Genomic DNA, 57274 nt, shown 5'->3' on the forward strand with positions numbered 1-57274 from the left:
TGCCGTTCAAGTACGAATACCGCGGACGCCCCGACCTGTCCGATACCAGCGCCATGCAACTTCAACGCGACGCCACGCGCTTCGATGCCAGCTTCCGCCTGCCGGAAGTGCTGGCGTGGATCGACGCGATCGACCAGGGCACGCCGCTGCCACCGCTGGCGGGCCATCTGTCGACGCCACGCCTGGAGATTGCCGGCGCGACGCTGGAAGGGGTCGAAGTGGACATCACGCCAGCGCTGGGCGAGGCGATGTCGCCATGACGGACCGCTTCGCCACGCGCCTGCTTGCCTGGTTCGATGTCAGCGGCCGCCACGACCTGCCCTGGCAGCACCCACGCTCGCCGTACCGCGTATGGCTGTCGGAGATCATGCTGCAGCAGACGCAGGTCAAGACCGCAGCGCCCTACTTCGAGCGATTCATGGCCGCGCTGCCGACATTGCGCGACCTCGCATCCGCGCCGCTCGACGACGTGCTCGCACTGTGGTCGGGCCTGGGCTACTACGCCCGAGCACGCAACCTGCATGCAGCGGCGAAGCGCTGCGTCGAACTGTACGATGGCGAGCTGCCGCGCAATCTCGACGCGCTCACCGCCCTGCCCGGCATCGGCCGCAGCACCGCCGCGGCGATCGCCTCGCAGGCCTGGGGCGAGCGTTGCGCGATCCTCGACGGCAACGTCAAGCGAGTGCTCACCCGCTACCACGGCATCGACGGCTACCCCGGCCTGCCCGCAGTCGAAAAGAAACTCTGGTTGCTGGCCGAAGACCACGTCGCCCACGCGCAGTTGCCACCGCTGCGGATGGCCGACTACACCCAGGCGCAGATGGACCTGGGCGCCACGCTGTGCACGCGCGCCGACCCGGCCTGCGTGTTGTGCCCGATGCAGGACGACTGCGTCGCCCGTCGCGAAGGCCGCGTCGCCGACCTGCCCACGCCCAAGCCCGGCAAGACACCGCCGCAGAAGTACGCGCACGTGCTGTGGGCCGAAGACAGCGACGGCCGCATCCTGCTGCAGCGGCGACCGCCAAGCGGCATCTGGGCGTCGCTATGGACGCTGCCGCAGGCCGAGGACGACACGCTGGCGCAGGACTGGTTCCAGCAACACCTCACTGGCGACTACGCACGCGCGCAGGTGTTGCCCGCCATCGACCACGCCTTCAGCCACTACAAGCTGCAGCTGCAGCCACTGCGATGGCACGGCACCGCGCTGCGCGGCCGGATCGGCGACAATGACGACCTGCGCTGGGTCGCACGCGAGGAACTCGGCGCCATCGGCATTCCAGCACCGATCCGCAAACTGCTGGAAGCCAGCGCCCGGGAACCCTGACCCATGCCCCGCACCGTCTACTGCGAATACGAAAAGCGCGAAACCGAAGGCCTCGACTACGTGCCGTGGCCCGGCGAACTGGGCAAGCGCATCTTCGCCCATATCGGCAAACCCGCCTGGGCGGCGTGGCTGGCACACCAGACCATGCTGATCAACGAGAACCGGCTGTCGCCGCTCGACCCCAAGCACCGCGCCTTCCTCGAAACCGAGATGGAGAAGTTCCTGTTTGGCGGTGACGCCGCCAAACCCGCCGGCTACGTCGCCCCGGAAACCTGAGTTCAGGATTTCTCGCGCTCGGCGATCTGAGCGGCGCGCTTCTCGCTTTCGGCCTGCTTGAGCGCCTTGGCGTCGACCGGTCGGATTTCCTTGATCCAGCACGGGATCTGGTTGGACGCGCGGCTGAGCACGATCACCTTGTCGAAGTTCTGGTACACCCGCCCGAACTGGTTGGTCACGGTGATGGCCTGGGCGAAGTCCAGGTCCTCGCAGGTGCTCTTGAGCTCGAGCAGGTAGACCTCGCTGGGCTTGGTCCACACCGCCAGCGCGGTCTCGCCCAGGGGCGTCCAGCCGTCGAGACGGCCGAAGTACTGGAAGTTCGGAACCGGCGCACCGGCATGGGCGCGGTACAGCTCCAGCTTGTCGGCATCGCTGATGCGCGAATTGCTGGCGCAGGCGCTGGTGACCAACGCGGCCAGGCAGGCCAGGACCAGGGCTTTCATGACGGTCTCCTGCAGCGCACGGGCTGCCTGTGGACAACACCCCACAATCTTGCGCCGCCCCGGCGCCGGTGCTGCAGCGGCCGGCGAACCCGTTCAGCGCACATCCGGCTTGCCATGCCCGCCCGCGATCCGTATCATTCCGCTCCTCGCACGGCCTGACCGTCGCGGAATGGCCGGGTAGCTCAGTTGGTAGAGCAGGGGATTGAAAATCCCCGTGTCGGGGGTTCGATTCCCTCCCCGGCCACCATGATTAAACGTAAGCCCAGTAAGGCTCTCAGGCTTTACTGGGCTTATTTTTTTGGAGCATCGCCCCGGCCTGGGGGACACCGGGGGGACATGGGGTGTTTGTGCCCTTGCCCATCGGTCAGAGGTCGTTGGTCCGAGTCCAACTTCGAACTCCAGCTGGAAACCTAATTAGGCCGCGACCGCGACGATCAGCGCCGCTGCAGTACGCCCGATGGGCCAAGAACCCGTCTCCTGGGCCAAGAACGCGCGCGGCAAAATGCCGCGGCGCCGCCCGACAATCTTGGCGAGCCAAATAGGAGTGAGCGCCTGAAGCTAACTCCAGACGCGAAGTCCCTTGGATCACGCGCTCAGCTAGCGCCGTCCTCGCCGTAGTCCTGTTCGAAGCTCAAGCGGATCGAAAAATCAGTTTCGATCAGACCACAGCGGCCGGCTTTGTCGAAGCTGTATGTCGCCTCAAAATCACCACGGTGACCGTAATACACGCGATCGGGGTCTTGTTCCCCCGTGTGAGTGCCGGCAAGAACAGCACACCAGCAGTCGGCTACGTCAAACAATGACCCGTCGAATTCATAGCTATCGGTGTAGAACTCGTCAACATAGGCATTAGTTTCCGCGTACGCGGATATGACGCCATCATCGGTCCATGCGCGGGTTTGAGTGTCCTGCGCCAGGTGGTCCTTCAGATCCTCAAATGAACGGTGGATCTGAGCGCCTGATTGCCAGACACCCTCAGCTCCTTCAAAGGCCCTCGACAGCACATCAAAAACGACAGCCTGCGTTTCCGACGCCAGCCCGAGGTCACGCAGACGAACGGTGAGTACATCCTGTTGAAGCACGATGTGCCCTGCATCTCCCAAGGAAGGGCTCACCGAGTTCCTTTCCTCGGCCTGCAACGCGGCGAACGTGCGATAGGACAGAACGGCAGCGGTCAGCTCCAACGCATGCCCATGGGAAAGGATGATGCCGAGAGCACGCAAGCCTTTGCGAGCCGCGAAGGCAACGGGAGAGATATTGATCATGGATCGGTATCCTGTTAGGCACGGTGCGGTGAGTGATTGCTCGCGCCGCGCCCCGGACAAACCGATGCGAATAGAGGGCGTGCTGGAGAACGTTTGATCGTCGCCTGTTTTGGGCCACTCACGACCCAGGCGGGCGCCTGTGACGGAGAACATATGCCCAACTACGCTCCCAGCGCAAGGCCCCTGCCCGCTGCTTTGGACCGGGCCGTCCGCAGCTTCCGGCTCCTCGCGGCCGGCAGGTTCCGACGCGTGCGCAATCCCTTGCGTTGCCCCCCCTGGGCACCAGACGGTTGGACCTGAACCTCAGACCCCGTACCTCCCCTCTCACATGCCCCGTAGTTGCCGGCTGGTTTTCAAGCCAATTTCACGAGTGGCTGGCAGTAGCGGCACCGCAACTGCCACCTCGCCCCTATTGCGCCGCGCTGCATCGGTTCAGCGATCGCCTCGGGAGCGGACCCGCCGAGACAGACATGGCCTTCCAGAACCTCGGGAATGCCCCCCTGCTTTGAGCCGGACCGCAAAGCGGCTACGGTTCGACCCGCTGCGCCCCAAGTGCGGCATCGTTGGCTCGCAACCATTTCTCGAGCTGCGTCATGTGCTGAGGCCAAACGACGTTGTACTCATGCTCAAAAACCGCGAAGACAAAGGCGGAACCTGGCTCCTGCTCCATACCGAAGAACTCGACCCAATTATTTACAAAATGAGTCTCGTGCTTGTCCGGATCAGTGGAAGAGTAGCCGAAGAGAACGCCATCGTAGTTTGGATGGGCGCTCTCGCTAAGGTGCTGATGCATAGAAGCGAGCCCAGGATGGACCTTCTCGGCCTGTCCCAAAACAGTAAGTATGTTGACGGCCGCGAGGGACGTTGCTCCGTTCTTAGAACCCATCAGCAACTGTTTGGTGATCTCGTCAAACTCAAAAAAAGAAAGCGTGCTCGATAGGACGCTTTGGGTTTTCTGGTTGAGGTAGATGAGAACACCCAGGGTCTCGATGCAGCTACGGAGCAAGATGCGTGCACCGAGTATGTGGCCGTGCTTTGCCAATAGGAGCGTCTGTTGCCCAAGATCGTGCATGCGCCACAGCAGTGCTTCACGCACCACGATGCTCCTATACGGAGCCTTCCACTTGTGAGCGATCGGACAGCGGGAAATAAGTCCGCCGACGCTGATGTCGCTGCAGAGTGTCTGTGACCATCGATCTAGCTGTTCGCCAATGTCTTTCATCACAAATACCTAACAGACGGACCCGTGTGCAACCTTTAGCCTCGCCGAGGCGCCGCCCCGACCCGATGACCGCAACACCAGGAGCGGTCATTCGCCCGCTCTCCGTCCCGCTTCATTTCTCAGGTCGATACAGCTCATCAAAGACATGTTCAGGCATCCATGTCTCGTACTGATCTGTGGCCCCTAGCTTCCGTACTACCACGTACCCGGGGAAGATACGACCGCAACTAGGAGGAGGATTCATCGTTTGGCTAGAGCTGAGCTTGCTGAACCTGACCTTGTAGTCGACGTTAGAGATGCCAGCCGCCTTAACCTTGACTCCGTACCTCCGCGCGGTGTCTCGATCAACGGCTGCAAAGAGCGCCATCTGCTCCAACGTTACAAACGGACGATCTGAGCTATAGGGGTCCACTAACGCCTCCCTCTCCTAAATGTTTCGTCGTGTTCTATCAGAAGGCCACTGCGAGCGGGAGGGACCACTACCTACCGGCCCGATAGGAGCGCGCGCTCGGACTCAAATGCCTGAATTAAGCAGAGCCTCGTCGCGACTTCGGCTTGGACGAACTGTTAACTGTCAGCGACCGCCGTTGGACAACCTTGAACTGGAGATCCTGGGCCTTTCTCAGAAAGCTCTCCCACTCAGCGACAAGGGCGTTGTACTGAGCCAATTCTTCGGGCGTAAGGGATGACTCCGGACTACGCGGTGCATAGTTGTGCACAGCAATATAATGCTCTATGCGATCTACCCGGCTGGCTGCATCTACCGGGAATCGATTGGCCAGGAACGTCCGCCACGGTTTGTTGCCGCGAGAGTCATTGCAAGTCTGGCAGGCGGGCACGATGTTACCGGGCACAAGCTCTCCGAAATCAGTCACAGCGACAAGATGATCTGGGACTATGCCCCGATTCTCCGCCGACGCAGCGGCGCCGCAGTAGGCACAAGTGCTGCCGAACTCGGCGAGGACCAATGACCACTCCTGCTTTGAAATGCGGTGATCTGGAGCCACGATCTCGCGAAGACCCCGGCGTGTGTTGTAATTCATGCGCGAAAAGTGCTGAGTTCCTTTCATGGCAGCCTGAATTAGGTAGATCCGCGGCGCGGCTTCGGATTGGAGTAATTAGCTCTAAGACTCGTGAGTCTTATGTGCGTACAGATCTAGATAGTTCAGCAGACCTTTTACAACCTCGTCGCAATTCTCCTCTTGAAGGCTTGTTGTAACGGATGCGATGCCTGAACTGTCGTGACTGACAACTGCGTCAGTCCCTACGAAGTGGTCTTCCAACCTTGCAAAGAAGAAGGCTAGGTTGCTCTCAATCTCCTCAGGCGATAGCTCTTCTCGGAACGGCTGCGAGCGTGTCGGGCCGTTATAGCTGTAGTAGGGCTTGTATCGATACGTAGGCATAATGCTTGGTCCTTGCAAACCACTTTCTATACGGACCCCGGGGTCCAGTTATGGATCCTTGGCAGAGCACAATCGACCCGCGCAACCTTTCAATCCGACGGCAGAATAGCGACGCGACATCGGCAAACAGACCGATGCAATGACTGACCGAGTTCGTCGGCAGGCTTGAAGTCCGACGACAGCCCAACGCAACGAACACTTTTGCTCAATAGCGACCATAGAGCGCAACCTTTGGTCACACGTCAGCTCTGCGGCGGGAGCCACTTCGTGGCAACACTGACAGCGGTTAGCGCCCAACCTAGGATGTCTCAGGGCAATAGGGGCAAACCAAGCTCCTTAAGAAACGCATTGAGGCGCTCGGTAGCCGTTCTAACCTTTCCATCAACCGAGACTAGTTCTCCATGCACAGTCTTGAGATCGATCTCATTCTCGGCGCCGGCAGTGCTGATGTAGCGCGATATATTGAGATTGAAATCGTTCCTTTCGATCTCCTCCATAGCAACTCGACGTGAGTATCGCGCCTCTTCCTTGCGGAACTGATAGGCATCTACGATCTTCTCAATGTGTTCGGGCAGCAGCTGGTTCTGCCGCTTCCCTTTCTCGAAGTGCTCGGCTGCGTTGATGAACAACACATCGTCCGGCTTCTTACATTTCTTCAGCACCAAAATGCACACCGGTATTCCGGTGGAGAAGAAGAGGTCCGCAGGCAGGCCTATGACGGTATCAATGTGGCCATCCTTAAGCAATTTAGTGCGAATGCGTGACTCAGCGCCGCCACGGAACAAGACTCCGTGCGGCAGGATGATGGCCATCACTCCGTCTTGCTTGAGGAAATGAAAACCGTGCAGGAGGAAAGCGAAGTCGGCCGCAGACTTTGGTGCCAGTCCGTAGTTCTTAAAGCGCACGTCCTCACTCAGCGCCTCGCTCGGCTCCCAGCGATAGCTAAAGGGCGGATTGGCTACCACCGCATCGAACTTCGGCATCTTGGCCGGGTTCGTCTCGCGAAGCATGTCCCACTCATTCGGAAGGGTATCTCCGTGGAAGATCTCGAACTCAGAATCCTTAACCCCGTGCAGCAGCATATTCATGCGCGCCAGGTTGTAGGTTGTGATGTTCTTCTCCTGGCCATAGATCTTCCCGATGGTGCCTTTCGCATCCTTCATTCGGTGTCGCACGTTCAGCAACAACGACCCTGAACCGCAAGCCAGATCCATCACGCTGTCCAGATGGGAACGCTTGCCCGAACCGGGCTCCTGGCTGTCAAGCGTTACTATGGACGACAAGATGTCTGAAATGCGCTGAGGGGTGTAGAACTCTCCCGCCTTCTTGCCAGAACCAGCTGCGAACTGACCGATCAGATACTCATAGGCATCACCCAACGCATCGCTGTCGGTGGAAAACTCCTTCAGCCCGTCAGCGATCTCCTTGATGATTCTGCACAGCCGCGCGTTGCGTTCTGAATACGTCTTTCCAAGCTTGTCAGAAGCCAGATTAATCTCGGAGAACAGCCCGCGGAAAGTGCTCGCGAAAGACTCTGTCTCGATATAGCTGAAGCCGCTCTGCAACGTACTCAAGAGCATCGCATCATGCGTGCGTGCCATCTCTGATATGTTGCCCCACAGGTACTGCGGCTCGATCACATAGTGCACCTTTCGGCGCATCTGCTTCTCGAACTCTGGCACGTCATCCAAATTACTCTCGTACCACCGCTGCAAGGGTGTGGACACCGAGCCGTCCAACTGAACGGGATAGTCCGACCCCAGTTCCTTCCTCGCAGCTGCTTCGTAGTTGTCAGAAAGGTAACGAAGGAAGAGAAAAGCCAACATGTAGTCGCGGAAATCATCCGCATTCATCGCGCCGCGAAGTTGATCGGCAATAGCCCATAGGGTTCTGCCAAGCTTCTGTTTTTCGAGATCGGTCATTGCGCGCCTGCTGCCTGAGTGGCCTGAGGAAACAACACTGGATTGAAGGGGTAGCGGCTCAGGAAGTCGTACAAGATCTTCTTAAAGTATGCCTTGTTCTCGTCCAGCATTTGCTGAGGCTCAAACAGCGAATAGTTTCCGTGACTCAGAATGTTGATCAGGCGCGCATGCAGGATGCCGTCCAGATCATCATCCTCCTGCTTGATGCATGCAGAGAAGTTCTTATGGCCGTGAAAGCTTGCCGTCTTTTCCAAGATGGCGCGGAGCATGTTGAAGTGATGAGTGAACAGTCGATCCTCCTGCGCCGCTTGGTACAGTTCTGCCAGAGCGGCCACATGATGAAAGAACGGCGTGTCACCCATTTCCTCACGCAGTAGATGGCTATCGCCTGCGGAGTTCTTGCTCACAAAGTACTTGCGGGAGTTTCCGAGCTCGTTACACAACACATTGTAGAACAACGTGTGATGCGTCGAGATCACCGTCTTAAGATTACTCCCCGGCCGCTTGAGTAGCTGCGCCAAGTGGTTCCCAACGGCGATCGCGTTGTGCTCATCCAGGGACGAAATCGGGTCATCGATGTAGACGTACTTCACCCATGCATAAGACTCCGCGCCGTCAAGAGCCAACTGTACGATTGTCAGAAATAGACACCAGACAAAGATGTTCTCCTCGCCGCGCGAAACCTTGATGTTGTCGATGACCTGTCCGCCAACCGTGCGAGAGAAGCGTACTGACCACTCGCGCGTATCTATTCGGAAATCGAAGTCCGCGTAGCGCTGCAAGAGCGGCCGGATGCGGTTGTCCATCTCGAGTTCAAACACACCCTGAAAGAACCGCGAGTTCATGTTGAGCAGCAATCTGCGGTCACTGTCGCCGTCTAAGTCGTTATCCCAGTGAAAGAGGTCTTCGGTGAATGCGTTGAAGTAGAGCGTGTCTCGAACCGCATCGCCACCCTCGCCTCTAGTCTGTTCTTGACCTCTGATGTCCTTGAAGGCCATTGAGAGCCGCGTCTTTCCGGTGCCGTTGTACGCATAGAGCAAGACAGTCTTCTTATTCTCCAACACCAGTCGCAAATGCGCCGCCAAAGCAGGCAGCTCGGAGAAGAGCTCACCCGGCCTCATGCTGACTGATCCTCCAGCACCGGGAAGAGCTCCTGCATCAAACCCCTCTTGTGACGCTTGAGTAGATCTATCTTCTGTTCCTGCGCAGTGATTAGATCATCGATGGACGAGATACACTCGCCGATCCTCCTTTGCTCCTCAAAAGAAGGAAGAACCGCAGAGAACGTACGAAGGACATTCAGGTAGAGCCTAGTCCTGGTGCCGCCCTTCTTCTGCGCGAGGGCAAACTTGCTGAACTGCTTTCCATCGTTGAGCAGGTATTTGAGGAAGCCTGGATGCAGGCCATCCACAGAGAAAACGGGGTACTCTTTGCTCACTGCAATTCTTTGACCCGTGTTGTTTATGTTGAACTTGAAGGCTCCATCGTCGCTCATGTGTCGATAGACAAAGTACCCTTCCGGGACCACCCCGTACTGCCCGTCATTCGCAACCTCTCGGTTGTCGTAGTAGTCCTTTTGGCGCTGCAATCCCGTCCTTGAAGAACTGTAGATCGGCAACTCTGTGCTTGCCGAAACCCGCTCGGAGTATTCCTTCAGGAAAGGATCCAAGTCAGCAGGCTTCCACTCTCCAAGGCCGAGGAACTGAGGGAATCGAAGATTTGGCAAGGATTCGCCATCAGCAGGTAGCAGCTGTTGCGTCAATGCCTTCTTGTGTACCTTGAGGCTGCGAAGCTTTCCTGCCTCAGCCGCGATTCGCTCATCGAACGTCGTCAAGCAATCGGCAACTCTATGCTGCTCGTCTAGCTTTGGCGCCACGACGCTGCCGCTTAGGACAACAGCGTTGTTCACCTTCATGTCGTTCTTCGCCCCTTTCTTTACCAGGGGTTGTAGATAGGCATTCAGGCAGTGGTCGCGCGAGAAGTAGTGATCGAAGTACGAAGCGTGCGCGTCGTCGTTGGGGCGGTAGACGGCATATAGAGTCGAGACGATTCCTGCCTTCCCCTTGTTCTCTTTAATGATTCCGAACGGATTTCGCTTTAGCGGGCTCTTGGTGTAAACAAGATCGCCAGTCTCTACGACGCGATAATCCTTTACGCTAACGCCAGCGTAGGAACGACCCAGGTGCTCTATTTGGTTGACGCATCCAAGCTCGCCTGAAACAGACAGCACATCCTGTGCCGTGTATCTGAGGTCTCTATTTCGTTGCTTGATCTCGACTAGAAAGCCACTCAGTTTCTCTACTTGCCAGGCATCAGCGTTCTGAAATTTCGGGAACCGAATTCGCGGTACCAGCGACCGCTTCTTTTCGTTCCTTTCGATGCTCTTATTGCTCATATGCATTCAACCCTGAGATCTCCCGCCCTTGGGCGAGCTTGTGCAGCAATGGCGTAAGGACCTCCACCAGAGCCAGCTCCTTCTGGGTGCGCTGCTTCCAACCCAAACCCAGTGGCGCCATCAGCTCACTCAAAGCCTCGCCGTCGAAGATACGGCGGCGCAGCACCTCATCCACAAACGCTTGGAGCGCGTCCGCCGCAAGACCGTACTTGCTCGCAATGTCAGCCAGTTCCCTGACCTTCTTCTCCGCCTTGAAGCATTCGTAACCGTCGCGAATTTGTGCTTCATCCAGCGCCTCACCTACTGGCAGACCACGGATGTACTCGGCAATGTCCTCGCGCTCATTGATGAACTTTGCATCGGACTGAATCAAGCCAATGAGTTGCTCACGGTTGAGAGTTAGCTTCCCGGGCGCCTGCTGCGTCATCCGAGCGATCAGCCCCATGATGTAGTCGTAGTCGATGACAGCAGATGCAAAAAGCACAAACTCAAAATCCAGTTGCTGGACCTCGGGTGGCGCTTGGTCGCCCTGTTTGTCCTGCTGCTCTTTTAGCTGCTTGGCGGTCTCTAGATAGGCACTTTTGAATCCCTGAAGTTGATCTTGAGACGCAATCTTGCTGATCTGTGACCGTTGCTCGTCACTCAGATCCGTGTATTGATCTAGCTGCGTCTTGAGGCGCTGCACTTCCTTGAACAAGTTGACGAACTGGCTCCGAGCAGCATCCCCCTTGAGGTTGACCACTTCTTCCGGTGAGTTGGACAAACCCTGGGACTGCATGAAGGCGGCCAGCTTCTGTGTTGACACTTGCAGGTTGTCGATCACCCTGGGAGCTGGGTCCACCAACCATATCTCACGTGGGTTGTCGATCTTCTCGCCGGAGAAGAGCGCAATTGCCTCCTCCACTGGCTTCTGCTGCTGGCGAAAGTCGAGGATGTTGCCGTAAGGCTTGCTATCGTTCAGCACGCGGTTGGTCCGGGAGAATGCCTGGATCAGACCGTGATACTTGAGGTTCTTGTCGACGTACAGAGTGTTCAAGTACTTGGAGTCGAAGCCGGTCAGCAGCATGTCTACCACGATGGTGATGTCGATCTTCTGCGCGTGGGACAGGTCAGTGTTGGGGTATTGCTGATCTTTGATGCGCTTCTGCACGTCCTGGTAGTACAGGTCGAACTCGCTGATGCGGTGATTAGCACCGAACCTGGTGTTGTAGTCACCAATAATTCGAGCAAGCGCGGCCTTCTTACCTTCTGGGTCTTCTCGGTTATCTGCCTTTTCTTGCGGCAGGTCTTCCTGAATTTGCTGCACGTCCTTGTCGCCCTCTGCGGGCGGGGAGAATACGCAAGCAATATTTAGCGGCTGAAACGAGTCGTCCTCAGCTTGCCTCTTGTCCTGGATGGTATTGAACGCCTCGAAATATTCAATGGCTTCGTTGATGCTGGCAGTGGCAAGCACGCCGTTGAACTTTCGTCCGTTTGTAGCGGCGTCATGCTTGGTAAGGATCGTTTCGATGACCTTGGCCTTCGCCAAGCCTTCGCCTGGCTTGGGGGGGTTCTTACCCTCTGGCTTGAAGTAGTCCACGTGAAAGCGCAAGACGTTGCGATCTTCAATTGCGTGGGTGATGGTGTACTGGTGCAGACAGCGTTGGAACAGGTCGTCCGTTGTTCGGAAGCTGGCCTGTTGGCCTTCGATCTGTTGGTAGCTTGCGTTACGCTCGAAAATTGGCGTACCGGTAAAACCGAACAGTTGGGCGTTAGGGAAAAACTCCTTGATAGCCCTGTGGTTTTCACCGAACTGCGAGCGGTGGCACTCGTCAAAGATGAATACCATCCTCTGCTTACGCAGGGCGTCGAGACGCTCCTTGTAGTTGCGCCTGTTGGTGCCGTCTAGCGCCAACCCCAGCTTCTGGATGGTCGTCACGATTACTTTGTCCGACTTGTCGTCGGATAACAGGCGTCGCACCAGCGTTTCGGTGTTTGTGTTTTCTTCAACGCAGCCCTCCTGAAAGCGGTTGAACTCCTCCCGCGTCTGGCGATCAAGATCTTTTCGATCCACCACGAATAGGCATTTGTCGACCTCTGGATTGTCCTTCAGCAGCGTGGAGGCCTTGAACGAAGTGAGCGTCTTCCCACTGCCGGTGGTGTGCCATATGTAACCGTTGCCGCAGTTCTGATGAATGCAGTCCACGATAGCTTTGACAGCATAGATTTGGTAAGGCCGCATCATCAGCAGCTTTTGCTCGCTCGCTACCAGGACCATGTAACGGCTAATCATCTGTCCTAGCGTGCATTTGGCGAGGAACTTGTCGGCAAAGCCGTCCAAGTGTGTGATCTTCTTGTTGTCCTCGCTCGCAAACTGGTAGACAGGCAAGAAGCGCTCTTCCGCATTGAAGCTGAAATGGCGAGCGTTGTTGTTTGCGAAGTACCAGGTATCGGTACGGTTGCTGACAATGAAGAGCTGGACGAAGCAAAGCAACGTCTTGCCGTAGCCGGTGCCTGGATCGCTCTTATAGTCAATGATCTGCTGCATAGCCCTGCGCGGGCTGACGGCCAGGGTTTTCAGCTCGATCTGCACGACGGGCACACCGTTGATTAGCAGTATCACGTCGTAACGGTGATGACTGTAGTCGGTGTTGATGCGCAACTGATTGACAACCTCGAAGTGGTTCTTACACCAGTCCCGGATATTGACCAGCGTGAAGTTGAGTGGCGTGCCGTCGTCGCGCTCGAAGCTGTTGATACTACGAAGCGTCTGGGCCGAGTTGTAAACGTCAGGCGTGATCACGCTATCTAGAAGGCGCTGGAACTCGCTATCAGTAAGGTGAACACGATTGAGTTCCTCGAACTTCTCGCGGAAGTTCCTTTCCAGCGCAGCACGGTCCCGGATGTCAGGACGAAGTGTGTACTTGAGATCGCTAAGCTTGGCGATTAGGTCCAGCTCAATTTGGCTTTCTGTGGTATTCATTTATTGGCTTCTGCTGCCGTTGGCTTAGCGTTATCGTGCTGTGGTCCAGATATCTGGGTTGGTCATACTCGCCCGCTGCTGAGCGCTCGAGGGATGATCAGGTTCGGACGCAGATCACCCCACTCGTAGCTCAGCTAGCGGGCCAGCGGGCGTTGGCACCCATATCAATCACACTGCCCCATCGCCGGCCTCGTCCAATCTAACTCGTCGCGCATGCTCCTTGCCGGCCGCCAGAATAAGCCTTCAGGCGATCGCGCAGCAAAGCATTGCCCCTGCGGCGACGACACCCGCATCAGTGCAGCGGCGGGCTTAGGGAGTCGAGCGCATCTAGCGCGCGCAGCAGCGTCGCCATCCCCTGCGCGGCGTACTCGTCGGTGACCGCCGCCTGCCACTGCGCCCGGTCCCGCGCCTGCCGCTCTCGTCGCTGCTGCCAGACCGCGGCATCGCCCAGTTCGGCGCCGACCAGCACGGCGGCGTTGTCGACGCACAACACCAGCACCTGCCCGGCGAGCCACGCCTCCACCGCCGCCCGCAGTTGCTCGTCGCTGCGACCTAGCAGCCCGGCAGCGCGAGCGACCTGCAGCAGGCTCAGCAGCGGCGCCTGACGCGTCAGGAACGTCGCAGCGGACTCGCCGGTCTCGATCGCCTGGTGCACGACTTCGCTGAGCGTGTCAGCGTACCAGCGCAGCCAAGGCGGCGGCGGCGGCCGCATGAGGCTGTCCAGCCACGCGCGGACCGACTCTTGGCCGCCCTGCTGCAGCGGCAGGGCGACACCGCCCACGTCCACCTGACACTGGTCGCTGTCGGGGTCGGGGTCGGGGCGCACCCGCAGCTGCTGACCGTCGACGGTGCGCACCCATGCCACGACTGCATCGTCGCTCAGCGTCCAGCGCCAGTCGCTGTCCGCCCGGTCGGGCGCCAGTCGCAGCAGTGCCGTCGGTGTGGCGGCGAGGCGATCGGCGAGGCGGTCGAGCTGGCGCCGCGCGTCCTCCTGTGTGCCGCCAGGCTGCGCGGCCAGCATCGGCAGGGGGCCGTTGTGGACACGCAGTACACCGCCGTCGCGCAATGGCAGCACGCTGGCGTGTATGCCGTTCAACGGGTGGTCCGGTGGGCGGGCGTAGGCAGCGGCGTGACCGTCGTCCAGAGTCACGCGGGACCAATGCAGGTAGCTCATGATCGGGTTCTCCTCGATGGGGTGCACAGGCAGCGCCGGGAGTAGATGGACCTGCCAGATTAGCCGTGGCGCTCCAGCTCCTCCGGGGTCAGCGCCTCAAACGGTGAGTGCCACAGCCAGATCCCGCCCGGCAGGCGCCGAGTCGGGTACCAGCCCTGCCGCAACAGCAGCGGCGGCAGTGCCACCTGCCTGATGCCGGTCGCGCGGGCTATCTCCCGAACGGTCATGGGGTCGTCCCAGCCCAGCTGCCCCCAGCGATCGCCGTGCTGGGGCAGGGAGTCAGCCCACGCGTACAGGCGATCGAATTCGGACAGCTTCGGCTTGGGCACCAGTTTGAGCACGGTCATGGGTCAGCCTCGGGGATGGGGTGATGGTGCGCCGATCGGCCGCGCGCGGCGACAGGGCCTCGCCCGTGCGGGCAGGGGCGTGCCACACGGTGCGCGGGGCGCGCGTGTACGCCGATCATTTTGGAGGGCCTGGGCAGCGTCACTGCGATCATCTGGCAGAAGAGTTGGTGTGTGATGGGGAAATCGCTTGAACGTCGATAATTTTGGGGGCTGGGGCAACTCGCTTGTACGCTGGCTTTTCTAAGCGGCGTGCGTGCTGTTCACTGCTACTGGCACGCAAACGGCACGCGGTCCGTCCAGCAAGGGCTGCAGAGGAATTTGTGTAATTGCGTGCCGTTGCGTGCCGATTTTCCTATTCCCCACACTCCTTCCCTTATCTCCTGGATATAGGGGAAGAACGGCTGCAACGGCACGCAACTTGCTGGAAGCCTTGCTACATAGGGCTTTGAGCTGCGTGCCGTTCGTTCGAGCAAACGGCACGCAACAGCACGCAACGGCACGCACTTCCGCCGACTCACGTGTACATCGATCCTACAAGGCAGTTGGTTGCTCATCGTTTCGACCTCCGCAGCTGGCGGACGAATCCTTCGTCGACCCCTGTCCACCAGGCGGGGTCGTCGCGCTGCGGGACGTAACCGCGAACCGGGCTTATCTTCCTTGCCTCGCCCGCCTCGGGCGGGTCGATGCCGCGCGGCTGCACCCGCAGCTTGCCGATCGTCTCGGCGCTGATGGGCGGTGCCAGCAGGACTGCCGCGACCGCCCGGGCGCTGACCTCGCGCAACTCGAACCCGTCCTCCCCCAGCGCCTCCAGGCAGTCGGTGGTGGTGATCACCGCCAGGTCGAAGGGGAAGGCACGCTGCTCGAACCGGTCGACCAGTGCGCGGGCCACCTCGCTGCGGCTCAGCGCGGTCATGCGCCGCTTGGCCTGCGTCATCGGCGGCAAGGCGTGCGGGTTGAACCGGCTGGTGTCGCGGGCAAGGAGCCAACCTCGGAGCACGCCAGCCGCGCGAGGGCCATCGAGCCAGCGATAGAGTCGGCGGCCCAGCTCGTCGGGCATGCGACCGGCGGGGCTGCGGGCGACCATCATGCGGCGGTCGTCCTCGTCGAGATGGAGGGCGTCGTCGCGGTTGCTGGTGACGAACAGCGACACCGTGTTGGGCACGTCGTACCCGTCCTTCGTCTTGCGGTGCTCGCGAGTGATCGGGTCGGTGATCAGCGGCTTGAGCATGTCGTAGGTGAGGCTGGCGTCCTGTCCCCTGCCCCCCGTGTTGGCGCGTATGTCGGCCGCGGCCACGGCGCGCACGCCGGTCGCCCAGCCAGTGAACTGGGAGTTGAACTCGCCGATAGACACCGACCCCACATGCCGGTTGCCCAGCGCAAGCCGCACGAGCTTGTCCAGCAGGGTCGACTTGCCACAGCCCTGAGTGCCGAGAAGGACGGTGGCGTAAGGCAACCGGTGCCGCTCGTCCTGCACCAGCCACGTCAGCGAGTCGAGGAAGCGCTCGCGCCATACCGCGCAGTCGGTGTCCCTGGAGGGCAGCGTGTGTTCGAGCAGCTCTTGCAGCAGCGCCGCCTCCGACGCCTCCGCCGGCAGTGAGGGCGGGGGCGTGAAGCGATAGGTGTTGACCGCGCTGCGGCCGTCGTCGAGCAGGAAGTGCAGCGGGTAGCCGGGCATATACACGGCCACGTCAACACGCCGGATCTTGCCGTTGAACCTAAGTATCGACTCGACCTTTCCATCCAGTTTGTCATCGGCTTCATCCTTTCCTTTGAATGGCGCGCGACACTGCTCCATCAGCGCAACCGCCTTCGCAGGGTGCAATTGCCCGTTCTCGTGTTTGAGGAATTCATTGCTCGCCTGCACGTAGGTGTAGCGATCTGCGAGCGCAGCCCTGAAGGCCTTTTTGCTTGGGTAGCGTGCTACTGGCGGTGGCATCGGCACCGGTGCCGGTGAATGGTCGGCGCTCGCGTTGGTCGGCAGCGCTATCTCGGTGGCCATTTTCGGCTTCCACCCCTGCGCGATCGCATGCTCCGCCAGCCGCGTCAACGTCGCGCTAATTGCGTTGAGCCAGAACTCCTCGAACTGCTCACGAGCCGACTTTGGATCCCGCTTCCACTGCGGCGATGCACGGCTCCAGTCCAGAGCGCGCTGCTTCAGCGCATCGTGTGCCGACGGCCTTGCTTTAGTCAGGTTGCGGAAGGCAAACACTGCGAGCATCCAATCATCGCGTGCGCAGTCGCCCTTGTCGCCACTGAAAAACCGCTTGATGAAGTACGGCGCCATCGAGTCGATCATCGCCAGTACGGCGTCATCGTCGCCAAGGCTGAGCAGCCAGCGGCCCCACTCCCCACCGTCGCTGACGCCGGTCTGCAGTGACCCGCCGTCGCCGGCGTCGAGCACGCCCGGCACGCTGGCGCCGCGCAGAAGTCCAATCTGCTCGTCGAGGTCGTCGTCGTCATCAGCAGCGTCGTCGCACGCCGCGGACAGCTGCATGCCCAGCATCTGCGCGATCGCCTCGGGCGCAGTGGCGCCGTCGCCCCAGTTCACCACTGTCACGACCCTGCCGCCGGCACCGAAGTGGGGCTTGAAGTTGTGGGTGTCCGGGAGGCGCAGGATGCGCGCCGCGTCCGCAGTGGACTCGGAACCGACCAAATTGCCGGCGAGCGCCTTGAGCCGGTCGGCCAGCGGCTGCCACTGCGTGACTGCAACATCGCGATCGAACGGCCAGTAGGCATGCAGCCCGCCGCCGGAGTCGACGATGATCGGTGCCGGTAACGCATGCAGGGTGACGAACGCGTCCAGTGCCTGCCGTGCGGCTGCCTTGCTGCCGTGGTGATGAGCCTTGCGTGGCTCGCCCGGCACGACAACGTCGAGCTCCATGCGCAGGCAGCGATGCCAGATCGCATTCTTGCCTTCGCGGCTGGGACCGCCGCCCTTGCCGGTCGTGGGATTAACCGGGTGATTCGCAAGGCGGTAGCCGGCGACGGCAAAGTAGACATCGCGCCCGCCCGCGTCGTACTGCTGTCCGATGCTGATGACTTCGGCATTCGTACCGACACGGGTACGCCACGGGATCTCGTTCTTGATGCCCACGACGAACCGCAGCCCCCGCTCTGGCACGGTCATCGACATCAGTCTATGGGCCTCGCCCGCCGCCAGCATGGCCGCCAGCCCAGCGCCGGCCAGATCGGGCGGTGGCAGTGGGGGCGGTGCAGTCGGGTGCGCATCGCCGTACACCGCGCGATGGGCTGCTTCGTCAAGCCTGCGCCGCGCTTCGTTGACAGAGTCGTGATCGCTCATTTGATTCATCTCCAGCCCCCGCCTGCCTCGTGCGCATGCGGGGCGTTTTGTTTTTATGCCCCGTCCGGTCGGTCGAGCCGCACTGCACTACCGTCGATGGCGGGCGTCTCCTTGACGCGCACGTTCGCCGGGTCCGGCCAGCCAACCAGCATCACCCGCGCGGGGGTACCGTCCATGCTGAGTAGCGGCAGATCCGGCTGCGTGTCCTGCTCGGCGGCGCTGACACCGCACAGCTTGCCCTGCGTCTCCGCGCGCGCTCGTGCACCGGCGAGCAGCGTCAGCTCGCGTCCGGCTTCGATTAGCAGGCGCGGGCTGGTGTCGGGATCGTCCAGCAAATGCGCCAACCGCTCGATATACGTGCCTACGTGCTGCAGCGCCTGGGGCTGGGTAAGGTCGCCAGCCGCCTCCAGCTGCGCCGCCAGCCGCAGCACGCGCGCGAGCACGGCCGGGTCAGCCAGCCACGCATACAACTGAGCGATGTCGACGCCGAGTAGGTGGCAGACGTTCGCTTCGCCGACCAACCCGTGCCGCATTTGCGCCAGCAGGCGGTCGCGCAGCAGCGTCGGGTCGGCCGCGGCGCGCAGCGGCGGGTCGGGTGCCGGCAGCGGACTCACGCCCGCCTCGGCTCGACGCGCCCGGCCTGCACGAACGCCTCCAGATCGGTGAGGTTGTAGAGGACGCGCACTCCGACCTTGTGATAGGTCGGCCCGCGGCCGGCGGCTCGCCAGTAGCGCAGCGTGTGCACGCTCGCGTCGTCGCCGCCGAACAGAAACTGCGCGGCCTGCCCCTCGCTCAGCCGCTGCGGGAAGGTCACTGGCGCGGGGGCAGGTGGACGCGACCGGAGCTTGCGTGCCCGCGCTGCCTTCTCGATGGATGCCGTCTCGCTCATTGCTGCTGCCTCCTGAAGTCCTCGGCTAGCAGCGTGCAGCGGGCATCGGCGAAAGCGTGAGGAAAGGTCGCGCCAGTTAATTTCCCCAGTCGCTTGTACGCTCGTTATTTCGCCAAGAAGCGACCCCTCCCCAGACGTTTCCGACGAACGGTCCGCTGCATTCGCTGCAGCTCATGGGCCAAATCGTAGACGTCGCGCTGCGGGTCGAATCCGCACTGCGGACCGCGCACCGGGTCGTTGACCAGCGCTAGCGCCGTCTGCGTCCACGTCAGCGGTTTTGGGCGCAGCGTGCCGTCAGGCAGCCGCCGCCGCACCCAGTGCGCGTGCAGCGTCACGGTCAGAGCCCGGGCGTCGGCGAACCGCTCGCGTGGGTTGGCCAGCAACGCCTCGATGTCGCGCCTGATCCATGCATCCGCACCGGGTGCGCCCTTGTGCCAGTCGAGGATCTCTCGCAGGCGGTTCATGCCGATGCGCCTGCTCATGCCTGCCGCTCCCGACTCCGCAGCGGCACTACTCGTCCACTTGTCCCCAGCACGGACTGCTCCAGTCGTTCAATCGGCGCGCGCAGGCGCTCCACGTCGTCGGCGAGGTAGCCACGGGTCACGTCGCCGGCCTCGCTGTGCGCGGCGATCGCCTTGAGCGCGTAGGCGGACACGTCCATGGACTCCAGCAGCGTCAGCGCCGTTCGCCGTAGGTCGTGCGGCGACCAGGCGATCACCTGCCCGTCCCCGTCCTGAAGCTTTGCCAGAAACCGCACCGACAGCCGCCCGATCGGCGCATGCACGGTGCGACCTCGCACGAGTTTGCCCAGCCCTGCGAACACAAACTCTTCGCTGCGCGCCACCTGCAGGCGTACCTGCAGCATCGCCAGCATCGCCGGCCCCAGCGGCAGCGAATGCTCGCGCTTGCCCTTCATGCGATCGGCTGGGATCGTGATGGTCCCCGCCTTGAAACTAACCTCGGACCAGCGCAGCCCGGCCGCGCTCGACCAGCGCAGCCCGGTGCACGCCAGCAGCAGCGTCAGGTCACGCTGCGTGCCGACCAAATCCGGCGGCTGGTCGTCCGGCAACGCACGCAAGACAGCGACAAACTCTCGAAGGGCCTCACCCAGCAGGGCGCGTTTGCGCCTGGCAACATTGCCCCAGCTCTTCGTCGCCGCGATCTGCGCCGCCACGTCTGGCAGGTCCAGCTCGCGGGTGACACGCAGATACCGCACCACGGCCCGCAACGCGCGCACGGCGCCGTCGGCACGGGCCGGGCTGGCTGTGATGCGCTTGCGGTCGCGCGCATTCGCGACGCGTGCCTGTGCCCGCACCGGGCGGGTCTTGCGATCGCGGTGGCGGTCGCGCACCACCTGCGGCGTCAGCTCCACCAGCGGCCGATCCAGATAGTCGCCAAAGGTGGTGCGCAGGTCGCGCTCGTAGGTGCTGGCAGTGGCCGGCCGCAGCGACTTCTCGGCCAGATAGATCTCCAGCGCCTGCGCCAGTGTCATGCCTTCGCGCAAGTCACTCGCACGTCTGGCGCGCTTGACGGCGGTCGGGTCGCCGCCTTTGTCCAGGTCAACACCGGCCTGCTTTGCTGCCTTGCGTGCCTGCTCGACGGTCCAACGGTCGGCACGACCGATCGACACCCGCGTCCGACGGGCACTGCCGGGCAGGCGCCGGTAGACACTCCAGCTGCCGCCGGTGGCGCCGACGCGCAGTATCAGGTCGGGCACCTGCTTGTCGCGGTACTCGGTGCGGACGGACGGGCGGCCGCGCAGCAGCTGCTCGACGATGGCATCGGTGAGGCGCAGGATTTGCACTGGGGGACACCGGGGGGACATAGAGGCTCGTTACCGCTAGTAATGCCTACTATCCACTAGCATGTCAAGTAACTGAATTGCCTAGATATTGTGTGATTGATCCCGGCCTGGCGCCCTCCCGCCACTGACCGATCAAGGATTGAAAATCCCCGTGTCGGGGGTTCGATTCCCTCCCCGGCCACCATTATTCAAACGTAGACCCCGCAAGGCTTTCAGCGCTTTGTGGGGTTTTTTGTTTTCGGGGATGGCGGATGGCCATAGCTGGCGTATAGCAGGCTGACGAGCCTACGTACCGAGAGCGACATTTCTCGCTGCACCGTGCGCTCCAGCGCCAATACCTCGCCGAACTGCAGCAGTGCGAAGCGTGGACGTCATGCCTGCAGGACGATGTGGCCGATCTCCCGCAACGTGCGAGCCCCCTACCCTGACGAGCAAGGCGCCTGAGAGATCGTAGGCAGCTTCAGAGCCCGTTCCTACGAAAACTTCGACCTCGCAGCAGAGGGTCTTGGTCCCTGCAATGTCCAAGCCATCCTTCTGCGGAGCGCTCGACGTGCCGGACCTCCAATCAGCGTCGTCGTGCGCACGATGCCGCCCCAGTACTGTGACCACCATCGCGTCCAGCCAGTTTGGATGCCGTCAAAGTTCCGTCGGGGAAGTCGAGAACCGCCACGATGCCCGCGCCTGACGGCGCCGGGCGCGCGGGCCATGACGTACCCAGCAAACACATCAATACAGTGCTGGAGGTGACGCGAAGCTTGCTTGAACGCATCAAGGACGGAATTTCCAACTGAGCGATATCACCAATAGGGACATTACATGCGCTACAGACTCATAGTGCTTTTGTTCGCGGTGTTCTTCTGCCTGCCTTCATGGGCGAACCCGAAGTACTTCGGCTACTTCGCCAACAACACCGTTCCGCCGGATATCTCGTTCCAGCCGGACAACTACGCGCACACCAACATCACGTACGTCTACAGCGGCTCGGACCCTTACAACTGGGACGCCACGATCCTTCGCGAAGTCGGATTGGCGAAGGGCTACGGCAACAAGGCCATCGTTTCGGTGACCTCGTACGTGTTCGACACGACCATAAGTAACGCCTACCGCATCGACCCCTTCGCGGCAGCACAGTTCAATGCCCTGGTGGACAAGTTGATTGCTGCCGGGTACCTGGTTCCCGGCAATCCCGAGGCGAGCACGGTCGCTGCGTTCTACCCGGTCGACGAACCCGAGAGGTATGGACTTTCCGACTACATGGGCTTCCCGAGCCCGGCGCTCAGCATGGCGGTCGAAGTGATTCGCGCAAACCCCGCAACCCACAACTTCCCCATCGCTGCGGTGGTGAGCGGCGCCTATGGACCTGTCGTTCAGGGAATGGGCCTTTTCGACTGGGTAGGCCTGGATCATTACCCGGGTAACGACGGTGACTACCGCAACGCCCTCACGACGTTCTACACCCACGTTCGTCAGGACCAGAAGATCATCATCGTCCCGCAAGCGGCCTACGGGACCGATCTGGACGGCGAATGGCACAACCCGGAGTACATGCACTTCCTTGCCCAGGCCGAGAGCCGCGTCATCTTGCTCATGCCATTCCTGTGGGCAGGCCAACCCGGGGTGACCGGGGTCAGGGACATTGCTTCGCTGCGCTCCTCGTACACCGCCATCGGTCACCAGGTGAAGTACGGCCTCTATCCGATGCATGTCGGCAGTTCTGTGCCCGGCACGATGACGGCAGGGCAGTACTACGCGGTGAGCCTGACGTTCAACAACGCCAGCGACAAGACGTGGCGCGCCGGGACGAACATCAACCTGGGCTCGCAGGGCCCGGTGGACAACTACACCTGGGGTCTCAACCGGGTCGCGCTGCCACATGACGTTGGCCCTTACCAGAACGTCGCGTTCAACTTCACCGTCCGCGCACCCACCACACCGGGTTCGTACACCTTCCAGTGGCAGATGGTGGCAGACGGCGTTGCGTGGCTCGGCAGCCCGACACCGGCGCAGGGCATCTCCGTGGTCGCGCCGGCCAGCGGATCGATCAGCGCCAATCCGAATCCGTGCACGATCCCTTATGGCGGTAGCAACTGCACGACGAGGATCACATGGAACTCAAATCGCTATGACGCCCAGGTGTGGGCCTCGGCGCCGGACGGCAGCGGCGCAACCTTGTTCGCATATGAGCCAGGTGGCGCAGGCTCGTCCTACGCCACGTGGATCACGACTGGCACGGTGCGATTCACCTTGAAGTCCGGCGGTGTGCCGATCACTTATGTGGATGTCTCCGGTGTGCAGAGTTCGGCGCCGCCGGACCCGCCGCCGCACTGTTCAACCCCGAAGTGCGTGGAGCCATGACGCCTCGGCAATCTTGAAACGAAGCGACATCGGATCCGGACGGTTTGACCGTCCGGATCCGAATCCGGCGTCGCCCGAGATCGATCCGATGGGTGTCCCGCTAGATCTGCGCCAGCATCAACACGTATCCATCCGGATCCTCAAGCCTGCATTCTCCGCCTGGCATGTAGAACGGATACTTGATCGCGCCGGGCGCGTAACCGAGCTCCACCAGGACGGCGCGAGTCTGCTTGATATCGTCGTAGTAGAGATAGAAGAGTACGGCTTGCTGGGACGAATCAATCGGCCCCGACGCCAGCCCGACCATGAGGTTGGCCTGCTCACTTTCCAGCCAGGCCCAGACGGGAGCGGACTGCCCATCCGGGACAACGCGATTGGCCGCCTTGAAACCCAGGTCAGCGTAGAACCTGATGCTTCGCTCCACGTCGGCGACGTGGGCGAAGGCGACGAGGGACCTTGTCTGGGCTGCCATGTGACCTCCGACGTTAGAAGCACGACCCGATCCGGCGGAGTGATCGAAGCCAAGAACCAGACCGTCGCCTACAGCACCGCAGAGACCATTTTGAACCTGATCCGCACCACCGTCTGATCGGAAGGCGGTGACTCAGGCGACTCGTTCGGGCAATCCCGGCCCGTTTCGCGCCTAACCGCTAGCCAGGGTTTGTATGGCATTCGCGGTCACGACTCCAGCGATGGCGCCAACGGCAATGATCAGAAAACAGAAAAAATGTCGGCGGATCAGGTGCCGTCTCTGCTCGATCAGTTCCAACTTTGCGACCTTCAGTCGCTCACTGTCCCCCGCCTCGATCAGTTGATCCGGTTCGAAGACGAACGTCTTCTTGTCGCGGAACCCAAGGTCCATGTTGAAGTACTTGCCCTCTTCGGCGGCGAGCTTCTCGACGTGTCGATATGCGCGCCGCACCCGACCCATGTTCCTGAGTGCCAGAAGCACGCCCGGCGCTGCACCCGCGAAGAATCCAAGCAAACCGACATCCATAAGCCTCCTCCACTGAAATCACGTCATTGAGACTTCTTCTCGACTTCCGGCTCACCCACATAGACGCTACCGGAGCCGATCGGCCCTCCGCCGCCACCGCCACCGCTGCTTCGTCCGCCGCCGCCACGCATCTGGGGCTCATCCTCGACGATCGGCACGACTTCGATCAGATCCTCTCGCACGATGACGACAGGAGGCGTTGGATCGGATCCGACGATCGTCTTGCCCCAGGACTTCATCACGCCTGTGTGCAACTCGAATGGTAATACCTTCAGCGCCGGACCAACGGTAACCGTGTACGTCTGATCGCAATCCGTGCAAAGACTCTGCTCGTAGCCAAGCGCCGCGCCAGGAATACTGATACTGCCGCCGGCCGAGGCACCCGTGCCAGCCATCGCCTCTGCGGAATCCGCCGAGGTGTAGGAAATCGCCCCGTTGAAGCCAGCGCCCATGTCGGTACCGGCCTGGCCGCCAATGCCACCCAACACGCCGACTCTCCACGTCGATGGACTCCACGACGTAGCGCTGAAAGTGACTTGGCCGCTGATGGTGCCGCCCACCAGCCATGAGGCCGATCCACCGCCGCCGATGGCGATGGTGGCAAGTCCAAGGGGATCGAATCGACTTACGGGATTGCCATTGGCGTACGCGTAGGTCGAGAAGCTCCCGCCCGCCAGTCCGATGGGGTCGGACTGCGTATAGCCCACGGCGCTGTCGTAGTAGCGGAAGCCGTTGTACCAGAGGCCCGACTCTGCGTCGTAGTACTGGCCAGGGAAGCCTATGTTCAGTCCGCCGATCGAGTCCTGGCGAGTGGTACGGCTCCACGCCTCATTGCCGGCGCGCCAGATGACCTGCATGGAGCTGTTGCTGACGGCCTCCGGACGCCCAAGGTTGTCACCGTGGACAAAGCGCAGTTGTTGATCAGGCTTGACGAGGCCGACCAACTGATTGCCCAACCAAAGATAGCTTGTCCAGCCACCGGGCCCGCTTTCCGCAAGCAGCAGGTTCTGCTCCGCGTAGACGAAGCGAGTGCGCCCCGTCGGAGTCGCTTTGCCAACTCGCTGGCCGAGCGCATTGACGGTATAGCTGGTGGTATTGCCATTGACGGTGGCACTTCGCATCTGGTTGAACCCGTCGTAGGCATAGCTGGCCGAACGACCTGGTGCGGATTCACTGATGCGGTTGCCGATTGCGTCATAGCCGTAGACCTGAAGGCCAGCCGGCCCGCTGAAGCTCAGCAGCCTGTTGCTGACCGGATCGACGTCATAATTGCTCAGGGCTCCCCGGTCTATCCATCGGGTCCGGTTGCCGTTCGCATCGTAGTTCCATTGCGACCCCTTGGCCGTCTCCTTCGACAATCGCCCCAACGCGTCGTACTCGTAATTCCGCGATTGCCCTGCATCTGTGCCGTCGGTGATGGCGGTTACCTGATCAGCGATGTCAAACCCGTACGTCAGGCTCTGGGCCAGAGCGCTGCTTGTACCTGCACTGATGGCGTACACCCTCCCGTCCGTATCGTGCTGGTAAATGCGCTCAAGTCCGTTCCCGTATGTCCAGCCGGTGGTCGGGCCGAAGGGAAGCTTGGTGATGTTGCTCGCGACGTTTTTCGTGACACCGCCGATCGTCGCAGTCATGGCCGTCAACTGGCGACCCACGTAGCCGTATCCCACTGCCACTCCACTGGGATAGCTGACGCCGGTGACCCGCCCCAGGTTGTCATACGCGTAGGACACTGCGCCGGCATAGGGCGCACCACCCTCATCGACGCCGCTTTCCTGGCGCTGCAGCAGCCAACCTTGCGACGTGTAGATTTGCGAAACGCTGCTCCTTACAACCCCAACCTCGCGCAGCTCGGCCGAGCAGACCCTGCCCTTGCCGCCGACACATGAGTCAAATACGTAATTACGCTCCGCGGCTCCGGACTTCGCCTGGATCAGGCGGCCGGTGCCGTCATAGCTGTACGTCGTGACGCTGCCGTCCCCACGTGTAACAAGCGTCTGCTGTCCTCCATCGTTGTACTCCGCCCTCGTGGTCCCCGTATCCGGGCTCACCTGCCTCCAGGTCAGCCCAAACCCGTCAACGTCGAAGGTCGTCGCATTGCCTTTCGGGTCACTGACCGAGATCAGCCTGTCGCCCGCGTCATAACCGAAGGTGCTGGCCACACCTGTGGGGTCAACGACCTGGATCCGACGCCCCAACGCATCGTAGTTCTGGGTTGTCGTTCGATTGAGCCCATCCTTGAGAGTTTTGACGCGGCCGTCGTCGTCATACGACAAACGCGTCACCTGCCCGTTCGTGCCGCGCTCGGCCACGAGTCGACCAAGGTCATCGTAGTCATACGCCACCGTGATGACCGGGTCGGCCAGCGCCGTCTGGGATATGGCAGCTGAAATGCAAAGCGCCAGAATTCTCTTGTGAGTCATGTCGTAATCCTGTTATCGCCGTCAGTCTCGTTGAAGAACTGCATTCGCTTACTGCTCCTGGCAGTGCTGGGTCGGACAGGGCGGCGGGTCAGGATTGGGTGGGTACTGGTTGGTCTGGTATGCCCTTACATCAACGCTGGCAAGCGACACGCCAGCGGCCATGACATGGAAGCGGACACCGTTTGTGGTGATCCAGGACGCACTCTGGCTTCCGCTTCTGCTGGGCACAAACAGTTGCATGCCGGTGTTGTCGAGGTTGCTGACCCAGACCTGGCCGTCCCCGCGCGTCGTGGTCCACTGGACGGTGACCCTGCAGGTCGATTCGCCTATGTAGAGTCCGCAGCTTGCGGGCGAGGAGCTGATGGAGGCCGTCACGACATCCTTCACTGAATTCGGCGACTGATCACCGAACCAGGCGTAACCGTCCCGGACCATGCGCCACTGGAAGTTGTGGTACCCAAGCGTGCTTGGCGCCTGGACGTTGAAATTGAACGTGGCGATCTCGCCTGGCGCGACCGATCCCGGAACTCCGACACGACTGACGCCCCAGGTCAGGTTGTCGGTGGGGTTCTGCGAACCCAGTCGATAGCCACCTGCATCCGTCCAGGTAGTGTTGCCCGTGTTGCGCATCTGGACAGTCACGTTCTGGACCTGCCCAGGAAGCGTCAGGCCGAAAGCGCCCTGCCATACGAACTGCGCACCGTATATCGCCCGCTGGACGACGATGACACCCGACGTCGGTCCGCACCCGGCCTGGTTGCAGGCGCGCGCGCGGTACTGATAGTCGATCGTCGTGTTGCGGCCCGAAAGGTAGACGCTTTGAGCAGACCCGTTGTGTGCCTGGATCCACGAGGCCCCACCATTGGCACTCTCATCGATCACGTAGTAGATGCTGCCAAGTCCGGAGACAGCACTGACGCTGACTGTGTAGGCGCCCATGTCATTGACAGCGGGGCCGCTGGGCGTAGGCGCCGAAGATGGCGCAACGACTCTCAGCACAGTCACGGGACCCGATACCGGCCCGCAGCCAACCTCGTTGCAGGCGGCGACGCGGTAGCTGTAGGTTCCGCCACCCTTTCCGGAGATCGTCGCGCTGGTCGCTGCGGCATCCTGGACGGTCGTCCATCCGCCGCCATTGGCACTCTCCTCCAGCTTGTACGTTGTCGCCCGTGGCGCCGCCGACCAGGTAACGACATAGCTGCTGCTGACCGCGATGGACGGAGCCGATAGACCCGACGGAGCCACCGCCGGCAACAAGCGAGGAATCAAGTGAACGCCGGAACCGGCAATGAGCAGGTTGTCTTTCTGCGCAGGCGAAATGCCGTGGACGTAGATCGCCTTGCCCCCGTGAAGATCGCGAACGCTGTCGGACAACGGGATGCTGAAACGGTAAGCCGCACCCTGGGCCCCGCAGGCGCTGGCCACCGCCGGTTCGCTTGGGCGGTCTGCGCGGAACGCGCCGAATCCCGTACCCGTCGGCCACCCGCCGCCGGCGTACGGATGCACGTCGATCGATCCATCCTGGCCGGTACTGCAGGCCCAGCCATTGACGTTGTAGCCACCGGCACCGTTGCTCGCCACCCCTTCCACATTTCCGATGACCTGGGTGTTGTATGGGAAGGTTGTCCGGTAGACCTCGGTCTTGATCGGCAACGACATCGCGTCGTAAGTCACCAGCTTGCGCGCGTAAGTGCCTGCTGGCTCACGCTCGTAGACTTCAACGGGTCGCCAGGCCGAGTCGTACACGTTGGTGCGCGCCACGCCATCGGGCGTCTGCTGCACCGCAAGGCGACCAAATCCATCGTAGGAGAGGGTGGTCGTCTGCGCCGCACCATTCACGATTGGCTTGATGGCGGTGACCCGGCCACGTCCATCGTAGGTGTAGTCGATCTGTGCGCCATTGGGGTCAATCACGCTTGCAGCGAGACCAAGGGCATTGTGGTTGCTGTAAGTGGTTACATGGCCGAGCTCATTGCGAACACTCAACAGATCGCCGTTGGTGCTGAAGGTCGAAGTGATCGTATCGGCCGAACCCTGCAACGGCCCATCAACAGCTGTGCTGGCCAGCAATCCATTGGCATGCTTGGTGTAGCTGAACCGGGTTGTCTGTACGAAATTCGGAACGCCCTTGCCGCTGATGTTCTTGACATCAATTCTCGCAACGCGACCGTCCGGCGCATAGGTCAGTGTCGTCTCGCTGATTCCCACGATCCTGGACTGAACCACCCGGTTGCTGGATTCGTCCCAGACGTAGAGTGTCGTACGCGCGAGTGGCGTGCCTGCAGCATCGACTCGCGACACAAGGTGGCCATGACCGTCGTAGTCAAGATCGGTCAGCCCGTCAGTAAAGTCACTGACCAGGTTCTCGTACCCGTTGGAGTCATATTGCAGCTCGCGGAACGCGGATGGCGTCGACGACGATCCGGCCCGCGACACGGACACCAGTCGGTCATCCTCGAACTGATAGGTAGTCCGCTTTCCGCGCGGGTTGGTCTCCGTCGTCAGGAACGGGGTGGACGAAGAGGCGGCGGCGGCCGCGGCGCCGACGCTGCTGATCGCGGAAAGACCCATCAGGCCTGCCACGCCGGACGCGCCGACCATCGCAAATTGCGGTTGGAAGCAGATGCGCGATCCGCTCTGATATTCGCACCAGCCGCCGCCACCGCCTCCTTCTTCAACTCCACCGGGCGCTGGCGGTAGCGGAGGGGGCGTCACAGGCGCAGTATTTCCACCGGAGTATTCGTAGGTATAGCGCTGGACGCCACCGACCAGCTCAGTCGACGCGACCCGCCCGTTCGAATCGTAGGCGAATGTGGAATAGCGACTCCCGTTGTACGACTTGCCCGTGAGCCCTCCCGGGAACGCCGAATTTTCGTAGTGATAGGTGACCGTTGTGGACGGCGCGCCAGGCAGAGTTACGCTCGCCAGACGGTTGCGTCCAGCGCCAAATGCATTGGCGGTATACGAGTAGACGTATGCATTTCCTGCCGGGTCAAGCACCTGCACCAGCTGACTGCCGTTCCAGGTCAACTGGATGTACCTGCCGGAGGTGTGCGTAACCCTCTGGAGGTACAAGCCGTTGTACGTGAAGGCCCAGGCAGCGCCGTGCTCGTCCTTGACCTGGAGCACATAGCCGGTCGAGTCGTATCGCTCTGATCCCCGCTCTTCGTTGTAGAGCGTATAGGCGTTGTCTGCACCCTTGAGCACATAAGCGACGGGCGTCGCCTTGTCCTCGTTCCAGCGGTTCGCCTCGCCGCTCGGAACAAACTTGATCCGGCGCCCATCGGGGCGCTGGGCCCACAGGATGACCTGGGAGCCCGATGTCGAGGCAGCCAGCGAATAGTCGAGATTGCTTATCCAGTGCTTTCCAAACAGGCCACTGGCGCTCCATTGATGATTGTAGGTTCGTCGCAGGAACAGCGGCATTTCGCCTCGAGCCGAGAAATCAGTCTCTACCTCGATCTTGTTGCCCGTCGCGAGGACGACTCCGCTGCCACTGACTTCGGCAGCGGGGCGATAGCTCCGATCACCAGTAGGTTGCTCAAGCGCACCAAAGTTGGGTGAGAACACTTCCTGGGCAGGGGCGACACCGCCGACCGCCGAAAGAATCGCGGTACAGCCGAACGCTGCCATGAAGCCTCGCAAACCGCGGACGCGAAAGTTCAACGCCCACCACGAGCCGTGATGCTGATTACACGCCATACCCTTCCCCTGAGTACACGGACGCAGCGCATTCCGCGTGCCATCCGTGGCAGTTTGGCTACTAGTTCTTCCCCGGCCGCAGTCGCGGCTGATGAATTCTTATTTCATCCATGTGGCCATTGCAACAGTCGCGATGGCGAAAGTGCTCGCCGGACTTCGACGGGATGCATGGGAAGTGCGACGGACATCGCAACTTGCGCTGGCGCGGCCAGCAGCGCGCGCCGGCATCCCGATCAGGACGGGCAGCAGGTCTTGCGCCCTTGGCCGGACCGGCAAGCCGGCCTGAAGCTCAAAACGCCCGGCTGATCGTGAAGCTCCCGAACACCGGCGTCTCGCGCTGTCCATCGAACTCACGCGTTCCGTGGTAGCGCGCCAACGCGAACTTCCAGCGATGCCGCATCAGCGCCACGCCGTAACCGATGTTGGCCACGGCATGGCGCTTGTCGACGCTGTGGCTGTCGCGGAAGGTGTTGCCGTCCAGCGTGATGTCATACAACACCCAGCGCGTATCGAACGTCACGAACAGATGCGCACCCGGCACGTACTGGCTCTGGCGCTCCCGCGTCGGGGCCGTGTTCTCGCCGGCCGGTCGTAGCGGCGTGCTGCCGAAATCGTCGGGAAGGTTCACGCCGACGCGGAACTCCGCGCCGGTGTTGAGGTAGGTCGCCAGGTTGCCGAAGCTGCCGCCGTAGTGGGCGATCGTGTCCCAGCCCCATCCGTGCGCGCCGTCGCTGGAGGAGAAGCGGCGCATGCGCTCGTGGACGATGCGGAAGACCGGTTCGTTCTCAAGCTGGTTGTCCCAGCCGCGGAACTTCTCGCTGCCGGTGATCTGGTGCACGGCATCCTGCGCTTCCTTGCCCAGTGCGGCCGGCCCGACGATGCCGACCTGCAACTGCGTCGTGCGCAGCCTGTCGCCTTCGCGCGCGTTGTAACCCAGGCCGACCAGCAGCGCCGCTGCATACGGCCGGTCGTCCTCGATGAGGTCGCTGCGACTGAAGTCGGTTGGCGTGTAGATGCCCTGGGCGAAGGTCGCGATCATGTTCTGCTGCTCGAACGTTTCCGACTGCAGCGCACCCAGGTAGCGGTTGACCCACTGGGCAAGTCGCGGGATGCAGGGATCGTTGGTGTAGTCGCGCAGGTTGGGCGACACCAGCGTCAGCTGCACACCGTTGCTGTAGCCCTGGTCCTGGCCACCGATCACGTCGTTGTCGACGCGCAGGTTGACGATGGGTGGAAGCCGGGTGCGGCCGCTGGTGCAATCTTCGCGGCTATGCGCCTGGGCGGTTCCAATGGAGCAAAAGGAGATCGCAGTGGCCGCCAGCAGCCACTTGCCAATGAGATGGGATCGCATGTTTTCCTGCTATCAAGACCCCGGGGCACGCCCTGGGGCTTGACCGGTACCGGGCATCGGGTTGGCGCTTGTGGTCCGCCGTATCGTCGTGCTGCTGATCGGTACTCCGCGGGGACACGCGGAGGTTCAACGAACTCCACGCAGTCCTCGATCCAGAAGACTGGCGCGAGATTAGGGTTGCGCCGCCGCCATGGGTAGCCCTCGCCGCGGACCCTGTGTGTTGTCCCCAGTGCAACAATTCGCCGGCCCCGCGGGCCGGAAAGCGCTTGCCCGGGGCTGGGCGCCTCTTGACCTTGAAGTAACGCCCCCGGGGCTACGCTGCGCGTTGGCATCGCCGCCGCTGCCCTCCCCCTGGGCTGCCAGGGCCTCCAGCGGAAGACGGAGCAATGTTTCAGGGGTGAAACTACCAGCAGAGGGTACATCGATGAACACGAAGTTCCGCACCTTGATCGCCTCCTTCGCAATTGGTTCCGCTGCCTTCATCTGTGGCATTGGCAATGCCGTCGCCGCAGACGAGTGGTTCGTGCTCGGCCAGAAGACGATCAAGACCGCCGACCCCAGCGTGGAGATCAAGAGCTCCGGTGGACGTTGGGAAAAGGACGTCAAGCAGGTCAAGCTGTCGGTCGATGGCGCCGACGTGCAGATCACCTCGCTCGTCCTGCACTGGGACAACCGCCCCGACGACACCTTCAAGGATCTGGGCACGCTCAAGTCAGGCGGGCAGACCGCTCCGAACAATGCGCCGGGCATGAAGGCACGACTGAAGTCGCTGACCGTCCAGTACAAGATCCTGGGCGGCGCGCCGACGGCAGACCTGAAGGTGTGGGGCTACGACTGACCGGAGTTTCGCTTCACTGGCTGATGCTTTCCAACAAGGACCCTGCAAGGCTTCGGCTTTGCAGGGTCTTTCGTTTGCAGCCGGTCAGCGCTACTGCGAGCCACCGGCCTTGGCGGCCACGTCCGCGATGCGCTCGAGCGGCACGTCTTCGACATCTTGCGAAACCACGCGCGCAACGCGCCCTTCGGCATCGCGCTCGAATCGCAGCGGCCCCAGCCCGCCATCCATCGCGAACGTGGACTGCGTCAGCGCCACCAGCTCCTTCGGCGGTGCATCACCTTCGATCACATGCAATTTGCCGTGCCGCATCTCGATCCGGAGCGTCCAGTCGTACTCGTCGATCCGATAGCTGCCGACGTAATCGCGCAGCAGGCGCTGGGGCAGTGCGATGCCGCGCGGCGGCACCAGGCGGTTGGCTGTTCCAAGCGGATGCACTCCGCCGCACACCGCGCAGGCAGTGCTGGGACCGAGGTTGCTGATGCGATGCGCGACCGGGTAGCGCGTGCTGAGGAATGCGTGCAGCGCGGTGAGGTCGGCGTCGTTGAGACGACGATAGAAGAGCCACGGCATCTCCGGCGCGAGCAGGCCCGCCTTGCCGGTGCGGATCACCTGGATGAAGCCCGCCGCGTCGTACGACATGCCGGTGGGATCGGGCGTGATGTTGGCGCTGAGCACCTTGCGTCCGTCCCGCCCGACTTCGTTGCCGCCGGCAAAGGCACCGGGCAGGCGCTTGCCGTCCCACAGCGTGTGGCAGCCGCCGCAGTCGGCAAGCCCGGCCAGGTAGCGTCCGCGCTCCTGTGGTGTGGCGTGCGGGGGCTCGGGCACTGGCGCGGTGATCGGTCTGGGTTCGCCGACAAAGCGCTTGACCTGCTCTGCCGAGAGCACCGTCTGCGGCAGCGTGTTGCGCACCGCGGGCAGCGACCGCAGGTACACCACGACCGAGGCCAGGTCCTCGTCGGACAGCTGTCGGTACGACCGGTACCACATCTGCGGATGCAGCAATCGACCGTCGTGGCCGATGCCCTCGCGGATCGCACGGGCGAGCATGTCGTCGCTCCATCGGCCCGCGCCGGTATGCGGCTCGGGCGTGATGTTCGGCGCGACCAGCCAGGTCTTGCCGTCGGTCTTCCAGACCCGTCCCGCGTACGCGCGGCCGGCGACGATGGGACCGCCCGCCTGCTGCCAGTCGCGCTCGGAGTGACAGGCGGCGCAGGCAAGGATGCCCTCGGTCAGATACTCGCCGCGGGCCCGCCGCACTTCGGTTCGTTCGAAGGTGCGGTCGGTCAGCGGCCGCACCTTCAGACCCGGGATCGGCGCGAGCTGGACGATGGGCCTGGGTGCATCCGCCTGCGGGGCAGAGCAACCGGCCAGCAGCGCTGCAAGGACAAGGGTGAGTCCAGGCTGGAGCTTCGACACCATTGCGCAACTCCGGTCCGAGGTCCAAGAGTCCAACGAGCCGCAGGCCATGGCCCGGACATGCCGGCCGGTCGAGTTCGGGCCGCGACACGTCGTCGGCGCTGCGCCGACAGCTGAATAGCGGGCCCAAACTGGACCGCGACTTTTTCTCGCACACGGGGTGGTCCGATGCGCCTCGAAGGGCTGCTAGATTCGGACCCCTGTCACATTACAGTTGGGGGGCTGTATGCGACCTCTCGTTTTCTCCCTGCTCTCGCTCTTGACGGCGCCGGGCTGGGAAACCGCGCATGCGCACGGCGGTGGCCTCGACAAGAACGGCTGCCACACCAATCGCAAGACCGGTGATCACCACTGCCACCGGGGACCCGCCGTTTCCGCTCTGTCGAGCATGGACCGGTTGAGTCCGGCGTCGCTCGACGAGAGCAGGAAGTCCAATCCCTCACAAGCATTCCGCAACTGCGCAGAAGCACGCGCAGCCGGAGCCGCGCCAGTCCGGCGCGGCGAAGCAGGCTATGGAAGCCATCTCGACCGCGATGGCGATGGTGTCGGCTGCGAGCCGTATCACGGCCGCTAGTCCACCAGCACTCGAACCAGCAGCAGGCACCATGCGCAGAAGACTTACCGACACCAGCAGATATCTCAGTTACGTACTGCGTCATGCCCCCGGTGCGATCGGGTTGACCCTCGATCGCGAAGGCTGGGCAGATATCGATGACCTGATGGCGAGCGCTCGCCAGGCCGGGCACCTGCTCGACGCGCGCGTGATCCGCGCCGTCGTCGAAGGCAACGACAAGAACCGGTTTGCGCTGTCCAGCGACGGGCGTCGTATCCGCGCAGTCCAGGGACATTCGACCGCTGGCGTTGCCATCCAGCGTGAACCGGTGCTTCCGCCCGAGCGCCTGTTCCATGGCACGGCAACGCGCTTCCTCGATGCGATCCTGGTCGATGGCCTGCGGCCTGGCATCCGCCACCACGTGCATCTGTCGGAAGATATCGCCACCGCCAGCCAGGTCGGGCAACGTCATGGCACGCCGGTGGTCCTGACGATCGAGTCCAGGCGCATGCACCAGCAGGGTTACGAGTTCTATCAGGCCGACAACGGCGTGTGGCTGACGGGGCCTGTGCCGAAGGCGTTCATCACGACCTGAGCACCTGCCCCTCTGGCGGCGTCATGCGGCTTCCGCCAGGTGCACGAACAGCCGTCCCAGCGTCACCACATCCTGCAGGTTGTGCTCCGCCACGCGGCGCAGGTTCGCCGACGAACCGCCGCGCAGGAACGACAGCCACGCCGCGGGTGCTTCCGAGCCCGGCAGGTCGTCCTCGCGGACGATGCGCAACGCCTCGCGCTCGATGGTTGCGAGGCGGCAGTTCTCCCAGACGCCTCGATAGCGGCGCCGGGTCGGGAACAACAAGTCGACGTGATCGAGCGCGCTGATCGGGTCGCCCATGCGCGCCAGCCGGAAGCGGGTCTTCAACAGCGGCGCGTCATAGCAGCGACCGTTGTAACTGCACAACACGGTGCGCGGCGTCAGCCACTGGGCGAACGTGCGCAACATGGCCGGTTCGGCAGCCAGCGTGGTGATCGTCAGCTGGCGGATGCGCAGCATGCCGTCACTCCAGTCGGCAGCACCGATCATGAAAGCGCGCGTGCCGGTGCCGCCGGCCAGCCCCGTGGTTTCGGTGTCGAAGAAAAGCAGCGCATCGGTGTCCACCGCGTCATCGCGCTTTGCGAACGCCAGCTGCACCGATGGCGGTGCCTGCATCGGCCGCTCGGACTCGGCCAGGTAGAGGCCGGGCTCGATCTGGGTGCCGGGAACGGAACGGTCGTGCGAAATCACCGGCGACGGTGAATGTCGCTGGCGAACACCCAGCAACCGCCGTAGCGCATCGAGCTGGGCACCTGGGTCCGGTCGCTGCGTCCCCGGAGTCGGTGCGGCAAACGGCCCGGGAGGAATCCGGCCCTGGTCCGGGGCCTTGCCAGCCAATGGCTCACCCGCCTGTTGCCGCAGCGCGCGCAACTTCTCGAGCGTGACCGTCATGCGCGCACCGCGTCGCCATGGCCGCCATGGCCACCGGACTGCAATTCACGCGCGTCGATCAACAGCGACAGGACCCGCCGCGCCAGGGCTTTTGGCGTGGTGCCCTCGCCTTCCTCGCTGGCGGCCAGGATCGGGCCGACGCATGCCGGGCATCCGCTGCGGCAGTCGCACCGTTCGACCAGTTCCATCGCGCGCAGCACCAGCTCTTCCTGGCGTCGCCATAGCGGCTCGCTGAGGCCCACGCCGCCCGGGAAGTTGTCGTACAGGTACACCGTCGGCACGAACTGCTGGACCTCCGCGAGTTCGACGCCTACCCCCTCCACGCCGCGCAGCGTGCCGCGACCGCCCTGGTCGCTGCTGGCGAACCACGCACCGTCGCCATTGCCGACGGCCTTCTGCAGGTCGCGCGCATCGGCCATCACGGCCACAGTCGCGACGATGTGCAGCGCATAGGCGGCACCGAGGAAGCCATCGAGCGCGTCCTGCCGGCTGGAGAACCACGACAGCAGCGTCGCCTGCGGCAGCTGCCACCACACCGACGTGGTGTGCAGCTCCTGGTCGGGCAGGTTGACCGGGCCGTAGCCGATGTTCTCGTGGGTGTAGTAGCGGATCTTCTTGAAGCCCGACACGCGCCGTACCACGTGCACCTCGCCGTGGTTCGCATCGCCCTGCCCCGCGGCGCAGCCGTCGAAGCGCTCGAGCACCTTGAGCCTGGTGTAGTCGATCGAGTCGGTGTAGTAGTCGACGTGGGTGCGCTGCACGTAGGACTTGCGCCCCTCCCAGTCCAGGCGTTCGACCTGGTAGGGCGTGGACTGGACCATGTGGATCGCGCCCTCGTACAGCGTCAGCGCGGCCGCCGAGTAGTCGACCTCGGCGATGATGGTCTGGCGGCCGTCGGTGCGGTCAACGACGACGAAGTTGCCATCGGCGACCGAACGCAGCGACACCGCGTTGGCCGGGTAACTGTCGGCGATCCATTCCCAGCGCTCGCCCTCGCGATGGACCACGGCGGACTCGGCCAGCGCTTCCAGATACACCTCCGGCTCGATCGGCCCAAACATCTCGCGCGTGTTGAACGCCAGCTCGAAGGCCGCACAGCGGATGTGGTCGAACAGGATCAGGGGCTGGTCCGGCGCGGTGCGCGCATGCTCGGGTGGACTGTCGGCGAAGAAGTCCGGGTGACGCACCATGTACTGGTCCAGCGGCTGCGAGTTGGCGACCAGGATTCCGAGGCTGGGCTGCTGGCGGCGACCGGCGCGGCCGAAACGCTGCCAGGTCGCGGCAACGCTGCCGGGATAGCCGTTGAGCACCACCACGTCGAGACTGCCGATGTCGACGCCCAGTTCCAGCGCCGAGGTCGAGATGATCCCGTCGATGCGCCCATCGCGCATCGCCCGCTCGGCATCGCGGCGCTCGCTGGGCAGGTACCCGCCGCGGTAGGCGCGGATGCGTGGCGGCTTGCGCGGGTCGTGGTCGAACACGTCCTTGAGGTACTTGGTCAGCACCTCGACCATCAGCCGCGATTGCGCGAACACCAGCGTCTTGAGCCCGGACTTGATGGCGATGCGGGCGATGCGGTTGCTCTGCGACCGCGCCGAGGCGCGCAGGCCCAGGTCGGCGTTGACAACCGGCGGATTCCACAGCAACACGTGCTTGTCGCCGGTCGGCGCGCCGGACTCGGTGATCGCATGCACGCGGTCTTCGATCAATGCCTCGGCGTGCGCCTGCGGATTGCCGATCGTCGCCGAGCACAGGATGAACTGCGGACGCGCGCCATAGAACGCGCAGATCCGCTTGAGCCTGCGCAGCACGTTGGTGACATGGCTGCCGAACACGCCGCGATAGGTATGCACTTCGTCGATCACCACGTAGCGCAGGTTCTCGAAGAACTGCGCCCACTTGGTGTGGTGCGGCAGGATCGCCTGATGCAGCATGTCCGGGTTCGACACCACGATGTCGCCGTGCAGGCGGATCGCCTGGCGCGCATCGCCCGGGGTGTCGCCGTCGAAGGTGAATGCCTTCACGCCAAGGTCGCCGGCACGATTGAGCTCCAGCAGTTCGGCAACCTGGTCCTGCGCCAGCGCCTTGGTCGGAAACAGGTACAGCGCCTTGGCCCGGGAGGTCATCGCCGCTGCCACCACCGGCAGCGTGTAGCACAGTGATTTGCCCGACGCGGTCGGCGTGACGATGGCGACGTTGTCGCCGCGCTGCGCCGCACCCCAGGCCTGCGCCTGGTGGCTGTAGAGGCGTTCGATCCCGCGTGCACGCAAGGCCTGCGCCAGCGCCGGCGGCAGGTCCGGTGGCAGGTCGGCATAGCGTCCTTCGCCGCCCGGGAGGGTGAAGCTGCCGGTGATGCGACCGGCGTAGCGCCGCGATAGCGCCTGCGCGAGCAGCCCGCTGTCGGCCGCGGGGCGACCGTCCTCGCGCAACGCGATCGCGCGCTCGTCCGTGTCGTGTTTCAAGGCAAGCGCATGGGTCGCCGGTGCCATCGTCTTCTCCTGCTGGGCCGGTCGCGAGTGGATGCCATGGCCGTCTCAACGGCTGCGACGGCAGGCACCCCGCCGTTGACGCTGCGCTATCACCCGCAGGCGTACGTTCAGGCAGTTCGAGTCTTGTTCCCTGAGACGGCGGAAGTGGAGGCTGCCGCCATGACACATCCGACCCCCTCCCTGCACAGTCCGATCTCGGTCCGGCCCAGGCCTGCCCCCTTTGCCGGTTCCAATCCCTACCTGGATCGGCCCTTGGCGCAACTGTTCGCTGCCTGCCAGCAGCGCGCCGAAGGCTTGCTGCGCCGCGACCAGAGCTACACCGCCGCCGAGCGCGCCAGCCTCGCCCAGGACACGGCCCATCTGCTGCTGGCGGTGTCGCCGGCGCTGGCCCATGGCGAGGAGATGCCGGGGAGCCCGGCGCGGGCGATCCTGCAGGGCCGCGGCGACTTCGTCGAGGAGCATTGGCGCGCGCACGAGTCGGCGTTGCGCAGCGCGCGCTACCGGACGCTGGTGATGGCGTCGGACCTGGCCTTGGGCGGCCATGCCCGTGTCTGGCGGCGCGATGCCCGCGTCGACGGCGACCTGATCTACGACGTGGCCCTGTCCAGCGAGATGGGGCTGCTGCGTGCGCTCAGCGAGCTGGCGAAGCTGCGCATGGTCGCGCCCACGCGCCGGCGGTAGCGGGTCAGAAAATCCCTACCCCGTCACGCGCTCTAGACCGATGGTATTGCCCCAGGTTCAGGCGCGATTCTGGTCGCACCCCGGCAGCCCGGTTTATGCGATAGCACGGATGCCGCTCAGCAATGGAAAGATGACCGTCACCTTGAGCAGGTGATCAGCTGGGCCGGGGTACCTTCAGCTTTGCTGGTACACAATCTCGCCATCGTCGTACCCACGGAAACGTGCTCCCCCTATGGCCACGACCAATGCCAGCGAGCGTGCGCTCGCCAGGATCCGTATTCCCTCGAGTGCCTCGCGACTGTCGCGAAGCGCGCGGGCACGCCGCGCCGTGCTTCGCTACCTTGCGGTCTGGGCCGCCGTGGCCGCACTGGCCCTGATCGCGCAGACCGTGGCGCCCGCCGCCAGCTGACGCACCCCACTCCAGCCCCCGCCGTGCGCCGTAGTATGCTCGCCGTCCCATCACGGTGGAGCGGCGGCATGACGTACGAGTCGAACTGGAAACGCTGGAACGGACCTGCCCTGCTGCTGTCGTTGCTGGCGGCACTGGTGCTCGCCGGTTGTTCCAGCGGCCCGGTGCGCCGCGTCTCCGAGCCCTCCGCCCGCATCCAGCAACTGACCGTCCGCGCCGATGGCAGCTGGTCGGCCGACCTGCGCATCGAGAACTTCAGCAGCATCCCGATGCGCTTCGAATCCGTCGACCTGGCCCTGAAGGTCGCAGACACCCCGGCCGGCAACCTGCGCGCGCAGCCGGGGCTTTCGATCGGCCCGGAATCGGCCGACGTCATCACCGTGACCGTGGCGCCGCAGGCGGCCGCCAAGCTCGCCGCGGCCGACGCGCTCTCGGCCGGCCGCAGCCTCGCCTACGAACTCAACGGCCGTATCGATGCCACGCCCGACCAGGGCAAGTTGCGCAGCTTCGAAGTCGAGCGCAGCAGCGCGCTGAGCCCTGCCCCCGGACTTCCGGGCGTGCTGCGCTGATCCTTCCTTCCTGGTAGTGCCGGGCCGCTGCCAAACGACCACCGGTGCTTCGCTTCCACTGACGAGATTCCCATGAGCAGTTACAACGCCCCCCTCGCCGACATGCGCTTTGTCCTGTTCGATGTGCTCGGCGCCGAAGCACAGTTCCAGCGCATGGGTTTCAACGACGCCACGCGCGACGTGCTCGATGCCGTACTCGACGAAGCCGCCCGGTTCACCGAGACCGTGCTGGCGCCGCTCAACGGCGTCGGCGACCGCGACGGTTGCACGCTCGACCAGGCCACCGGCCAGGTCACCACGCCGCCGGGATTCAAGCAGGCGTACGCGCAGTTCGTCGACGGCGGCTGGTCGGGCCTGACCTCGCCGGCCGAGTTCGGCGGCCAGGGCATGCCGCATGCAGCCGGTGTGCCGCTGAAGGAAATGATCGACGCGGCCAACCTGGCATGGGGCAACTTTCCGCTGCTCTCCCACGGTGCCACCGAGGCACTGCTGCACCATGGCGAAGCATGGCAGCAGGAAGCCTTCCTCAAGCCACTGGTCGAAGGACGCTGGACCGGCACCATGTGCCTGACTGAGCCGCATTGCGGCACCGACCTGGGCCTGCTGCGCACCCGCGCCGAGCCGCAGGCCGACGGCAGTTACGCGATCACCGGCACCAAGATCTTCATCACCGCCGGCGAGCACGATTTCACCGACAACATCGTCCATCTGGTGCTGGCGCGCCCGCCCGATGCTCCTGCAGGGAGCAAGGGCATCTCGCTGTTCGTCGTGCCCAAGCGCCGCGTCGATCGCGACGGCAACGTCGGTGACGCCAACGCGGTGCGCTGCGGCAGCCTCGAACACAAGATGGGCATCCACGCCTCGGCCACCTGCGTACTCAATTTCGACGGCGCCCAGGGCTACCTGATCGGCCATCCCCACAAGGGCCTGGCGGCGATGTTCACGATGATGAATACCGCCCGCCTCGCGGTCGGCCTGCAGGGCCTGGGCCTGTCCGACCGCGCCCTGCAGAACGCGCTGCGTTACTCGCGCGAGCGCCTGCAGATGCGCGCGCCAGCAGGGCCGATGTTCCCGGCCAAGCCGGCCGACCCGATCATCGTCCACCCGGACGTGCGGCGCATGCTGCTGACCTGCAAGGCGCTCGTCGAAGGCGGCCGCGTCATGGGTTACGACGCCGCGCTGCAGGTCGACGTCGCCCACCATTCACCCGATCACGCCGAGCGCAAGCAGGCCGATGACTTCGTCGGATTCATCACGCCGATCGTCAAGGCCTGCCTGACCGAGTGGGGCGTGGAATGCACCTACCACGCACTGCAGTGCTTCGGCGGCCACGGCTACATTGCCGAGCACGGCATGGAGCAGCTCGCCCGCGATGCGCGCATCACCACGCTGTACGAAGGCACCACCGGCATCCAGGCACTCGACCTGCTCGGCCGCAAGATCATGCAGCTGCAGGGCGCGGGACTGAAGGTGTTCCTGGGCCAGGTGGCGGCGTTCTGCGATGCGCATGGCGATGACGCTTCACTGGCCGACTTCATCGCACCGCTGCGCGAAAAGGCAGCGCAGTGGCAGCAGATCACGATGCAGGTCGGCAAGCGTGCCGCCGGCAATCCCGATGAGATCGGTGCGGCCTCGTACGACTACCTGATGTATTCGGGCTATGTCGTGCTGGCCTACTGGTGGGCGCGCAGCGTTGCCGCCGCCGATGCATCGGCGCAGCCGCAGGCATTCAAGGACGACAAGCGCGCAACGGCCCGCTTCTACTTCGCCCGCATCCTGCCGCGCACGCTGGCCCACGCGGCCGCCATCGAAAGCGGCTCGGCCGGTCTGCCGGAGCTCGCTGTCGACGTTGCCTGACGTCCAAGCGTCTGCCTGGTGACCCCGGACTGTGGCCTTTCTTGGCCGCAGTCATTGCCGCGGGTGAACGGCAGGTACACAAAATGTAAACAAAGGCGTATAAGCTGGTTTCCCAATGGAGACCGATAGAGCAACGCTTCGTTTGGTCAGAACCGGAACCGATCTGGGTCCGGACACGCCCCTCTTCGCTCCGCGCCCCGCACTCGACCGGCTCAATTCGGTTCGACTGCTCTCACTCGACGCGCATGGCCGGGTCCTCGACTGGATGAGCTGGCAGGATGCGACCTGCCTCTACGTGCGCGGTGCCGTCGCCTGGACACTCGGCGATCCCTGCCTGCAGGTGCACGGCGGCATCAACCGGATCAGCGGCGAGCAGAGCGTGATCGAGCTGCACCCGATCGTCGCCGCACGCAGCCACGCACGCACGCATGCACTGGATCCGACCCCCGCACTCACCAACGCCGCGCTGTTCGCACGCGATGGCTACCTGTGCATGTACTGCGGCCACGACTTCAGCCGGCCGCACCTGACCCGTGACCACGTGATGCCGGTATCGAAGGGCGGTCGCGACATCTGGGAGAACGTGGTCGCCGCCTGCTTCCACTGCAATTCGCGCAAGGGCAACCGCACCCCGCAGCAGGCCAGCATGCCGCTGCTGGCCGTGCCCTATCGGCCGAGCTGGGTCGAGCATCTGATCCTGTCGAACCGCAACATCCTCGCCGACCAGATGGCGTTCCTGCGCAACCAGCTGCCCAAGAACGCACGATTGCAGGCTTGAGGCACGCCCGGGTGGGTGCGCCGGGAATCCGGCCCACGACCCGCCCATGACTCCCGTTCGGCGCTTAAGCCCTCCCACACGCACCCGCGGCACGGGACCGTGATGCCTATCGCGTTTTTTCGCGCGCTAGCAGACAACCTAAATACACACCTGACACAAAACGCTCACTTTCGACGCGCTGCGCGCGTTGACGAGTGTGAGGGCGTCCGCAACACTCGCGAACCATTGCAATTCAACGGAAGCGACGATGCGCCTGACCCTTGGTCTGACGGGCATGGACCCGGCCACGGAGACCGCCCTGCAGGCGGCCTTCCAGGCCGCCAACGGTCGCCTCGGCGGACGCTGGCAAATGTTGCCGGACACCCAGGCTGACTATGTCATCGTCGACATGGACAGCATGTACGGTCCGATGAGCTGGCTGCGGTTGCACGCCGCCGGCAAGAGCGTCATCGCCCTGACAGTTTCCCAGCGCAGCCAGACCGATTTCCGCCTCGCCAATCCGTTCGATTCCGGCAGCGTGGCCACACTGCTGCGCGAGATCGGAATGCAGGCCGGCGTGTCGTTCGATGAAGCCCCGGCCGCACCGGTCGCAGCAGCGCCGGCGCCTGCCCCGGCTCCGGCTCCTGCTCCTGCTCCTGCGCCCGCAGCCATCGTCGCGGTGGCGCCGCCGGCTCCGCCGGCACCGGTCGTCGAAGCCCCGGCCCCCGTGGTCGCGGCGGCGCCTGCAGCGCCGATTGCCAGGCCGGCCCCGACCAGCACCGACACCCTGCTTGACTGGCTCGACAACGACCGCCTGAAGGGCCGCATGCGCGTGCGCGGCGACGAGGTCGTGCTGATCGACATGGAACAGCGCATCTACCACGGCCCGGCGGCACTGAAGCCGCTGTCGGCACTGTTCGAGGGCAAGCTCTCCACGGCCGACTTCGTCTCCGTCGATGCCGCGACGTGGGAAAGCGAAAGCGCGCGCCTGGGCGCGGCGATGCCGCTGGTGCGCCTGGTGTGGTTCGGCAACCTGCTCGCCGGCAAGGGCGCCCTGGCGCCGGAGCACGACCCGCAGCGCCGCTACCAGATGGTCAAGTGGCCGCAGACCGAACGCGACTACCCCAAGCACTTCCGCATCGCCACGGTGATGATGAAGGGCCCGGCCCTGATCCCGGAGATCGCCGAAGCCAGCGGCGTGTCGGTGGCCGAAGTCGCCGACTTCATCAATGCCAACCTGGCCACCGGTTTCGCTGAAGTCGAGCGCGAGCCGGAGCCGGCCGAAGCCGGCAAGTCCGGCGGCAGCCTGTTCGGGCGCCTGCGCGGCCGCTGACCGCAGGGCGCGTGCGGGAGGCGCCAACCGGCCCCTGCACCGCCCCAGCGACGAAAACTGAACGCTGCGCCTTGCCCGCCCCCGACTGGGGCGGGACAATGGCGAACTTGCCGTCTGATAACGTCGTGATGATTGACCCGCAGCGCTATCCCCGCCTTTCCCGGATCGAAGTCCCCGCCGATCTGCGCCAGTTCCCGGAAGAGGAACTGCCGGCCATCGCCGAGGAACTTCGCGCGTACCTGATCGAACAGGTCGCCCTGGTCGGCGGACACTTCGGCGCCGGCCTGGGCGTGATCGAACTCACCGTCGCCCTGCACTGGCTCTACGAGACGCCGGTGGACCGCCTGGTGTGGGACGTCGGCCACCAGACCTACCCGCACAAGATCCTGACCGGCCGCCGCGACATCATCCACACCGTCAAGCAGAAGGACGGCGTCGCGCCGTTCCCGAAGCGCGAGGAGAGCGAGTACGACACCTTCGGCGTCGGCCACAGCTCGACCAGCATCTCGGCGGCGCTGGGCATGGCGATCGCGCTGCAGCAGATGGGTGACGATCGCAAGGTCGTGGCGGTGATCGGCGACGGCGCGATGACCGCCGGCATGGCCTTCGAGGCGCTCAACCACGCCGGCGGCATGGGTGTGGAGCCCGGCTCTGTCGAGCCTGATCTGCTGGTGATCCTCAACGACAACCAGATGTCGATCTCCGAGAACGTCGGCGGCCTGACCCAGATGCTCGGCCGCCTCACCGGCAGCCGCACGCTCAACGCCATCCGCGAAGGCGGCAAGCGCCTGCTCGGCGACAAGAACAAGCCGGCGGCGAAGTTCGTCAAGCGCTGGGAAGAACACTGGAAGGGCATGTTCGTGCCGTCCACGCTATTCGAGGAGATGGGTTTCCACTACACCGGCCCCATCGACGGCCACGACCTGCCCGCGCTGATGTCGGCGCTGAAGGTGCTCAAGACCCTCAAGGGTCCGCAGCTGCTCCACATCATCACCACCAAGGGCAAGGGCTACGAACTGGCCGAAGGCGACCAGATCGGCTACCACGCAGTCGGACCGTTCGATCCGTCGACCGGTCTTGTCAGCAAGCCCGGCGCCAAGAAGCCGACCTACACCGATGTCTTCGGCGAGTGGCTGTGCGACATGGCCGCGGCCGAACCGAAGCTGCTCGGCATCACCCCGGCGATGCGCGAAGGCTCGGGCCTGGTGCGCTTCAGCAAGGAATACCCGCAGCGCTACTTCGACGTTGCCATCGCCGAGCAGCACGCGGTCACGCTCGCGGCCGGCATGGCCTGCGAAGGCGCCAAGCCGGTGGTGGCGATCTACTCGACGTTCCTGCAGCGCGGTTACGACCAGCTGGTGCATGACGTCGCCATCCAGAACCTGGACGTGCTGTTCGCGCTCGATCGCGGCGGCGTGGTCGGCCCGGACGGCGCGACCCATGCCGGCAACCTCGACCTGAGCTACCTGCGCTGCGTGCCCAACATGGTGGTGATGGCGCCGTCGGACGAGAACGAGTGCCGGCAGATGCTCAGCACCGGCTACCACTTCCAGGGCCCGGCCGCGGTGCGCTACCCGCGCGGCACCGGCCCCGGCGTGGCCGTGCAGGCCAACCTCGACACGCTGCCGATCGGCAAGGCCGAGCTGCGCCGCCAGGGCTCGCGCATCGCCCTGCTCGCCTTCGGCGCGATCGTGCCGGCGGCGGAGAAGGCGGCCGAGGAACTCGGCCTGACCGTGGTCAACATGCGTTTCGTCAAACCGCTCGATCGCGCCCTGATCCTCGAACTCGCACGTAGCCACGAAGGCTTCGTCACGCTCGAGGACAACGTGGTCGCCGGCGGCACCGGTTCCGGCGTGGCCGAACTGCTGGCGGCAGAAGGCATCGTCATGCAGATCCTGCACCTGGGCCTGCCGGACGAGTACCAGCACCACGCCAGCCGCGAGCAGCTGCTGGCCGAGGCCGGACTGGACGTTGCAGGCATACGCGCCGCCGTGCTCAAGCGCTGGCCGTTGCTGCTCAAGCCGCAGCCGCAAAGCGCCTCGCTTTGAAACCCATGAAATCGCGCTGGTTTGCAGCGGTGTCGATCGCGCTTGCCCTGTCCTTTCTGCCGGCACGTGCGGCAAAAGGCGACCCGGCCATCCTCGCCGTGGTCGAATCGTTTCGCACTTCGATCATCGAGAAGGACCGGGAGCGCTTCCTGGATCTTTTCGTGCAGCGCGATGTTCCGTGGCAGAGCGTGCTCGACGACAAATCGCTCGCGCGGATCAAGGTTCAGCACCCGGAGGCGATCAAGGCCAGGTTCAAGAAGGACAACAATCCTGTCGCCTTCATCGACGGCATCGTCGCCAGCAAGAACAGCAGCGAAGAGACCTTCTCGAACATCAAGGTCGATTCCGACGGCGAAGTGGCGACGGTCACCTTCGACTATTCGTTCCTGTCCAATGGCAAACCCACCAACTCGGGCAAGGAGTGCTGGATCCTGGTCAGGACCGAGGCTGGCTGGAAGATCACGACGGTGGCCTACTCCGTCACCCTGGCGCCGCCGACAGGCTCCCCGGGCTCCTCGACGGAATAGCCACGCGCGCGCAACTGCGCAGCGTAACCATCGGGCTTGAGCAGCTCGCGCATCGGCAGCACGGCCAGGCTCACGCGGTTGTTCTTCAGCGCCAGTTCGGCGGCGTCCAGCCAGCGCTCACGTACCTTCGCCTCGATATCGCCCGCGCGCTTGCGCAGCACCTGCGCCTGCGAGACCGCCTTGATGCAGGCTTCGTTCTGGTCGGTATAGGGCAAGGCCTTCAGGGTCGTGATGTCGCCGACCGCCCAGGCATTGGCCCGTTCGCGCATCATTTCCAGATCCGACTCCAGCCGCTGCATGGTCCTGCTGAAGCAGTCGACGTCGTCGAGCTTGGATTCGCGGAATTCCTGCAACGCAACCTTCGGGTCTTCGATGAGGATGGTGACGCGCGTTGTCGTCAGCGGCACCTTGTGCCGTCGCGCCATCTTCTCGACCACGGGCGAAACCATTCCGTACTGCTTGAGCCCGATGTCGTCCATCGCCTCGTCGTACAGCTCCAGCGCCGCCAGCATCGGCCGCCACTCCTCGACGCTGCGATCGTTGCCCATGTACTTGCGCTTGAGCACGAGCCAGCGTGCGTACATGTCGGCCGGCACCACCTGCTGCAGCGTCTGGCCATCGGGGTTCTTGCGCGCACTCAGCGCCTTGGGTGCAAGCAGCAGGCGCTGGAAGATGCCGAGCTTGCCATCGATGCTCACGCTCGGCGCCTGGATCACCTCCTGCGCCTGCGCGATCACCGCCTCGACATCGCGCGACTCCCACTCCACGCGCTTGGGCAGCGGCGACAGCGTGCCCAGGACATACAGCGTGTGATCGTCGCGGCTGATCTTCCACATGCCGGGCCCGGGTTGCACACCCGAGACCACAAGCGTTTCCATGTCGCGGATGGGAGGCAGCGGCTGCTGCGCCGGGACAGGCGCAGCGGCAAGCGTGATCGAGAGCGCGAGCAATGCGGGGGCAAAGCCAGATCGCATATCCACTCCTTTGGGGACGATGTCCGGACCGTGGGGCCCGGGTCAGTTTCGCGCAGCTTGGGCGTTCCGGCCTATCCCAGGTGGTAGCTGCCCATGCGCGAAAGCACCGCAGCCACTTCGCTGTGCCCGGCCAGCAACTCGAATCCCTCCCAGACGAACCCTGGCGACACCGTGCAGGCCACCAGCGCGTACTCGCCCAGCGGCAGTGCCGCCTGCCAATGCCCTGCGGGCACGACATGCATCGGCGCGCCCTGCCCGCTCCGATCCAGCACCGTTGATGCCAGCACGCCGGCAACCGGATCGAACACCCGCAATTCCAGCGCGCCGCCTTCCTGCCAATGCCAACTCTCGTCGGCATCGACGCGGTGCCATTGGCTGACCTCGCCACGTGCAAGCAGGAAGTGGATGGCCGTCAGCGCCGGCCGCGACCGGCCATCGAGCTCGATGGTGACAGCCGATTCGTGGATGCGGCGGAAGTGGCCCCCTTCGGGATGTGGGGCCAGCTGCAGTTCGGCGATGAGGTGTGCGGCACGGGGATCCATGGCCGCATCGTAGCGTTGTCCGTGATTGCCGCCACAAAGAGCCTTACCGGCCATACGGATCAACGATTTACAGGCCGACGCGGCGACTCCACCGGCCCCGCTGCATAATCCCGCCTGGACCGGGGAAGGCACGCCGACATGAAAGACGGTGACGTCGATTACTCGAAGTACACACTGCGCGAGATGGAAGAGGCGCTCGACGGGGTCAACGCGGAAAAGTACCCGAAGAACCACGCGAACCTGCGCGCCGCATACCAGAAGCTGACGGACCAGCTTCCGCCTGCACCTGCGCCGGCAGCCGACCTCCAGGCAGAACAGGTCCCGTTCGACGACGATCCGCCGCCAGCGCCGAAGTACGATGAGCACGGCCGCTACCTGCCCAATCATATTCCCGCGAGCGAGCGGCTGCGTCTGGCTGGATTGTCGATGCTTCTGCTGGCCTACGGCAGCTATGGCGTCTGGAGGAACGACTTCTACGTGCCTGCCAGGCGAGGCGGCATGCATCTGCATGACGCTTCGGCATGGTCCATGTTCGCTGCGTTCGGCTGCGCCTGCCTCGGCATGCTCGTGCTGATCGCCGATCATTACGACCGTCGTGACAACGAGCTGAATTATTGGCGCGCCAGCCGCACGGTCTGGGGGTTCGGATGGACCTGCTTCGTGCTCTCGTTGATTCTCTGGATGCTGCGCGATGCCCGGACGTAGGGCAGGCCCAACCCACGTCCTGGTCGGTTTGACGCCAACGTTGACCCACTTCAGGAGGTACGCGGCAAGGAAGTATGTCGTCTCGAGCACCCTGCGGCAGGTGGACTGGAACGCGGAACTCGTGCGCGGCGATCTGCAGGAGGTCGTTGCGCAACTCAAGCGGCAACCCGGCCAGGGGATTCTCGTGGGCGGCGTGAAATTGCCGCTGGCATTGGCGGAGCTCGGGCTGATCGATGAGTACGAGTTCGTGGTGCAGCCCCGGCTGGCAGGCCATGGCCCGACGCTGCTGGCAGGACTGTCGGCGAGCGTTGAATTGAAGCTCGTGAGCAGCCGGGAGCTCGACTCGGGCACGGTGGTGATGCGATACGTGCCAGCAAGCTAGCAGCAAGAATCGAACCCTTCACCATTGCGGGTAACACCATGGACGTCGTCGATTTCTACGAGCGTTACCCGTATCCAAGACCCGTCGAGAGCCTCGACGAGTACCGGCTGCGCTGGCAGGACCGGGACCGGCGTCGCGCGGAATACCATCTGCATTGGCCTGCCAACGCCTACCGGGAAGATCACTCGATTCTGATTGCGGGATGCGGGACATCCCAGGCGGCCAAACACGCGATGCGCTGGCCCGCGGCCCGGGTGGTGGGCATCGACTTCAGCGCGACCAGCGTCGACCGCACCTTGCAGCTCAAGCAACGCCATGGGCTGGACAATCTCCAGGTGCACCAGCTCGCCATCGAGCGCGTGGAAGCGTTGCAGCAGCGTTTCGACTGGATCGTCTGCACCGGCGTGCTGCACCACCTGCCGGATCCTGACGCCGGCCTGGCGGCGTTGCGCCGCGTGCTCGATCGCGACGGCGCCATGCAGCTCATGCTGTATGCGCCTTACGGCCGGGCCGGTATCTACATGCTGCAGGAGTTCTGCCAGCGCATCGGAATCCGGGCCACCGATGACGAGATCCACAAGCTCATCGCCGCGCTCACGCTGCTGCCGCGCGGACATCCACTGGAGAACCTGCTGCGCCAGGCACCGGACTTCCGCCAGGAGGCTGCGCTCGCCGATGCGTTGCTGCACCCGCAGGATCGCGCCTACACGGTTCCGCAGGTGTTCGACTTCATCGCGCGTGCCGGCCTGACATTTGGTCGCTGGGTCAGGCAGGCGCCCTACTCGGCGTACTGCGGCGCGCCTGCGCGCATTCCGCAGGCCGACCGTCTCAGGCAACTTTCACCGGCCGGGCAGTTCGCCGCCATCGAGCTGTTCAGGGGCACGATGCTTCGCCACAGCTTCATCGCATACGGCAACGACCATGCGGGCAGTCCGCAGCCGATCGGCTTTGACGATGATGCGTGGCCGGATTACGTGCCTATTCCGGTGGCCGACACCATCCGCGTCGAAGACGATCTGCCTGCAGGTGCCGCCGCGGCGCTGATCAACCGGACCCACACGTACTCCGACCTGGTCCTGCCGATCAGCGCGCAGGAGGTCGGGATGCTCGATGCGATCGATGGACGCCGGTCGATCGCCGAGATCGCCAGTGATGACGCAAACCTCGGAATCGCGCGAGCGCTGTTCCAGCGCCTGTGGCGATACGACCAGATCCTGTTCGACGCATCGCGCTGACCGCATCCGCGATGGCGTCGGTTGGCACGAAACATGCTGTCGGCATGTGCGCGCGGAGTTAACGCGGCCAAGACCATGCTTGAGGGGTTCACTGTCGCCCTCTGATTTCCCGGCTGCGCGCTTGAGTGCGCCAGCGTCCGTGGCCCTGCGATGGTGAATCCCCGTCGGCTGCGTCTCCCGGTTGTCGACAAAGCCGAACCGTCAGGAATCATCAGCACAAGGATCCGACCATGGCAGCGACCAGGAAACCCAACATCCTCATCCTCTGGGGGGACGACATCGGCATCTGGAATATCAGCCATTTCAGCCGCGGCATGATGGGCTATCGAACACCGAACATCGATCGGGTGGCGGAAGAAGGCGTGACCTTCACGGATTACTACGCGCAGCAGAGCTGCACCGCCGGCCGCGCCTCGTTCATCTGCGGGCAGAACCCGATCCGCACCGGCCTGACCAAGGTGGGCATGCCAGGCGCAACAGTCGGCCTGCAGAAGGAAGACCCGACCATCGCCGAAATGCTCAAGCCGCTTGGCTATGCCACCGGCCAGTTCGGCAAGAACCATCTCGGCGACCGCGACGAGTACCTGCCGACCGTGCATGGCTTCGACGTCTTCTTCGGCAATCTCTATCACCTCAATGCCGAGGAAGAACCCGAGCTGCCCGACTATCCGAAGGACCCGAAGTTCAAGAAGGCGTTCGGCCCGCGCGGCGTGCTCGACTGCAAGGCGGACGGCAAGGGCGGACAGACGATCAAGGACACCGGGCCGCTCACCAAGAAGCGCATGGAAACCATCGACGAAGAGATCACCGAGCGTGCCCTGCAGTGGATGGAAGAGCAGGCCAAGGCGGACCAGCCGTTCTTCCTCTGGTACAACTCCACCGCCATGCACTTCCGCACCCACGTCGCCGAGAAGAACATCGGCAAGAGTGGACAGGATCCTTACAGCGATCGCATGGTCGTCCATGACGAACAGATCGGCATGATGCTCGACAAGCTCGAAGAGCTCGGCATCGCCGACAACACCATCGTCATGTACTCCACCGACAACGGCCCGGAGAACGACACCTGGCCCGACGGCGCCAACACGCCGTTCCGCGGACAGAAGGACTCCAACTGGGAAGGCGGCTGGCGCGTGCCGTGCTTCATCCGCTGGCCGGGCAAGATCAAGGCCGGCTCGGTCCTTAATGGCATCGTCTCCCACATCGACATGCTGCCGACGCTGGTCGCCATCGCCGGCGACGAGGACGTCAAGGACAAGCTGCTCAAGGGCTACAAGGTCGGCGACAAGACCTTCAACGTGCACCTGGACGGTTTCAACATGGTTCCCTACTTCACGGGCAAGGTGAAGGAGAGCCCGCGCGACGCGATCATGTACTTCAGCGACGACGGTGATGTCATAGCGGTCCGCGTCGGCGACTGGAAGTTCAACCTGGCGGTGCAGCGCGCCCACCAGATGAACATCTGGGCGGAGCCGTTCGTGAAGCTTCGCGTCCCGCACATCGTCAGTCTCCGCCGGGATCCGTTCGAACTGGCCGACTTCAACTCCAACACCTACTGGGACTGGATGGTCAACCACATCCCGCAGATGTACCTGATGCAGGCCTACGTGGCATCGCAGATCGAGAGCTTCAAGAAGTTCCCGCCGCGGCAGAAGCCTGCTTCGTTCAATCTGGATGCGGTCCTGCAGCAGGTGAGCCAGCCGCACACCTGACCGGGCGAAGAATGGCAATGCCTCCGGTCGACTCGGGAGAGTCGGCCGGAGCGCTGGTGCGCGCGGTGATACGAGGGTGTGTGGGTGCCGCGTCTACCCAGCGGCACTCACGTACTTGATGCAATGGTCGGGACGGCCGGATTTGAACCGACGACCCTCTGCCCCCCAGGCAGATGCGCTACCAGGCTGCGCTACGCCCCGACGTGTATTGCGATCTCCGCCTTGCGGCGGGCGGCAAGTATAGCCGCTTGTTGCCGTGTCCGGCCATCCATCTGGCCGGTGTGCCGCGTCAGCGGCGCAGGAGCGTCAGGACCTCTTCCAGCTCCATCCGCACCTGCTTGATGATCTGCGAGCTCAGCGCGGACTCGTCCTTGGCCGATTCGCCTTCCAGGCGCAGGCGGGCGCCGCCGATGGTGTAGCCCTGTTCGTACAGCAGGCCGCGGATCTGCCGGACCATCAGCACCTCGTGCCGCTGGTAGTAACGGCGGTTGCCGCGACGCTTGACCGGATTGAGCATCGGGAACTCGGTCTCCCAGTAGCGCAGCACGTGCGGCTTGACGTCGCACAGCTCGCTGACCTCACCGATGGTGAAGTAGCGCTTGGCCGGGATCGGCGGAAGTTCACGATTGCTGCCGGGATCAAGCATGCTTCACTCCTGCCTGTTCAACGCCGCTATACGCTTCCACTCGTTCCTTGAGCTTCTGTCCTGGACGGAACGTCACCACGGTGCGCGCGGAAATCGGAATCTCCTCGCCGGTCTTCGGGTTGCGACCCGGCCGCTGGTTCTTGCGGCGCAGGTCGAAGTTGCCGAAACCCGACAGCTTCACCTGGCGGCCCTGCTCCAGCGCCTCCCGAAGGGCGTCGAAGAAGGAATCGACGAATTCCTTGGCCTCGCGCTTGTTCAGCCCGACTTCGTCGAACAGGCGCTCGGCCATCTCAGCTTTGGTCAGTGCCATCTTTTTTCCTTCAACCTCAGCCTCGGATCACGGCACCGTGTTCGCGCTGCAGGGCCTGGGTTACCGAAGCCACCGCCGCGTCCACGTCACGGTCAGTGAGCGTGCGCGATTCATCCTGCAGAATCAAGCCCATAGCAAGACTTTTGAAACCCGGTTCCACGCCCTTGCCCTGGTATTTGTCGAACAGGACCAGGTCGCGAAGAGCGGTTCCGGCGGCCCGACGAACGGCGGCCGACAGCTGGCCCCAGGTCACCGATTCAGCCACCACAAACGCCAGGTCGCGGCGCACTGACGGGTACTTCGACAGCGCGCCGGCCTTGGCCACCGCGCGGCTGAACAGCGGCTCCAGATCGAGCTCGAAGGCCACCACGTCGACGTCCAGGTCCAGCGAGCGCTGCAGGCGCGGGTGCAGATGGCCGATCCAGCCCAGGTACGCACCATCGCGGTAGACGTCGGCAGAGCGCCCCGGGTGCGCCCAGGACGGCTGCGACGGGCGGTACTCGAGGCTGGCGCCGGCAAGGGCGGCCAGGCTGTCCAGATCGCCCCTGAGGTCGTGGAAACCGGCCGGACGGGCGGTCGTCGCCCACTGCTCGGCGGTCGCCTCACCGCAGATGGCGGCGGCGATGCGCGGGGTCTCGCGCGGCGACTCGGAGCCGTTTGCGCTGAAGACATTGCCCAGCTCGAACAGGCGCACGCGCGGCTGCTGGCGCACGGTGTTGCGTGCCAGCGCGGCGACCAGGCCCGGCAGCAGGGCCGTGCGCATCACGCCCAGCTCGGCGCTGAGCGGATTGGCCAGCGGCACGGCGCCGTCGGCCTTGCCCCACTTCGCCAGCAGGTCGGCGTCGACGAAGGCGTAATTGACCGCTTCCAGATAGTCGCGCGCGGCCATCTGGCGACGGGCGCTGGCGTCCTCGACGCGGGTCTCGCTCGGCGCGACCAGGCGCGCGGCGCCGGTCGGCAGCGTCGTCGGGATCGCGTCATAGCCGTGGATGCGCGCGATCTCCTCGACCAGGTCTTCTTCGATCGCCAGATCGAAGCGGCGGCTCGGCGGAATCACGCGCCAGCCGTCGGCGAGGTTCTCGACCGACAGGCCGAGCGCGCGCAGGATGCGCTCGACTTCGGCATCGGCGACCTGCAGGCCCAGCACGCGCGCCAGGCGCGCGCGACGCAGCGTGATCGGCTGCGACGGCTGCAGGTGTTCGGGCAACGCGGCTTCGATGATCGGGCCGGTCGTGCCGCCGGCGATGTCGAGGATCAGTTTCGTCGCGTATTCGACCGCGATGCGCGGCAGTTCCGGATCGACGCCACGCTCGAAGCGGTGGCCGGCGTCGGTGTGCATGCCCAACTTGCGGCTGCGGCCGATGATCGCCGACGGCACCCAGTGCGCAGCCTCGAGGAACACGCTGCGGGTGTCATCGGTCACGCGGGTATCGAAGCCGCCCATGATGCCGCCCAGCGCGACGGCACGCGCGCCATTGCCGCCACGGCTGTCGGCGACGACGAGGAACTCCTCGTCGAGCGCGACCGTGCGGCCATCGAGCAACTTCAGTTCCTCGCCCGCGCGCGCCGGGCGCACGACGACGGCGCCTTCCAGCGTCGCCTTGTCGAAGGCGTGCATCGGCTGGCCCAGTTCGAGCATCACGTACTGGGTGACGTCGACAAGGAAGCTGATCGGGCGCACGCCACTGCGGCGCAGGCGCTCGGCCATCCAGGCCGGCGTCGGCACCTTCGCGTCGACGTTGTCGATCACGCGGCCGACGAAGCGCGGCACGCGCGCACCGGCCTGCAGCTCGACGGCCACCGTCGCGTCGCTCTGCGCCGCCATCGGTGCGGCGTCGAAATCACGCACTTCGCTCGCCAGCGCCGCCGCCACGTCGTAGGCGATGCCACGCACGCTGAAACAATCGGCGCGGTTGGGCGTGAGCTTGATCTCGATGCTGGCGTCGGGCAGTGCGAGGTACTGCGCGAGCGGCGTTCCCACCGGCGCGTCGACCGGCAGCTCGAGCAGGCCCGAAGCGTCCGGATCCACGCCCAGCTCCTTGGCCGAGCACAGCATTCCCGACGACTCCACGCCGCGCAGCTTGGCGGCCTTGATCGCGATGCCGCCGGGCAGGTTCGCGCCGACCATCGCCAGCGGTGCCTTCAGGCCCGGGCGCGCATTGGGCGCGCCGCAGACGATCTGCACGGTTCCGTTGCCGGTGTCGACCTGGCAGACCTGCAGGCGGTCGGCTTCGGGGTGTTTTTCGGCGCTGACGATGTGGCCGACGACGACGCCGTCGAGCGATTCGCCCAGCACGGTGACGTCCTCGACCTCCAGGCCGATCGCGGTCAGCGTCGCGGCGAGTTCCTCGCGCGTCGCGGTGGTCGGCACATGCTGTCGCAGCCAGTTTTCGGAGAATTTCATTGCGGCGTTGGTGTCCGGTATCTCTGCTTCGTCATCCCGGCGAACGCCGGGATCCATTTGCTGTTTCGCTTACGCGAACTGCTTCAGGAAGCGCACGTCGTTGTCGAAGAAGCTGCGCAGGTCGTCGACGCCGTAACGCAGCATCGCGAAACGCTCCACGCCCAGGCCGAAGGCATAGCCGGTGTACTTCTCCGGATCGATGCCGACGTTGCGCAGCACGTTCGGGTGGACCATGCCGCAGCCGAGCACTTCCAGCCAGCGGGTCGTACCGTCGGGCTGCTGCCAGGCGATGTCGACTTCGGCGGACGGCTCGGTGAAGGGGAAATAGCTGGGGCGGAAGCGCATCTCGAAGTCGCGCTCGAAGAACGCGCGCACGAACTCGGCCAGCGTGCCCTTGAGGTCGGCGAAACTGGCGTGCTCGTCGACGAGCAGGCCCTCGCACTGGTGGAACATCGGCGTGTGGGTCTGGTCGCTGTCGCTGCGGTAGACCTTGCCCAGCGCGATCATGCGCAGCGGCGGGCGGGTGTCCTGCATGTAGCGCACCTGCACACCCGAGGTGTGCGTGCGCAGCAGGCGACCGTCGCCGAAATAGAAGGTGTCGTGCATCGCCCGCGCCGGGTGGTGCGGCGGGAAGTTCAGCGCTTCGAAGTTGTGCCAGTCGTCCTCGATCTCCGGGCCGTTGCTGAGCTCGAAACCCAGGCGCCCGAAGATCTCGGCGATGCGCTCCATGGTGCGGCTGACCGGGTGCAGGCCGCCGCGGCCGGCGTCGATGCCCGGCAGGGTGACGTCGATGCTTTCGGAGGCCAGGCGCGATTCCAGCGCGGCATCGTCGAGCACGCGCTTGCGCTCGCCCAGTGCCTGCGTCAGTTCGTCACGCGCGCGGTTGATGGCCTCGCCGGCGCTCTTGCGCTGGTCGGCGGGCAATGCGCCCAGCTGCTTGAGCTGCGCGGTCACGCTGCCCTGCTTGCCCAGCAGCGCGACGCGCAACGCCTCGACGGCGTCGGGCGTGTCGGCGGCGGCGATATCGCCCAGCGCCTGCTGCGTCAGTGATTCGATTCCACTCATCCCCGTCAACCTCTCCTATCCCGTACGTCATCCCGGCGAAAGCCGGGACCCATTTTGACTTTCGCCGTCACCGGCATGCACTGGAAATGACGAACAGAGAAAACAACTGCAGGAACAACGGCAAACTGGATTCCGGCTTTCGCCGGAATGACGGGCAGACCCAGGGGCCAGCTCGAATTTGGCGGTTCCAAAACGAAACATGGGGAAGGACTTGCGCCCTTCCCCATGCGTGTACTGCGTTGTGCCTCGGCAACACGATCCGCATGCGGACCGTGGGACCGGGCGAACAACTTACGCCGCGAGCGCGCTCTTCGCCTTCTCTGCCAGCGCTGCAAAACCCTGCGCGTCGTGCACGGCGATGTCCGCCAGCACCTTACGGTCGAGGGTGATGCCAGCCTTCAGCAGGCCGTTGATGAAACGGCTGTAGCTCATGCCGTTGATGCGGGCAGCCGCATTGATGCGGGTGATCCACAGCGAACGGAAATGACGCTTCTTCTGCTTACGACCGATGTAGGCGTACTGCAGGGCCTTCGTCACCGCCTGCTTGGCGACGCGGAAGACCTTGCGACGGGCGTGATAGTAGCCCTTGGCCTGCTTCAGGATTTTCTTGTGACGGCGGCGCGCCGTAACACCACGCTTAACTCGTGCCATTGTTCAGTCCTCCTCAGAGATAAGGCAGCATGCGGTCCAGACGGCCCGCGTCCTCGGCACGAACATGGTTCGTCTGCCGCAGGTTGCGCTTCCGCTTGGTCGCCTTCTTGGTGAGGATGTGGCTCTTGTT

Annotated in this window: 49 protein-coding genes and 2 tRNA genes (2 of these 51 only partly in view); 20 read left to right on the forward strand and 31 right to left on the reverse strand. The window is 63.8% G+C overall.

Annotated elements, in window-relative coordinates:
• The 3 genes in view from MNR01_RS05915 to MNR01_RS05925 are tightly spaced (at most 3 nt apart) and all read left to right on the forward strand, a layout consistent with a single transcriptional unit that may run on beyond the window.
• A protein-coding gene (locus tag MNR01_RS05915; RefSeq protein WP_241920003.1) for a hypothetical protein crosses the window boundary here: on the forward strand, window positions 1-260 show its 3' end. 985 nt of this gene lie to the left of the window's left edge; only the last 260 of its 1245 coding nucleotides appear in the window; the start codon falls outside the window, past its left edge; its stop codon occupies window positions 258-260.
• Window positions 257-1324: an A/G-specific adenine glycosylase gene (gene mutY, locus MNR01_RS05920; RefSeq protein ID WP_241920004.1), complete on the forward strand. Its 1068-nt coding sequence runs from the start codon at window positions 257-259 to the stop codon at window positions 1322-1324. The genes MNR01_RS05915 and mutY overlap by 4 nt, the downstream gene beginning before the upstream one ends.
• 3 nt (window positions 1325-1327) lie before the next feature.
• Window positions 1328-1600, forward strand: coding sequence for an oxidative damage protection protein (locus MNR01_RS05925; protein ID WP_241920005.1), 273 nt, complete (start codon window positions 1328-1330; stop codon window positions 1598-1600).
• A 2-nt stretch (window positions 1601-1602) separates the two neighbouring features.
• On the opposite strand, the gene MNR01_RS05930 is transcribed toward MNR01_RS05925, so the two are convergent.
• The gene (locus MNR01_RS05930) at window positions 1603-2043 is read right to left on the reverse strand and encodes a DUF6491 family protein (RefSeq protein ID WP_241920006.1); all 441 of its coding nucleotides are present in this window, start codon (window positions 2041-2043) and stop codon (window positions 1603-1605) included.
• A gap of 171 nt (window positions 2044-2214) precedes the next feature.
• On the opposite strand from MNR01_RS05930, the gene MNR01_RS05935 reads away from it, so the two are divergent.
• A tRNA-Phe gene (locus MNR01_RS05935) sits at window positions 2215-2290 on the forward strand.
• Window positions 2291-2636: 346 nt separating this feature from the next.
• Here the strand turns inward: MNR01_RS05935 and MNR01_RS05940 are convergent.
• From MNR01_RS05940 to MNR01_RS06000, 13 genes are all read right to left on the reverse strand, one after another.
• Window positions 2637-3308 (reverse strand): hypothetical protein, encoded by a 672-nt coding sequence (locus MNR01_RS05940; protein ID WP_241920007.1) that lies wholly within the window; start codon window positions 3306-3308, stop codon window positions 2637-2639.
• 526 nt (window positions 3309-3834) lie between these two features.
• Complete coding sequence (locus MNR01_RS05945) at window positions 3835-4404, reverse strand: DUF5677 domain-containing protein (protein ID WP_241920008.1); 570 nt, start codon at window positions 4402-4404, stop codon at window positions 3835-3837.
• Window positions 4405-6241: 1837 nt separating this feature from the next.
• Entirely contained in the window at window positions 6242-7855 is a 1614-nt protein-coding gene (locus MNR01_RS05950; protein WP_241920009.1) for a type I restriction-modification system subunit M, read from the reverse strand.
• Window positions 7852-8976 (reverse strand): AAA family ATPase, encoded by a 1125-nt coding sequence (locus MNR01_RS05955; RefSeq protein ID WP_241920010.1) that lies wholly within the window; start codon window positions 8974-8976, stop codon window positions 7852-7854. The genes MNR01_RS05950 and MNR01_RS05955 overlap by 4 nt, the downstream gene beginning before the upstream one ends.
• Complete coding sequence (locus MNR01_RS05960; protein ID WP_241920011.1) at window positions 8973-10250, reverse strand: restriction endonuclease subunit S; 1278 nt, start codon at window positions 10248-10250, stop codon at window positions 8973-8975. The genes MNR01_RS05955 and MNR01_RS05960 overlap by 4 nt, the downstream gene beginning before the upstream one ends.
• Window positions 10240-13212, reverse strand: a complete 2973-nt coding sequence (locus MNR01_RS05965; protein ID WP_241920012.1) for a type I restriction endonuclease subunit R — start codon at window positions 13210-13212, stop codon at window positions 10240-10242. The genes MNR01_RS05960 and MNR01_RS05965 overlap by 11 nt, the downstream gene beginning before the upstream one ends.
• 292 nt (window positions 13213-13504) lie before the next feature.
• Entirely contained in the window at window positions 13505-14386 is an 882-nt protein-coding gene (locus tag MNR01_RS05970; RefSeq protein ID WP_241920013.1) for a hypothetical protein, read from the reverse strand.
• 59 nt (window positions 14387-14445) lie between these two features.
• A complete protein-coding gene (locus MNR01_RS05975) occupies window positions 14446-14733 on the reverse strand; it encodes a hypothetical protein (protein WP_241920014.1) in 288 nt (95 codons plus the stop codon).
• Between the two features lie 550 nt (window positions 14734-15283).
• The gene (locus MNR01_RS05980; RefSeq protein ID WP_241920015.1) at window positions 15284-18034 is read right to left on the reverse strand and encodes a primase-helicase family protein; all 2751 of its coding nucleotides are present in this window, start codon (window positions 18032-18034) and stop codon (window positions 15284-15286) included.
• Between the two features lie 53 nt (window positions 18035-18087).
• Window positions 18088-18648 (reverse strand): hypothetical protein, encoded by a 561-nt coding sequence (locus MNR01_RS05985; protein ID WP_241920016.1) that lies wholly within the window; start codon window positions 18646-18648, stop codon window positions 18088-18090.
• Window positions 18645-18923, reverse strand: coding sequence for a helix-turn-helix domain-containing protein (locus MNR01_RS05990; protein WP_241920017.1), 279 nt, complete (start codon window positions 18921-18923; stop codon window positions 18645-18647). Before MNR01_RS05990 ends, MNR01_RS05985 begins: the two co-directional genes overlap by 4 nt.
• A 104-nt stretch (window positions 18924-19027) precedes the next feature.
• Window positions 19028-19405 carry a hypothetical protein gene (locus MNR01_RS05995; RefSeq protein ID WP_241920018.1) on the reverse strand — a complete coding sequence of 126 codons (378 nt, stop codon included), beginning with the start codon at window positions 19403-19405 and terminating at the stop codon, window positions 19028-19030.
• Complete coding sequence (locus MNR01_RS06000) at window positions 19402-20727, reverse strand: tyrosine-type recombinase/integrase (protein WP_241920019.1); 1326 nt, start codon at window positions 20725-20727, stop codon at window positions 19402-19404. Before MNR01_RS06000 ends, MNR01_RS05995 begins: the two co-directional genes overlap by 4 nt.
• Window positions 20728-21543: 816 nt before the next feature.
• Here MNR01_RS06000 and MNR01_RS06005 point away from each other — a divergent pair.
• Window positions 21544-23082 (forward strand): hypothetical protein, encoded by a 1539-nt coding sequence (locus MNR01_RS06005; RefSeq protein WP_241920020.1) that lies wholly within the window; start codon window positions 21544-21546, stop codon window positions 23080-23082.
• A 100-nt stretch (window positions 23083-23182) separates the two neighbouring features.
• Here the strand turns inward: MNR01_RS06005 and MNR01_RS06010 are convergent, their stop codons facing one another.
• The 5 genes from MNR01_RS06010 to MNR01_RS06030 all read right to left on the reverse strand — a co-directional run bounded on the left by MNR01_RS06010 (window position 23183) and on the right by MNR01_RS06030 (window position 31555).
• Window positions 23183-23554, reverse strand: a complete 372-nt coding sequence (locus MNR01_RS06010; protein WP_241920021.1) for a VOC family protein — start codon at window positions 23552-23554, stop codon at window positions 23183-23185.
• Window positions 23555-23725: 171 nt separating this feature from the next.
• Window positions 23726-24079: a hypothetical protein gene (locus MNR01_RS06015; protein WP_241920022.1), complete on the reverse strand. Its 354-nt coding sequence runs from the start codon at window positions 24077-24079 to the stop codon at window positions 23726-23728.
• A 23-nt stretch (window positions 24080-24102) separates the two neighbouring features.
• The gene (locus MNR01_RS06020; RefSeq protein WP_241920023.1) at window positions 24103-26502 is read right to left on the reverse strand and encodes an RHS repeat-associated core domain-containing protein; all 2400 of its coding nucleotides are present in this window, start codon (window positions 26500-26502) and stop codon (window positions 24103-24105) included.
• 48 nt (window positions 26503-26550) lie between these two features.
• Entirely contained in the window at window positions 26551-30135 is a 3585-nt protein-coding gene (locus tag MNR01_RS06025; protein WP_241920024.1) for a DUF6531 domain-containing protein, read from the reverse strand.
• Between the two features lie 358 nt (window positions 30136-30493).
• Window positions 30494-31555, reverse strand: coding sequence for a lipid A deacylase LpxR family protein (locus tag MNR01_RS06030; protein ID WP_241920025.1), 1062 nt, complete (start codon window positions 31553-31555; stop codon window positions 30494-30496).
• A 424-nt stretch (window positions 31556-31979) separates the two neighbouring features.
• On the opposite strand from MNR01_RS06030, the gene MNR01_RS06035 reads away from it, so the two are divergent.
• Complete coding sequence (locus MNR01_RS06035; protein WP_241920026.1) at window positions 31980-32393, forward strand: hypothetical protein; 414 nt, start codon at window positions 31980-31982, stop codon at window positions 32391-32393.
• 90 nt (window positions 32394-32483) lie between these two features.
• On the opposite strand, the gene MNR01_RS06040 is transcribed toward MNR01_RS06035, so the two are convergent.
• Window positions 32484-33812: a c-type cytochrome gene (locus MNR01_RS06040; protein ID WP_241920027.1), complete on the reverse strand. Its 1329-nt coding sequence runs from the start codon at window positions 33810-33812 to the stop codon at window positions 32484-32486.
• 223 nt (window positions 33813-34035) lie between these two features.
• Here MNR01_RS06040 and MNR01_RS06045 point away from each other — a divergent pair, with 223 nt between their 5' ends.
• Window positions 34036-34383 (forward strand): excalibur calcium-binding domain-containing protein, encoded by a 348-nt coding sequence (locus MNR01_RS06045; protein WP_241920028.1) that lies wholly within the window; start codon window positions 34036-34038, stop codon window positions 34381-34383.
• A 31-nt stretch (window positions 34384-34414) separates the two neighbouring features.
• Window positions 34415-34957, forward strand: a complete 543-nt coding sequence (locus MNR01_RS06050; RefSeq protein ID WP_241920029.1) for an RNA 2'-phosphotransferase — start codon at window positions 34415-34417, stop codon at window positions 34955-34957.
• Window positions 34958-34978: 21 nt separating this feature from the next.
• On the opposite strand, the gene MNR01_RS06055 is transcribed toward MNR01_RS06050, so the two are convergent.
• Both MNR01_RS06055 and MNR01_RS06060 read right to left on the reverse strand, forming a co-directional pair.
• Entirely contained in the window at window positions 34979-35848 is an 870-nt protein-coding gene (locus tag MNR01_RS06055; protein WP_241920030.1) for a ribonuclease H-like domain-containing protein, read from the reverse strand.
• Entirely contained in the window at window positions 35845-38337 is a 2493-nt protein-coding gene (locus tag MNR01_RS06060; RefSeq protein ID WP_241920031.1) for a DEAD/DEAH box helicase, read from the reverse strand. The genes MNR01_RS06055 and MNR01_RS06060 overlap by 4 nt, the downstream gene beginning before the upstream one ends.
• Window positions 38338-38589: 252 nt before the next feature.
• Between MNR01_RS06060 and MNR01_RS06065 the strand changes: the two genes are divergently transcribed.
• From MNR01_RS06065 to MNR01_RS06100, 8 genes are all read left to right on the forward strand, one after another.
• Window positions 38590-39018: a hypothetical protein gene (locus MNR01_RS06065; RefSeq protein ID WP_241920032.1), complete on the forward strand. Its 429-nt coding sequence runs from the start codon at window positions 38590-38592 to the stop codon at window positions 39016-39018.
• 232 nt (window positions 39019-39250) lie between these two features.
• Window positions 39251-39427, forward strand: a complete 177-nt coding sequence (locus MNR01_RS06070) for a hypothetical protein (RefSeq protein ID WP_241920033.1) — start codon at window positions 39251-39253, stop codon at window positions 39425-39427.
• A 68-nt stretch (window positions 39428-39495) separates the two neighbouring features.
• A complete protein-coding gene (locus MNR01_RS06075) occupies window positions 39496-39996 on the forward strand; it encodes an LEA type 2 family protein (protein ID WP_241920034.1) in 501 nt (166 codons plus the stop codon).
• A 72-nt stretch (window positions 39997-40068) separates the two neighbouring features.
• Entirely contained in the window at window positions 40069-41853 is a 1785-nt protein-coding gene (locus MNR01_RS06080; RefSeq protein ID WP_241920035.1) for an acyl-CoA dehydrogenase C-terminal domain-containing protein, read from the forward strand.
• 115 nt (window positions 41854-41968) lie between these two features.
• Window positions 41969-42631 (forward strand): HNH endonuclease, encoded by a 663-nt coding sequence (locus MNR01_RS06085; RefSeq protein WP_241920036.1) that lies wholly within the window; start codon window positions 41969-41971, stop codon window positions 42629-42631.
• Between the two features lie 247 nt (window positions 42632-42878).
• Window positions 42879-43943, forward strand: a complete 1065-nt coding sequence (locus tag MNR01_RS06090; protein WP_241920037.1) for a hypothetical protein — start codon at window positions 42879-42881, stop codon at window positions 43941-43943.
• A gap of 128 nt (window positions 43944-44071) precedes the next feature.
• Window positions 44072-45991 (forward strand): 1-deoxy-D-xylulose-5-phosphate synthase, encoded by a 1920-nt coding sequence (gene dxs / locus MNR01_RS06095; protein WP_241920038.1) that lies wholly within the window; start codon window positions 44072-44074, stop codon window positions 45989-45991.
• A gap of 5 nt (window positions 45992-45996) precedes the next feature.
• The gene (locus MNR01_RS06100) at window positions 45997-46518 is read left to right on the forward strand and encodes a nuclear transport factor 2 family protein (RefSeq protein ID WP_241920039.1); all 522 of its coding nucleotides are present in this window, start codon (window positions 45997-45999) and stop codon (window positions 46516-46518) included.
• Here MNR01_RS06100 and MNR01_RS06105 read toward each other — a convergent pair.
• Both MNR01_RS06105 and MNR01_RS06110 read right to left on the reverse strand, forming a co-directional pair.
• Window positions 46464-47492 (reverse strand): TraB/GumN family protein, encoded by a 1029-nt coding sequence (locus tag MNR01_RS06105; RefSeq protein WP_241920040.1) that lies wholly within the window; start codon window positions 47490-47492, stop codon window positions 46464-46466. The two genes, MNR01_RS06100 and MNR01_RS06105, sit on opposite strands and share 55 nt — an antisense overlap.
• A 71-nt stretch (window positions 47493-47563) precedes the next feature.
• Complete coding sequence (locus MNR01_RS06110) at window positions 47564-48034, reverse strand: cupin domain-containing protein (RefSeq protein ID WP_241920041.1); 471 nt, start codon at window positions 48032-48034, stop codon at window positions 47564-47566.
• A gap of 138 nt (window positions 48035-48172) precedes the next feature.
• On the opposite strand from MNR01_RS06110, the gene MNR01_RS06115 reads away from it, so the two are divergent.
• The 4 genes from MNR01_RS06115 (at window position 48173) to MNR01_RS06130 (ending at window position 52068) form a co-directional block, all read left to right on the forward strand.
• Window positions 48173-48739 carry a hypothetical protein gene (locus MNR01_RS06115; protein ID WP_241920042.1) on the forward strand — a complete coding sequence of 189 codons (567 nt, stop codon included), beginning with the start codon at window positions 48173-48175 and terminating at the stop codon, window positions 48737-48739.
• A gap of 40 nt (window positions 48740-48779) precedes the next feature.
• Window positions 48780-49121 (forward strand): dihydrofolate reductase family protein, encoded by a 342-nt coding sequence (locus tag MNR01_RS06120; protein WP_241920043.1) that lies wholly within the window; start codon window positions 48780-48782, stop codon window positions 49119-49121.
• A 38-nt stretch (window positions 49122-49159) separates the two neighbouring features.
• Window positions 49160-50356: a class I SAM-dependent methyltransferase gene (locus tag MNR01_RS06125; RefSeq protein ID WP_241920044.1), complete on the forward strand. Its 1197-nt coding sequence runs from the start codon at window positions 49160-49162 to the stop codon at window positions 50354-50356.
• A gap of 230 nt (window positions 50357-50586) precedes the next feature.
• Complete coding sequence (locus MNR01_RS06130) at window positions 50587-52068, forward strand: arylsulfatase (protein WP_241920045.1); 1482 nt, start codon at window positions 50587-50589, stop codon at window positions 52066-52068.
• Window positions 52069-52192: 124 nt separating this feature from the next.
• Here the strand turns inward: MNR01_RS06130 and MNR01_RS06135 are convergent.
• The 7 genes from MNR01_RS06135 to rpmI form a co-directional block, all read right to left on the reverse strand.
• Window positions 52193-52269 (reverse strand) — tRNA-Pro (locus MNR01_RS06135).
• Between the two features lie 88 nt (window positions 52270-52357).
• Window positions 52358-52714, reverse strand: a complete 357-nt coding sequence (locus tag MNR01_RS06140; RefSeq protein ID WP_158733140.1) for a MerR family transcriptional regulator — start codon at window positions 52712-52714, stop codon at window positions 52358-52360.
• Window positions 52707-53024, reverse strand: a complete 318-nt coding sequence (locus MNR01_RS06145; RefSeq protein ID WP_200604416.1) for an integration host factor subunit alpha — start codon at window positions 53022-53024, stop codon at window positions 52707-52709. The genes MNR01_RS06140 and MNR01_RS06145 overlap by 8 nt, the downstream gene beginning before the upstream one ends.
• Before the next feature lie 16 nt (window positions 53025-53040).
• Complete coding sequence (gene pheT / locus MNR01_RS06150) at window positions 53041-55428, reverse strand: phenylalanine--tRNA ligase subunit beta (RefSeq protein WP_241920046.1); 2388 nt, start codon at window positions 55426-55428, stop codon at window positions 53041-53043.
• A 69-nt stretch (window positions 55429-55497) separates the two neighbouring features.
• Window positions 55498-56493 (reverse strand): phenylalanine--tRNA ligase subunit alpha, encoded by a 996-nt coding sequence (gene pheS / locus MNR01_RS06155; protein ID WP_241920047.1) that lies wholly within the window; start codon window positions 56491-56493, stop codon window positions 55498-55500.
• Window positions 56494-56784: 291 nt separating this feature from the next.
• Window positions 56785-57144: a 50S ribosomal protein L20 gene (gene rplT / locus MNR01_RS06160; RefSeq protein WP_158733136.1), complete on the reverse strand. Its 360-nt coding sequence runs from the start codon at window positions 57142-57144 to the stop codon at window positions 56785-56787.
• A 13-nt stretch (window positions 57145-57157) separates the two neighbouring features.
• A protein-coding gene (gene rpmI, locus MNR01_RS06165) for a 50S ribosomal protein L35 (RefSeq protein WP_027083463.1) crosses the window boundary here: on the reverse strand, window positions 57158-57274 show its 3' portion. 81 nt of this gene lie beyond the right edge of the window; the window shows 117 of its 198 coding nt (coding positions 82-198); its start codon lies off the right edge, out of view; its stop codon occupies window positions 57158-57160.

The organism is Lysobacter sp. S4-A87, from assembly GCF_022637455.1.
Classification (GTDB): Bacteria; Pseudomonadota; Gammaproteobacteria; order Xanthomonadales; family Xanthomonadaceae; genus Lysobacter_J.

What these genes read in the sequence shown, in the direction of transcription:
- mutY (WP_241920004.1), top strand. Translation starts at nt 257, where the DNA reads ATGACGGACCGCTTCGCCACGCGCCTGCTTGCCTGGTTCGATGTCAGC.
- MNR01_RS05925 (WP_241920005.1), top strand. Translation starts at nt 1,328, where the DNA reads ATGCCCCGCACCGTCTACTGCGAATACGAAAAGCGCGAAACCGAAGGC.
- MNR01_RS05930 (WP_241920006.1), bottom strand. Translation starts at nt 2,043, where the DNA reads ATGAAAGCCCTGGTCCTGGCCTGCCTGGCCGCGTTGGTCACCAGCGCC.
- MNR01_RS05940 (WP_241920007.1), bottom strand. Translation starts at nt 3,308, where the DNA reads ATGATCAATATCTCTCCCGTTGCCTTCGCGGCTCGCAAAGGCTTGCGT.
- MNR01_RS05950 (WP_241920009.1), bottom strand. Translation starts at nt 7,855, where the DNA reads ATGACCGATCTCGAAAAACAGAAGCTTGGCAGAACCCTATGGGCTATT.
- MNR01_RS05955 (WP_241920010.1), bottom strand. Translation starts at nt 8,976, where the DNA reads ATGAGGCCGGGTGAGCTCTTCTCCGAGCTGCCTGCTTTGGCGGCGCAT.
- MNR01_RS05960 (WP_241920011.1), bottom strand. Translation starts at nt 10,250, where the DNA reads ATGAGCAATAAGAGCATCGAAAGGAACGAAAAGAAGCGGTCGCTGGTA.
- MNR01_RS05965 (WP_241920012.1), bottom strand. Translation starts at nt 13,212, where the DNA reads ATGAATACCACAGAAAGCCAAATTGAGCTGGACCTAATCGCCAAGCTT.
- MNR01_RS05970 (WP_241920013.1), bottom strand. Translation starts at nt 14,386, where the DNA reads ATGAGCTACCTGCATTGGTCCCGCGTGACTCTGGACGACGGTCACGCC.
- MNR01_RS05975 (WP_241920014.1), bottom strand. Translation starts at nt 14,733, where the DNA reads ATGACCGTGCTCAAACTGGTGCCCAAGCCGAAGCTGTCCGAATTCGAT.
- MNR01_RS05980 (WP_241920015.1), bottom strand. Translation starts at nt 18,034, where the DNA reads ATGAGCGATCACGACTCTGTCAACGAAGCGCGGCGCAGGCTTGACGAA.
- MNR01_RS05990 (WP_241920017.1), bottom strand. Translation starts at nt 18,923, where the DNA reads ATGAGCGAGACGGCATCCATCGAGAAGGCAGCGCGGGCACGCAAGCTC.
- MNR01_RS05995 (WP_241920018.1), bottom strand. Translation starts at nt 19,405, where the DNA reads ATGAGCAGGCGCATCGGCATGAACCGCCTGCGAGAGATCCTCGACTGG.
- MNR01_RS06005 (WP_241920020.1), top strand. Translation starts at nt 21,544, where the DNA reads ATGCGCTACAGACTCATAGTGCTTTTGTTCGCGGTGTTCTTCTGCCTG.
- MNR01_RS06010 (WP_241920021.1), bottom strand. Translation starts at nt 23,554, where the DNA reads ATGGCAGCCCAGACAAGGTCCCTCGTCGCCTTCGCCCACGTCGCCGAC.
- MNR01_RS06015 (WP_241920022.1), bottom strand. Translation starts at nt 24,079, where the DNA reads ATGGATGTCGGTTTGCTTGGATTCTTCGCGGGTGCAGCGCCGGGCGTG.
- MNR01_RS06020 (WP_241920023.1), bottom strand. Translation starts at nt 26,502, where the DNA reads ATGACTCACAAGAGAATTCTGGCGCTTTGCATTTCAGCTGCCATATCC.
- MNR01_RS06025 (WP_241920024.1), bottom strand. Translation starts at nt 30,135, where the DNA reads ATGGCAGCGTTCGGCTGTACCGCGATTCTTTCGGCGGTCGGCGGTGTC.
- MNR01_RS06030 (WP_241920025.1), bottom strand. Translation starts at nt 31,555, where the DNA reads ATGCGATCCCATCTCATTGGCAAGTGGCTGCTGGCGGCCACTGCGATC.
- MNR01_RS06035 (WP_241920026.1), top strand. Translation starts at nt 31,980, where the DNA reads ATGAACACGAAGTTCCGCACCTTGATCGCCTCCTTCGCAATTGGTTCC.
- MNR01_RS06040 (WP_241920027.1), bottom strand. Translation starts at nt 33,812, where the DNA reads ATGGTGTCGAAGCTCCAGCCTGGACTCACCCTTGTCCTTGCAGCGCTG.
- MNR01_RS06045 (WP_241920028.1), top strand. Translation starts at nt 34,036, where the DNA reads ATGCGACCTCTCGTTTTCTCCCTGCTCTCGCTCTTGACGGCGCCGGGC.
- MNR01_RS06050 (WP_241920029.1), top strand. Translation starts at nt 34,415, where the DNA reads ATGCGCAGAAGACTTACCGACACCAGCAGATATCTCAGTTACGTACTG.
- MNR01_RS06055 (WP_241920030.1), bottom strand. Translation starts at nt 35,848, where the DNA reads ATGACGGTCACGCTCGAGAAGTTGCGCGCGCTGCGGCAACAGGCGGGT.
- MNR01_RS06060 (WP_241920031.1), bottom strand. Translation starts at nt 38,337, where the DNA reads ATGGCACCGGCGACCCATGCGCTTGCCTTGAAACACGACACGGACGAG.
- MNR01_RS06070 (WP_241920033.1), top strand. Translation starts at nt 39,251, where the DNA reads ATGGCCACGACCAATGCCAGCGAGCGTGCGCTCGCCAGGATCCGTATT.
- MNR01_RS06075 (WP_241920034.1), top strand. Translation starts at nt 39,496, where the DNA reads ATGACGTACGAGTCGAACTGGAAACGCTGGAACGGACCTGCCCTGCTG.
- MNR01_RS06080 (WP_241920035.1), top strand. Translation starts at nt 40,069, where the DNA reads ATGAGCAGTTACAACGCCCCCCTCGCCGACATGCGCTTTGTCCTGTTC.
- MNR01_RS06085 (WP_241920036.1), top strand. Translation starts at nt 41,969, where the DNA reads ATGGAGACCGATAGAGCAACGCTTCGTTTGGTCAGAACCGGAACCGAT.
- MNR01_RS06090 (WP_241920037.1), top strand. Translation starts at nt 42,879, where the DNA reads ATGCGCCTGACCCTTGGTCTGACGGGCATGGACCCGGCCACGGAGACC.
- dxs (WP_241920038.1), top strand. Translation starts at nt 44,072, where the DNA reads ATGATTGACCCGCAGCGCTATCCCCGCCTTTCCCGGATCGAAGTCCCC.
- MNR01_RS06100 (WP_241920039.1), top strand. Translation starts at nt 45,997, where the DNA reads ATGAAATCGCGCTGGTTTGCAGCGGTGTCGATCGCGCTTGCCCTGTCC.
- MNR01_RS06105 (WP_241920040.1), bottom strand. Translation starts at nt 47,492, where the DNA reads ATGCGATCTGGCTTTGCCCCCGCATTGCTCGCGCTCTCGATCACGCTT.
- MNR01_RS06110 (WP_241920041.1), bottom strand. Translation starts at nt 48,034, where the DNA reads ATGGATCCCCGTGCCGCACACCTCATCGCCGAACTGCAGCTGGCCCCA.
- MNR01_RS06115 (WP_241920042.1), top strand. Translation starts at nt 48,173, where the DNA reads ATGAAAGACGGTGACGTCGATTACTCGAAGTACACACTGCGCGAGATG.
- MNR01_RS06125 (WP_241920044.1), top strand. Translation starts at nt 49,160, where the DNA reads ATGGACGTCGTCGATTTCTACGAGCGTTACCCGTATCCAAGACCCGTC.
- MNR01_RS06130 (WP_241920045.1), top strand. Translation starts at nt 50,587, where the DNA reads ATGGCAGCGACCAGGAAACCCAACATCCTCATCCTCTGGGGGGACGAC.
- MNR01_RS06140 (WP_158733140.1), bottom strand. Translation starts at nt 52,714, where the DNA reads ATGCTTGATCCCGGCAGCAATCGTGAACTTCCGCCGATCCCGGCCAAG.
- MNR01_RS06145 (WP_200604416.1), bottom strand. Translation starts at nt 53,024, where the DNA reads ATGGCACTGACCAAAGCTGAGATGGCCGAGCGCCTGTTCGACGAAGTC.
- pheT (WP_241920046.1), bottom strand. Translation starts at nt 55,428, where the DNA reads ATGAAATTCTCCGAAAACTGGCTGCGACAGCATGTGCCGACCACCGCG.
- pheS (WP_241920047.1), bottom strand. Translation starts at nt 56,493, where the DNA reads ATGAGTGGAATCGAATCACTGACGCAGCAGGCGCTGGGCGATATCGCC.
- rplT (WP_158733136.1), bottom strand. Translation starts at nt 57,144, where the DNA reads ATGGCACGAGTTAAGCGTGGTGTTACGGCGCGCCGCCGTCACAAGAAA.